General features: G+C 63.3%; 54 protein-coding genes and 1 pseudogene (1 of these 55 only partly in view). 19 read left to right on the forward strand and 36 right to left on the reverse strand.

Features of this window, described 5'->3' with window-relative positions:
- From AC2FNS_RS16120 to hslO, 8 genes and pseudogenes are all read right to left on the reverse strand, one after another.
- Positions 1-223, reverse strand: a pseudogene (locus AC2FNS_RS16120) (L,D-transpeptidase family protein); the annotation flags it as partial.
- A gap of 56 nt (positions 224-279) precedes the next feature.
- Positions 280-1065 carry an ion transporter gene (locus AC2FNS_RS16125; protein WP_496681584.1) on the reverse strand — a complete coding sequence of 262 codons (786 nt, stop codon included), beginning with the start codon at positions 1063-1065 and terminating at the stop codon, positions 280-282.
- Positions 1066-1085: 20 nt separating this feature from the next.
- The gene (locus tag AC2FNS_RS16130) at positions 1086-2315 is read right to left on the reverse strand and encodes a class I SAM-dependent RNA methyltransferase (RefSeq protein WP_496711010.1); all 1230 of its coding nucleotides are present in this window, start codon (positions 2313-2315) and stop codon (positions 1086-1088) included.
- Positions 2316-2354: 39 nt separating this feature from the next.
- Positions 2355-4187 (reverse strand): ABC transporter ATP-binding protein, encoded by a 1833-nt coding sequence (locus AC2FNS_RS16135; protein WP_496797661.1) that lies wholly within the window; start codon positions 4185-4187, stop codon positions 2355-2357.
- A complete protein-coding gene (locus AC2FNS_RS16140; protein ID WP_496803912.1) occupies positions 4184-6034 on the reverse strand; it encodes an ABC transporter ATP-binding protein in 1851 nt (616 codons plus the stop codon). The genes AC2FNS_RS16135 and AC2FNS_RS16140 overlap by 4 nt, the downstream gene beginning before the upstream one ends.
- Positions 6035-6225: 191 nt before the next feature.
- Entirely contained in the window at positions 6226-7380 is a 1155-nt protein-coding gene (locus AC2FNS_RS16145; protein WP_496711013.1) for a CCA tRNA nucleotidyltransferase, read from the reverse strand.
- Positions 7377-7976 carry a CoA pyrophosphatase gene (locus AC2FNS_RS16150; RefSeq protein ID WP_496681590.1) on the reverse strand — a complete coding sequence of 200 codons (600 nt, stop codon included), beginning with the start codon at positions 7974-7976 and terminating at the stop codon, positions 7377-7379. Before AC2FNS_RS16150 ends, AC2FNS_RS16145 begins: the two co-directional genes overlap by 4 nt.
- Positions 7966-8952: an Hsp33 family molecular chaperone HslO gene (gene hslO, locus AC2FNS_RS16155; RefSeq protein WP_496681592.1), complete on the reverse strand. Its 987-nt coding sequence runs from the start codon at positions 8950-8952 to the stop codon at positions 7966-7968. Before hslO ends, AC2FNS_RS16150 begins: the two co-directional genes overlap by 11 nt.
- A 76-nt stretch (positions 8953-9028) precedes the next feature.
- Between hslO and AC2FNS_RS16160 the strand changes: the two genes are divergently transcribed.
- Positions 9029-9472: an NUDIX hydrolase gene (locus tag AC2FNS_RS16160; protein WP_496711014.1), complete on the forward strand. Its 444-nt coding sequence runs from the start codon at positions 9029-9031 to the stop codon at positions 9470-9472.
- Here AC2FNS_RS16160 and AC2FNS_RS16165 read toward each other — a convergent pair.
- Complete coding sequence (locus tag AC2FNS_RS16165; protein WP_496681649.1) at positions 9469-10734, reverse strand: PP2C family protein-serine/threonine phosphatase; 1266 nt, start codon at positions 10732-10734, stop codon at positions 9469-9471. The genes AC2FNS_RS16160 and AC2FNS_RS16165 overlap by 4 nt on opposite strands.
- Positions 10735-10897: 163 nt before the next feature.
- On the opposite strand from AC2FNS_RS16165, the gene AC2FNS_RS16170 reads away from it, so the two are divergent.
- Positions 10898-11224, forward strand: a complete 327-nt coding sequence (locus AC2FNS_RS16170; protein WP_496687842.1) for an Hpt domain-containing protein — start codon at positions 10898-10900, stop codon at positions 11222-11224.
- Positions 11225-11228: 4 nt separating this feature from the next.
- Here the strand turns inward: AC2FNS_RS16170 and ilvA are convergent, their stop codons facing one another.
- Both ilvA and AC2FNS_RS16180 read right to left on the reverse strand, forming a co-directional pair.
- Entirely contained in the window at positions 11229-12455 is a 1227-nt protein-coding gene (gene ilvA / locus AC2FNS_RS16175; protein WP_496711015.1) for a threonine ammonia-lyase IlvA, read from the reverse strand.
- A gap of 59 nt (positions 12456-12514) precedes the next feature.
- On the reverse strand, positions 12515-13282 hold the full coding sequence (locus AC2FNS_RS16180; protein WP_496711016.1) for a hypothetical protein: 768 nt from the start codon (positions 13280-13282) through the stop codon (positions 12515-12517).
- A gap of 135 nt (positions 13283-13417) precedes the next feature.
- Here AC2FNS_RS16180 and AC2FNS_RS16185 point away from each other — a divergent pair, with 135 nt between their 5' ends.
- The 4 genes from AC2FNS_RS16185 (at position 13418) to msrA (ending at position 16198) form a co-directional block, all read left to right on the forward strand.
- Positions 13418-14644 carry an argininosuccinate synthase gene (locus AC2FNS_RS16185; RefSeq protein WP_496711017.1) on the forward strand — a complete coding sequence of 409 codons (1227 nt, stop codon included), beginning with the start codon at positions 13418-13420 and terminating at the stop codon, positions 14642-14644.
- A gap of 32 nt (positions 14645-14676) precedes the next feature.
- Complete coding sequence (locus AC2FNS_RS16190) at positions 14677-15075, forward strand: DUF1810 domain-containing protein (RefSeq protein WP_496711067.1); 399 nt, start codon at positions 14677-14679, stop codon at positions 15073-15075.
- An 80-nt stretch (positions 15076-15155) separates the two neighbouring features.
- On the forward strand, positions 15156-15437 hold the full coding sequence (locus tag AC2FNS_RS16195) for an SCP2 sterol-binding domain-containing protein (RefSeq protein ID WP_496681600.1): 282 nt from the start codon (positions 15156-15158) through the stop codon (positions 15435-15437).
- A 95-nt stretch (positions 15438-15532) separates the two neighbouring features.
- Complete coding sequence (msrA, locus tag AC2FNS_RS16200; protein ID WP_496711018.1) at positions 15533-16198, forward strand: peptide-methionine (S)-S-oxide reductase MsrA; 666 nt, start codon at positions 15533-15535, stop codon at positions 16196-16198.
- On the opposite strand, the gene AC2FNS_RS16205 is transcribed toward msrA, so the two are convergent.
- Together AC2FNS_RS16205 and AC2FNS_RS16210 are read right to left on the reverse strand one after the other, a co-directional pair.
- Positions 16195-17067, reverse strand: a complete 873-nt coding sequence (locus tag AC2FNS_RS16205; RefSeq protein WP_496797665.1) for a ribokinase — start codon at positions 17065-17067, stop codon at positions 16195-16197. The genes msrA and AC2FNS_RS16205 overlap by 4 nt on opposite strands.
- A 4-nt stretch (positions 17068-17071) precedes the next feature.
- Positions 17072-19327 (reverse strand): NADP-dependent malic enzyme, encoded by a 2256-nt coding sequence (locus tag AC2FNS_RS16210; RefSeq protein ID WP_496681606.1) that lies wholly within the window; start codon positions 19325-19327, stop codon positions 17072-17074.
- Between the two features lie 160 nt (positions 19328-19487).
- Between AC2FNS_RS16210 and mutS the strand changes: the two genes are divergently transcribed.
- Positions 19488-22103, forward strand: a complete 2616-nt coding sequence (gene mutS / locus AC2FNS_RS16215) for a DNA mismatch repair protein MutS (protein WP_496711068.1) — start codon at positions 19488-19490, stop codon at positions 22101-22103.
- 58 nt (positions 22104-22161) lie between these two features.
- Here mutS and AC2FNS_RS16220 read toward each other — a convergent pair whose 3' ends face one another.
- Positions 22162-22725 carry a nucleotide exchange factor GrpE gene (locus AC2FNS_RS16220; protein WP_496681609.1) on the reverse strand — a complete coding sequence of 188 codons (564 nt, stop codon included), beginning with the start codon at positions 22723-22725 and terminating at the stop codon, positions 22162-22164.
- A 10-nt stretch (positions 22726-22735) separates the two neighbouring features.
- Positions 22736-23800, reverse strand: coding sequence for a heat-inducible transcriptional repressor HrcA (gene hrcA, locus AC2FNS_RS16225; RefSeq protein WP_496681612.1), 1065 nt, complete (start codon positions 23798-23800; stop codon positions 22736-22738).
- A 113-nt stretch (positions 23801-23913) separates the two neighbouring features.
- Here hrcA and rph point away from each other — a divergent pair, with 113 nt between their 5' ends.
- From rph to AC2FNS_RS16245, 4 genes are read left to right on the forward strand one after another with little or no spacing between them, the layout of a single operon-like run.
- A complete protein-coding gene (gene rph, locus AC2FNS_RS16230; RefSeq protein ID WP_496681615.1) occupies positions 23914-24627 on the forward strand; it encodes a ribonuclease PH in 714 nt (237 codons plus the stop codon).
- Positions 24624-25238, forward strand: coding sequence for an RdgB/HAM1 family non-canonical purine NTP pyrophosphatase (rdgB, locus tag AC2FNS_RS16235; protein ID WP_496681617.1), 615 nt, complete (start codon positions 24624-24626; stop codon positions 25236-25238). The genes rph and rdgB overlap by 4 nt, the downstream gene beginning before the upstream one ends.
- Positions 25228-26382 (forward strand): radical SAM family heme chaperone HemW, encoded by a 1155-nt coding sequence (gene hemW / locus AC2FNS_RS16240; RefSeq protein WP_496803913.1) that lies wholly within the window; start codon positions 25228-25230, stop codon positions 26380-26382. Before rdgB ends, hemW begins: the two co-directional genes overlap by 11 nt.
- A 2-nt stretch (positions 26383-26384) precedes the next feature.
- Positions 26385-26738 (forward strand): YbaN family protein, encoded by a 354-nt coding sequence (locus AC2FNS_RS16245; RefSeq protein ID WP_496681622.1) that lies wholly within the window; start codon positions 26385-26387, stop codon positions 26736-26738.
- Here the strand turns inward: AC2FNS_RS16245 and AC2FNS_RS16250 are convergent.
- The 7 genes from AC2FNS_RS16250 to AC2FNS_RS16280 form a co-directional block, all read right to left on the reverse strand.
- A complete protein-coding gene (locus tag AC2FNS_RS16250) occupies positions 26728-27624 on the reverse strand; it encodes a ParB/RepB/Spo0J family partition protein (RefSeq protein ID WP_496711020.1) in 897 nt (298 codons plus the stop codon). The two genes, AC2FNS_RS16245 and AC2FNS_RS16250, sit on opposite strands and share 11 nt — an antisense overlap.
- Positions 27625-27644: 20 nt before the next feature.
- Positions 27645-28448, reverse strand: a complete 804-nt coding sequence (locus AC2FNS_RS16255) for a ParA family protein (protein WP_490360036.1) — start codon at positions 28446-28448, stop codon at positions 27645-27647.
- Positions 28441-29064, reverse strand: a complete 624-nt coding sequence (gene rsmG / locus AC2FNS_RS16260) for a 16S rRNA (guanine(527)-N(7))-methyltransferase RsmG (protein WP_496711021.1) — start codon at positions 29062-29064, stop codon at positions 28441-28443. The genes AC2FNS_RS16255 and rsmG overlap by 8 nt, the downstream gene beginning before the upstream one ends.
- Entirely contained in the window at positions 29061-30929 is a 1869-nt protein-coding gene (gene mnmG / locus AC2FNS_RS16265; protein WP_496711022.1) for a tRNA uridine-5-carboxymethylaminomethyl(34) synthesis enzyme MnmG, read from the reverse strand. The genes rsmG and mnmG overlap by 4 nt, the downstream gene beginning before the upstream one ends.
- Positions 30930-30941: 12 nt before the next feature.
- On the reverse strand, positions 30942-32228 hold the full coding sequence (gene mnmE / locus AC2FNS_RS16270; RefSeq protein WP_496711023.1) for a tRNA uridine-5-carboxymethylaminomethyl(34) synthesis GTPase MnmE: 1287 nt from the start codon (positions 32226-32228) through the stop codon (positions 30942-30944).
- A 31-nt stretch (positions 32229-32259) separates the two neighbouring features.
- Positions 32260-33531, reverse strand: coding sequence for a transcription termination factor Rho (gene rho, locus AC2FNS_RS16275; protein WP_496711024.1), 1272 nt, complete (start codon positions 33529-33531; stop codon positions 32260-32262).
- A gap of 135 nt (positions 33532-33666) precedes the next feature.
- Positions 33667-34116: a CopD family protein gene (locus AC2FNS_RS16280; protein ID WP_170342619.1), complete on the reverse strand. Its 450-nt coding sequence runs from the start codon at positions 34114-34116 to the stop codon at positions 33667-33669.
- Positions 34117-34519: 403 nt separating this feature from the next.
- Here AC2FNS_RS16280 and AC2FNS_RS16285 point away from each other — a divergent pair, with 403 nt between their 5' ends.
- Genes AC2FNS_RS16285 through dnaQ form a run of 4 tightly spaced genes read left to right on the forward strand, consistent with a single transcriptional unit; the run spans position 34520 to position 37254 of the window.
- The gene (locus AC2FNS_RS16285) at positions 34520-35119 is read left to right on the forward strand and encodes a Maf family protein (protein WP_496711025.1); all 600 of its coding nucleotides are present in this window, start codon (positions 34520-34522) and stop codon (positions 35117-35119) included.
- Positions 35116-35949: a shikimate dehydrogenase gene (locus AC2FNS_RS16290; RefSeq protein ID WP_496711026.1), complete on the forward strand. Its 834-nt coding sequence runs from the start codon at positions 35116-35118 to the stop codon at positions 35947-35949. Before AC2FNS_RS16285 ends, AC2FNS_RS16290 begins: the two co-directional genes overlap by 4 nt.
- Positions 35946-36539 carry a dephospho-CoA kinase gene (gene coaE, locus AC2FNS_RS16295; protein WP_496711027.1) on the forward strand — a complete coding sequence of 198 codons (594 nt, stop codon included), beginning with the start codon at positions 35946-35948 and terminating at the stop codon, positions 36537-36539. The genes AC2FNS_RS16290 and coaE overlap by 4 nt, the downstream gene beginning before the upstream one ends.
- Positions 36532-37254, forward strand: coding sequence for a DNA polymerase III subunit epsilon (gene dnaQ / locus AC2FNS_RS16300; protein ID WP_496681643.1), 723 nt, complete (start codon positions 36532-36534; stop codon positions 37252-37254). Before coaE ends, dnaQ begins: the two co-directional genes overlap by 8 nt.
- Positions 37255-37277: 23 nt before the next feature.
- Here the strand turns inward: dnaQ and secB are convergent, their stop codons facing one another.
- Both secB and AC2FNS_RS16310 read right to left on the reverse strand, forming a co-directional pair.
- A complete protein-coding gene (secB, locus tag AC2FNS_RS16305) occupies positions 37278-37778 on the reverse strand; it encodes a protein-export chaperone SecB (RefSeq protein WP_496681644.1) in 501 nt (166 codons plus the stop codon).
- Between the two features lie 54 nt (positions 37779-37832).
- The gene (locus tag AC2FNS_RS16310; RefSeq protein WP_496681654.1) at positions 37833-38324 is read right to left on the reverse strand and encodes an FxsA family protein; all 492 of its coding nucleotides are present in this window, start codon (positions 38322-38324) and stop codon (positions 37833-37835) included.
- 108 nt (positions 38325-38432) lie between these two features.
- Between AC2FNS_RS16310 and AC2FNS_RS16315 the strand changes: the two genes are divergently transcribed.
- The 3 genes from AC2FNS_RS16315 to AC2FNS_RS16325 are packed head-to-tail and all read left to right on the forward strand — an operon-like array spanning position 38433 to position 40716.
- Positions 38433-39092 carry a Tim44/TimA family putative adaptor protein gene (locus tag AC2FNS_RS16315; protein WP_496687874.1) on the forward strand — a complete coding sequence of 220 codons (660 nt, stop codon included), beginning with the start codon at positions 38433-38435 and terminating at the stop codon, positions 39090-39092.
- Positions 39089-40129 carry a murein transglycosylase A gene (mltA, locus tag AC2FNS_RS16320; protein WP_496711028.1) on the forward strand — a complete coding sequence of 347 codons (1041 nt, stop codon included), beginning with the start codon at positions 39089-39091 and terminating at the stop codon, positions 40127-40129. Before AC2FNS_RS16315 ends, mltA begins: the two co-directional genes overlap by 4 nt.
- A complete protein-coding gene (locus tag AC2FNS_RS16325) occupies positions 40129-40716 on the forward strand; it encodes a Smr/MutS family protein (RefSeq protein WP_496683663.1) in 588 nt (195 codons plus the stop codon). Before mltA ends, AC2FNS_RS16325 begins: the two co-directional genes overlap by 1 nt.
- Here the strand turns inward: AC2FNS_RS16325 and AC2FNS_RS16330 are convergent.
- The 4 genes from AC2FNS_RS16330 to hslV form a co-directional block, all read right to left on the reverse strand.
- The gene (locus AC2FNS_RS16330) at positions 40713-41933 is read right to left on the reverse strand and encodes an MFS transporter (RefSeq protein ID WP_496797667.1); all 1221 of its coding nucleotides are present in this window, start codon (positions 41931-41933) and stop codon (positions 40713-40715) included. The genes AC2FNS_RS16325 and AC2FNS_RS16330 overlap by 4 nt on opposite strands.
- The gene (locus AC2FNS_RS16335; RefSeq protein WP_496711030.1) at positions 41930-43027 is read right to left on the reverse strand and encodes an alpha/beta hydrolase; all 1098 of its coding nucleotides are present in this window, start codon (positions 43025-43027) and stop codon (positions 41930-41932) included. Before AC2FNS_RS16335 ends, AC2FNS_RS16330 begins: the two co-directional genes overlap by 4 nt.
- A gap of 102 nt (positions 43028-43129) precedes the next feature.
- Complete coding sequence (gene hslU, locus AC2FNS_RS16340; protein ID WP_496711031.1) at positions 43130-44437, reverse strand: ATP-dependent protease ATPase subunit HslU; 1308 nt, start codon at positions 44435-44437, stop codon at positions 43130-43132.
- Between the two features lie 68 nt (positions 44438-44505).
- Entirely contained in the window at positions 44506-45063 is a 558-nt protein-coding gene (gene hslV, locus AC2FNS_RS16345) for an ATP-dependent protease subunit HslV (RefSeq protein ID WP_149774117.1), read from the reverse strand.
- 197 nt (positions 45064-45260) lie between these two features.
- Here hslV and AC2FNS_RS16350 point away from each other — a divergent pair, with 197 nt between their 5' ends.
- Positions 45261-45455, forward strand: coding sequence for a DUF1127 domain-containing protein (locus AC2FNS_RS16350; RefSeq protein WP_496711032.1), 195 nt, complete (start codon positions 45261-45263; stop codon positions 45453-45455).
- Between the two features lie 127 nt (positions 45456-45582).
- Here AC2FNS_RS16350 and trxA read toward each other — a convergent pair whose 3' ends face one another.
- The 8 genes from trxA to regB form a co-directional block, all read right to left on the reverse strand.
- Positions 45583-45903 (reverse strand): thioredoxin, encoded by a 321-nt coding sequence (gene trxA, locus AC2FNS_RS16355; RefSeq protein WP_490361043.1) that lies wholly within the window; start codon positions 45901-45903, stop codon positions 45583-45585.
- A gap of 60 nt (positions 45904-45963) precedes the next feature.
- Positions 45964-49323: a double-strand break repair helicase AddA gene (gene addA / locus AC2FNS_RS16360; protein ID WP_496711033.1), complete on the reverse strand. Its 3360-nt coding sequence runs from the start codon at positions 49321-49323 to the stop codon at positions 45964-45966.
- Entirely contained in the window at positions 49320-52247 is a 2928-nt protein-coding gene (addB, locus tag AC2FNS_RS16365; RefSeq protein ID WP_496711034.1) for a double-strand break repair protein AddB, read from the reverse strand. Before addB ends, addA begins: the two co-directional genes overlap by 4 nt.
- Entirely contained in the window at positions 52240-52926 is a 687-nt protein-coding gene (locus AC2FNS_RS16370; RefSeq protein WP_496711035.1) for a nucleotidyltransferase family protein, read from the reverse strand. Before AC2FNS_RS16370 ends, addB begins: the two co-directional genes overlap by 8 nt.
- Positions 52923-53927 (reverse strand): aminoglycoside phosphotransferase family protein, encoded by a 1005-nt coding sequence (locus AC2FNS_RS16375; RefSeq protein ID WP_496711036.1) that lies wholly within the window; start codon positions 53925-53927, stop codon positions 52923-52925. Before AC2FNS_RS16375 ends, AC2FNS_RS16370 begins: the two co-directional genes overlap by 4 nt.
- Positions 53924-54394, reverse strand: a complete 471-nt coding sequence (gene tsaE / locus AC2FNS_RS16380; protein WP_496683638.1) for a tRNA (adenosine(37)-N6)-threonylcarbamoyltransferase complex ATPase subunit type 1 TsaE — start codon at positions 54392-54394, stop codon at positions 53924-53926. The genes AC2FNS_RS16375 and tsaE overlap by 4 nt, the downstream gene beginning before the upstream one ends.
- 41 nt (positions 54395-54435) lie before the next feature.
- Positions 54436-55944 carry a PAS-domain containing protein gene (locus AC2FNS_RS16385; RefSeq protein ID WP_496711037.1) on the reverse strand — a complete coding sequence of 503 codons (1509 nt, stop codon included), beginning with the start codon at positions 55942-55944 and terminating at the stop codon, positions 54436-54438.
- Between the two features lie 66 nt (positions 55945-56010).
- Positions 56011-56520, reverse strand: the 3' end of a protein-coding gene (gene regB, locus AC2FNS_RS16390) for a sensor histidine kinase RegB (RefSeq protein ID WP_496687904.1). Its footprint extends 888 nt past the window's final position; 510 of the gene's 1398 nt are visible here — the last part of the coding sequence; its start codon lies off the right edge, out of view — the gene reads right to left on this strand; its stop codon occupies positions 56011-56013.

Here is a 56520-nt window from a genome sequence, read left to right on the forward strand (position 1 = left end):
CTCCGCGCTTGACCTTTGTGCCGCTTGGAGCGAAGCCAAGCTCGACATCATACTCGCGCAAGATCTGCTCGTGATGCAGCAGGTACATCTTGCGCGCGCCCTTGTTCACAACGATGGATGTCACCTCGGGTCCGTTGTAGGTCAGAAATCGAGGGCCCCCACTTCCACAAGCCGAAAGGCTCAGTGTTGCCAGTGCACCCAATCCAAATGCTCGACGATCCATGATTTCACTGCCTGCTCGTTTTGCAGCATCATGCCAAAATCCAGCGGAAACGGAAATCACTTTTTGCTGTTCATATGTTCGGTCAGGCGGCGTTCGATCGAGTCCAGCCGCTCGAGCACCTCGTCCCGATAGGCATCGGTCCTGACGCCTTCCTCGGCGTGGTGGGCATCCTGCATCGAATTCACGATCAGACCGACCAGCAGGTTCACCACCGCGAAGGTTGTGACCATGATGAATGGCACGAAAAACAGCCAGGCATAGGGATAGACCTCCATCACCGGGCGCACGATGCCCATCGACCAGCTTTCCAGCGTCATGATCTGGAACAGGGTATAGGCTGAGCGGCCGAGGTCTCCGAACCAGTCGGGGAAGCTGTCGCCGAACAATTTGGTCGATATCACCGCGCCGATATAGAACAGGATCGCCATCAGCAGGAACACGCTGCCCATGCCCGGCAGCGCCTGGATGAACCCTTCGACCACCCGGCGCAGACGCGGCGCGACCGAGATCACCCGCAGCACCCGCAAGATCCGCAACGCGCGCAGAACCGAAATGCCGGCGCCGCCGGGGACTAGGGCGATGCCGACGATCACGAAATCGAAAATGTTCCAGCCATTGAGGAAAAACCGGCGCCCGTTGGCCACCAGTTTCATCGCGATCTCGGCCACGAAGATGGTCAGGCAGATGGTATCGAGCAGCACGATCACCGGCCCGAACTTCGCCATCAGCGTGTCCGAGGTTTCCATGCCCAGCAGAACCGCGTTCACCAGAATGACGCCGGTGATGAATTGCGCAAATCGCGGGTTTTCGACAAAGGCCTGCAGGCGCTGCCGGATCGTCATGCGAAGGGTCTCCTGTCGGGTCATGGGTTCTCTGCCAGTTTGAAGCTGCCCACCAGTTCGCTGTGGGATGACCATCGAAATTGGTCAACCACTTGGACCCATTCAAGGGCATAGCCCGCCTTAACCAGAATTTTTGCATCCCGCGCGAAGGTCACAGGGTTGCAGGACACATAGGCGATGACCGGACGGCGGGCCTGAGCCAGCTCGGCCACCTGGGCCTCGGCGCCGGCGCGTGGCGGGTCCAGAACCACGGCGTCGAAGCGGCGCAGCTCGTCCGGCATCAAGGGGCGGCGGAACAGGTCGCGCATCTCGGTCGTGACCTGTTTCAATCCCGTGGACTTGCGCCAGCCCTGGTCCAGCGCGCGGGTCATATCAGCCGCGCCTTCAACGGCATGAACCTCGGCCCGTTGCGCCAGCGGCAACGAGAACGTGCCGCAGCCCGCGAACAGATCAACCACACGCTTGGCTGGGCCAACAATCTCCAAAACTGCCAGTGTTAGAGCCTGTTCTCCATCTTTTGTAGCCTGGAGGAAAGCCCCCGGCGGCGGGACCACCGTGGCCGGACCAAAACGCTGTGCGGGTGGGTTGCGCATGGCGATCACCTCGCCATCCCAGGCCAGCCGCGCCAAACCGTGCTGCTCGGTCGCCTGCGCAAGCGCCAGTTCCAGCGGGCCGTCCAGAGGTTTGCCGCCCTGCACCGCCACGTCCAGCCCGGCTTCGGACAGGGTCAGGGTGACCGACAACACGCCCTTGCGGCTGCCGCCCAGTTCGGCCAGCGCCTTGGCCACGGGGATGGCGGCGGTCAGCGCAGGATCCAGCAGCTGGCAATCAGGAATCTCGGTGATCACGTCCGAGGCGCGGCCGTGGAACCCCGCCAGCGCGCCCTTCTTGGTGCGGCGCACCGCGATGGTGGCGCGGCGACGCGACTGCGGCGGCGACGTCAGGATCGGGCGCATCTCGGCCTGCAGCCCCTGAGCAGCCAGCGCGGTACGCACCACCTCGACCTTCCAATCTGCCACGAAGGCGTCCGAGGCGTGCTGCAACTGGCAGCCGCCGCAGCTTTTGTAGTGGCGGCACGGCGGTTTGACCCGATCATCCGACGGCGTCAGCACCTTGATATCGGTCAGCTCCGAGCCGTCCAGCAGGCCGCTGACCCGCTCGCCAGGCAGCGTTCGGGGGGCATAGACCGGGCCCTCGGCGATGCCGTCGCCCTGATGCCCGAGGCGGAGAATGGTGTATTCCTGCGTCATGGCCTGCCTGATAGCCGGGCTGATGCGCCAACAAAACCCTTATTCGGCGGCCTCGGTCTGGATGAACCCGCCCGACTGGCGGTGCCAGAACCGCGCATACAGCCCGCCCTGCGCCAGCAGGGTGTCATGCGGCCCGCTCTCCAAGATGCGCCCGTGATCCAGAACGATGATCCGGTCCATCTCGCTGAGGGTGGACAGGCGGTGGGCGATGGCCAGAACGGTTTTGCCCTCCATCACCCGGTGCAGCGCGGTCTGGATCGCGGCCTCGACCTCGGAGTCTAGCGCCGAGGTCGCCTCGTCCAGCACGAGGATCGGCGCGTCCTTGAGGATCGCGCGGGCCAGCGCGATGCGCTGCCGCTGGCCGCCGCTCAACTTGACGCCGCGCTCGCCCAGATGCGCGTCATATCCCTTGCGCCCCTGCCCGTCCTGCAGATCGAGGATAAAGTCATGCGCTTCGGCCTTTTGGGCCGCGGCGATCATCTGGTCCTCGGTGGCATCGGGTCGGCCGTACAGGATGTTGTCGCGGGCCGAGCGGTTGAACATCGCGGTTTCCTGCGTGACCATGCCGATCTGGCGGCGCAGGCTGTCCTGCGTGACGCGGGCGATGTCCTGCCCGTCGATCAATATCTGGCCATTTTCCCTGTCGTAGAGCCTGAGAAGCAGCGAAACCAGGGTGGATTTGCCCGCCCCCGAGGCGCCGACGATCCCCAGCTTCTCCCCCGGCTGCACCTTTAGCGTCAGGTCCGAGACCCCGCCCACGTCGCGACCATAGGCAAAGCTGACATCGCGGAACTCGATCCGGCCCTCGGGCACTGCCAGCTCGGTGGCGTCCGGCGCATCCTCGACCCGGTCGGGCCGCGCCAGGGTTTTCATGCCGTTCTCGATCTCGCCCACATGGGCGTAGATCCCCATCAGGGTGAAGCTGACCCAGCCCGTCATCTGTGCGATGCGGATCGAGATGGCGCCCGCCGCCACGATATCCCCGGTGGTCGCCGACCCCACCTGCCACAGCCACAAGGTGGCGCCCAAAAGCAGAACCGGCAGAAGCCCCGCCAAGGTCATCAAAATGAACCGGAAACTGGCCGACAGCTTGCCGAAGGCCAGCGACTTGTCGCGCAGCGCAACCATCGAGTCGCGGGCGGCCTGATCCTCGAACTCGGAATGGGCAAACAGCTTGACTGTCTTGATGTTGGTGATCGTGTCCACTACCTGCCCCGACACCATCGCCCGCGCCCCGGCCCGCGCGGCCGAGCGTGTGCGAATGCGCGGCAGGTACCAGCGCACCAGCAGGAAATACACCGCCAGCCAAGCCACGAAGGGCAGCATGACCAAGGGGTGAATAGACCCTAACAAAAGCAAAGATCCGACAAGCGAGGCGAGGGCAAAGACGATGGCGCTGACGGTCTCCGATACGACCGATGTCAGCGCATTGGCCGTCTGCATCTGTTTCTGCGCGATGCGGCCGGCAAAATCGTCGTCGAAATAGGCGACCGACTGGCCCAGCGTCCAACGGTTCAGCTTTGCCAGCACCAGCGGCGGGATGTTGGGCATGACGATATAGTTGTTCGACACCGAGGACAGCCCGAACAGCAGCGGTCGGATCAACATGAAGAACGCCACAGCCCCCAGGATCATCCACAGGTTTCGCGGTGTCAGAAAGTTTTCGGGCCCACTGGCAGTCGCCATGTCGATCACCCAGCCCAGAATCCAGGCGGTTCCGGCCTCCATTGCACCTGCAAGGGCCGAAAACAGCGCAGCGGCGAACAACATGGGCCAGGCCCCTGTCAGGCACCAGCGAACGAACGCCCCCAGCCTTTGCGGCGGGGGCGTCTGGGTGGGTTCAAACGGTTTGATCAGGTCTGCGACCGTCATTCTGCTGCCTCGTCCGCGGCCCCGGGGTTCATGAAGCCGCCAGATTGGCGCGCCCAGAACTGGGCGTAAAGACCGCCCTGCTCCAAAAGATCGGCATGGGTGCCTTCCTCGACGATCCGGCCTCCGTCCATCACCAGGATCCGGTCCATCTGGGCGATGGTGCTGAGCCGGTGCGCGATGGCGATCACGGTCTTGCCCTGCATCATGCCGTACAGCGTCTCCTGGATTGCGGCTTCGACCTCGGAATCTAGGGCGGATGTGGCCTCGTCCAACAACAAGATCGGCGCGTCCTTCAGGATCACCCGCGCCAGCGTCACCCGCTGCCGCTGCCCGCCGCTCAGCTTGACGCCGCGCTCGCCCACATGGGCGTCATAGCCGGTGCGGCCCTGCGGGTCCTGCAGATCGAGGATGAAGTCATGCGCCTCGGCCTGTTTGGCGGCGGCGATCATCTGGTCTTCGGTGGCATCGGGCCGGCCATACAGGATGTTGTCGCGCACCGAGCGGTGCAGCAGCGCACTGTCCTGCTGAACCATGCCGATATTGCGGCGCAGGCTGTCCTGGGTGACGGTGCGGATGTCCTGCCCGTCGATCAGGATCGCGCCGCTTTCCACGTCGTAGAACCGCAGTAACAGCTTGACCAAGGTCGACTTCCCGGCCCCCGACCGCCCGATCAAGCCGACCTTTTCGCCCGGCTGGATGGTCAGATTGACATGATCCAGCCCGCCGGTCTCGCGGCCATAGTGGTGCGACAGGTCGCGGATCTCGATCCGGCCATCGGTCAGTTGCAGCGGCTTGGCGCCCGGCGCATCCAGCAGGTCGACGGGCTGGGCGATGGTCTCCATCCCCTCGGCCACGACGCCCAGCTGGCGGAAGAAGCTGGTCAATGCCCACATGATCCAGCCGGTCATGGCATTCAGCCGCAGCGTCAGCGCAGTGGCCGCCGCCACCACCCCGACCGAGGCGCTGCCTTGCATCCAGAGGTAAATGGCCCAGCCGACCACACCGATGATCAGCACGCCGTTCAGCGCTACCAGAACGGCATCCATGATGGTGAAGATGCGCATTTCGATCTGGAAGGTGCGCCGGGTTTCTTCGATCGCTTCACGCGCGTAGTCGAGCTCCTGCTGGGCATGGGCGAACATTTTCACCGAATGGATGTTGGAATAGCTGTCCACTACCCGGCCCGTCACCGTGGACCGCGCATCGGACGCGGCCTGCGAGGCCGGTCCCACCCGCTGAACCGTCCAGCGCACCAGCAGCGCATAGAGCGCGAACCAGATCAGCAGCGGCAGCAGCAGGCGTGGATCGGCGGCCATCAGCAGGATCGCCGCGCCGATCAGATAGGCCAGCGAGAACGAAATCGCATCGAACACTTGAAACACCACCTCGCCCGCAGCGGGCGGGGTCTGCATGATGCGGTTGGCGATGCGCCCGGCAAAATCATTCTCGAACCAACCGACCGACTGGCGCAGAACGTGCTTGTGCGCCCGCCAGCGGATCAGTGTGCCAAAATTGGGCAGGATCGCGTTGTTCAGCAGCAATACGTCCAGCACATGCAGGATCGGGCGAAGGAACAGGATGAACAGCGCGACCAGAACCAGCTCGGTCCCGTGGGCCTGCCAGACCTCGGACGGCGAACCGCCCAGAAGGTCGACGACCCGGCCCATGTAATAGATCAGCCCGATCTCGACCGCGGCCACGATGATCGACATCAGCGCGGCCCAGAAGAAGACGCGCCGAAAAGGGCGGGAATAATCCAGCATGAAGGGCCACAGCCGTGTCGGCGGCGTGTCGACCTCTTCATAGGCAACAAAAGGGTCAACGAGGTTTTCGAAATAGCGAAACATGGAGGTGCTCCGATCGAGCAGGAAAATTGAAAATGCGAAAGCAGATGGCGCCAAAACACCACCCGTACGGGTCAGGTGTTTTGGCTTTAGCCGAACCAGATCCCGTAATACATTCGCAGTCCTCCATCCATGAGACAGGCGCACCCTAGCCGGAAACCCAAGGACTTGTCATCCCCTTTTGAGACTTCCCGTCAATCTTGCAGCAACGCGTCCCGGTCCAGTGTGAAATGCGAGTCGATCCAGCGGCTTTCCAGTTCGGCCAGTTTCGCGCCCAGCGCCGGGCCAGAGTAACGCCCGAGCAGATCGGCGGCCCTGACCGGGAAGGTCGCTGACGCCCCTTTTTCGACGGCCGCGCCAGTCTCAGCCGTCCAGGGTTGTTCCAGAAAGGCGAAGCGCAGCAGGGCCGCGTCCTGTCCGTCTGGTTGACCCAGCCGATATCCCAATTCGGCCGCCCCGGCACCGCCCTGCGCGCCGTCTCGGATCCGGGTCAGGCGGGCCAGTTGCGCCTTGCTGAGGCGCAGAGTCCCGGCAACCTCGGGCCCTGCGATGACCGCGAGACGGCGCAGCTCGTCGGGGGCAAGCCCGGCCTGCGATTCGAAATGGATCAGGATCGGCAGCGCCCGATCGTCGGCGCCGGGCAGCAGATGCGCCAGAACGCCGATGCTGCGCATGGCGGCCACCGATGGAGCCGGGTCGGGCGCGGCCAGAAGTTTCAGCATCTCGGCCCCGACCCGCTCGCGCGACAGCCGGTCGAGCCCGTCCAGATCGGCCGCAATCGCCGCCAGAGCATCCGGGTCCATCCCGGCCTGCGCGTCGCCATACCAGGAGTGGAACCGGAAATACCGCAACGAGCGCAGATAGTCCTCGCGGATGCGATCCCCGGCCGTGCCGATGAACCGCACGCGCCGCGCCTGCAGGTCAGGCAGGCCGCCCAGCGGGTCCAGAATGCTGCCGTCGGGGCGGGCATAGAGCGCGTTCATGGTGAAATCGCGACGGGCGGCGTCCTCTTCCACCTGGTCGGAAAAGGCAACGACCGCGCGCCGCCCGTCGGTTTCGACGTCGCGGCGAAAGGTGGTGATTTCATGCGGTATGCCGTCGCTGACCACGGTCACGGTGCCGTGATCAATCCCCGTCGGAATCGCCTTCAGCCCGGCCTTTTCGGCCAGATCCATCACCTGCTGCGGGCGGGCATCGGTGGCGATGTCGAGATCCGAGACCGGTGCCCCCAACAGCGCATTGCGCACACAGCCCCCCACGAACAACGCCTGCGCACCGCCCTCGGTCAGCGCTGCACACACGTTCTGTGTGGCCGGGTTCGTGATCCAGTCTTCGGTGATCCGCATCATTCGCTCATCCGTGCCGCCAACCCGCGCAACATGCGGGCCGTGGCGCCCCAGATGTAGTAGGGGCCATAGGGCACCGCGAAGAAATACCGTCGTGTTCCGCGCCAGATGCGCGATTCAACCACATAATTCGCAGGGTTCAGCACATGCGCAAGCGGAACCGAAAACACCTCGTCCACCTCGCCGGGTTCGGCCACCGGGTCAAAGCCGCGCTCCAGAACCGCCACCACCGGCGTCACGGCAAATGACGTGACGGTTTCATGCACCGGCAAGGTACCCAGAATGCGCGGCAGGTCCGGCGGCAGGCCGATCTCCTCCTGCGCCTCTCGCAGGGCCGTGGCGGTCACATCCGCATCGGTGTCGTCCTGCTTGCCGCCCGGAAAGGCGATCTGCCCCGGATGATGTTTCAGGGCCGAGGACCGCTTGGTCAGGATCAGGCGCGGATCGCCACGGACCAGGTCCACGGCGACCAGAACACCTGCCGGGCGCAGCTTGCGCCCCGCAGGCAGAACCGTGCCGGGATTGAGGTCGAAGTCGCTGGACCCATCACCCGGTCGGGCCAGCGCTTCGCTCAGACGCGGGATCAGGTCAGCCGTCATCCGGGTCTTCAGCCTCGAACCCGACCGATTTCGGATCCAGCACGTAATGCGCGCCGCAGAACTGGCAGTCGGCGGTGACGGTGCCTTCGTCGGTGGTCATCTTCTCGATGTCCTGGGCCGAGTAGATCGACAGACTTTGACGCACGCGATCCTCGGAGCAGGTGCAGCCGAACTGCACCGACTGGGCCTCGTACACGCGGGGCTGTTCCTCGTGGAACAGACGCACCAGCAGGTCGGTCGGCGCCACGGACGGCCCGATCATTTCCAGATCTTCGACCGTATCCAGCAGGATGTTCACGCGGTCCCAGTTTTCGCCTTCATTGCCATCCACCAGGTCCGACGCCGTCAAGATGTCGCCGGTACCGTCATTCGTGGCCACGAAGGGCGAGGCCTTGGGCATGTGCTGCAGCATGATGCCGCCTGCCCGCCAGCGTTCGCCGGCTCCGGGTTCGGTCGATTTTCCGAAACTCAGCGAGAACCGCGTCGGCAACTGCTCGGACTGCGCGAAATAAGACTCGGCGCAGGCCTTCAGCGATCCGCCGGTCAGCGGCGTGATCCCCTGATAGGGCTGCGTTCCCTTGCCTTGGTCGATGAGGATCGCGAAATACCCCTCGCCCACCTGATCGAACGGCGCGCCATCGGTCAGCCGGTCGCGGTCAAAGCTGGCATAGGCCCGGATCTGCGCGGGCTGGCCCTCTTCGCGCGGGGCATAGTAATCTGTGGCGATCATCCGCACCGGTCCGTTCGACTGCACCTGCAGCGACAGCTTCCAGCGCAGCGCGACGGTCTGGCCAATCAGCGCGGTCAGCAGGGCCATCTCGGCCACCAGCGCCTCGACCTGTTCGGGATAGTCGTGCTGTTTCAGGATGCCGTCCAGCACCCCGTCCAGCCGCGCCACACGGCCGCGCATATCCGAGACATCGAGTTGAAAGGGCAGGACGGTATCGTCCCACGCGATTTTCGTTCCAAAAGACATGGGGTTTCCTTAAACGCCACGGGTTGGCATACCGCCACCATATAGGTCGAAGATCCAGAGTTGAAAGGGCTCTTACATGATCAGGCGGTTCGGCGAAACCCCGGAACCGGGGCGCAGATATACTCGGCGCGTGGGAGTCTATGCGCTGCTGCCCCGGGGCGGCAGCCTGCTGCTGACCTGCCAGATCGAGCCCGGCCCCGACCTGCAGCTGCCCGGCGGCGGCATCGACCCGGGCGAATCCCCGGTCGCCGCCCTGCATCGCGAAGTGTTCGAGGAAACCGGCTGGTCGATTGCCTCCCCCCGCCGGGTCGGCGCGTTCCGGCGCTTTACCTACATGCCTGAATACGACCTGTGGGCCGAAAAGATCTGCCTGATCTATCGCGCCCGCCCGGTGCGGCGCCAGGGGCCGCCGACCGAAGCCTTTCACGAAGCGGTCTGGATGAACGCGGGCGATGCGGTCCAGATGCTGGGCAATGCCGGCGACCGCCATTTCGCCCGCTTGCACCTTTCGGAGCGCTAATTCCCGTTGAACTCGAAAAACACGGCCGAGACGTCATCATCCATCGTTTCGCCGGGCGGCATCGACTGGGTGAGCCGCCAGAACATGTCGTCCAGAAACTCGGGGCCGTTGTGCTGGGCCAGACAGTCCCCCGCCAGCCTGCACAGCCCATCTTCGTCAAGCAGCCCGCCATCGGCCACTCGGCATTCGGTGAACCCGTCGGAATACAACAGCAACCGGTCGCCCGGTTGCATGTAGAAGTCGATCTTTCGGAAGGTCGCCCCATCGATCAGGCCGATCGGCAGACCGCCGTCGCCCATGAACTGCATCGAACCATCTGCACGGATCAACAACGGGTGCGGGTGGCCGGCCTGAACCATCTTCACATGGCCATACCGAAGATCGACGATCGCATAGACCATCGTGAAATATTCCTCGATCCCGGTATCGGCCATCAGGCGGGCATTCAGCGTCTCGGCCACCTGTTCGGGGGGCAGCAGTGCATAGAACTTGTTGAACCGCTTCTCCATCGCCACGTTCTGGTCAAAATGCTGGCTGGTCAGGTACCCACCCAACCGCGCGGTCATCATGGCCGAGGTGATGCCGTGCCCGGACACGTCGATGCTGTAGAACCCGATCCGGTTCGCACCGGGCGAGAACATGCCCACGAGGTCGCCGCCGATATGACCGCAGGGCTTGAGCAACAGGCTGACGCGCGAGCGGCCAAACTCCCGGGTCAGCTCGGGCACCAGCGATTCCTGGATGCTGCGGGCCTGCATGAGATCCTTGTCGATCAAGTCATGTGCGGCGCGCAGTTCGGACAAGGCCTTTTCGATCAGCCGGTTCTTTTCCGACAATTCACGCTGCATGCCCAATATCCGCGCACCGGCCGAGATCCGCGCGCGCAGTTCGTCCGCCTCGAGCGGCTTGATGAGGAAATCATCCGCCCCCGCGTCCAGGCCGCGCGCCACCTCCTGCTTTTCGCTCTTGGACGTCAGAAGGATGAAGTAGGTGTACGCGTCTTTTTCCAGCTGTCGGAAGGCGCGGCAGAACTCCAGCCCGCCCATCCCCGGCATCACCCAGTCGCTGAGCACCAGATCGGGCAGACCTTGCCTGCACAGGTCGAGCGCCTCTTCACCGCTGTCCGCCTCGATGACGGTGAACCCCCATCTCTTGAGCGATGCCACGAGGATCCGGCGCTGAAGGCGGCTGTCATCCACCACCAGCACGTTCTGGATGGCACCAAAATCCAGATCAGACTTGATCTCTGGTTGGCTGGGCAATCGCACGCCGACCTCTGCACTTCCTATTCGGGGTGTAGAAACGCTAAGAGTCCAATCTTAACAACCGGTGAAAACCCGGCATCACCACACAGGGACCGACTTAACGTGCTCTTTACCCGATCCCGGTAGTCAGGTCACAAACGGGTCAATGCGGAGAACGGGCATGATAAACTGGCCCAGGGTGCGCCAATTGCGGGATGAGGTCGGGCCCGACGAGTTCGATGAGGTCGTTCACATCTTTCTGGACGAGGTGGGCGAGGTCATCGACCGCCTGCAGGCCGATACCGAACGGCGCGAGCTTGAGCAGAACCTGCATTTCCTGAAGGGCAGCGCACTGAGCCTCGGGTTCGAAACCTTCTCCAGACTGTGTCAGGACGGTGAGCGGCGGGCCGCCGCGGGCCAGGGCTCCGAGGTGGATCTGGACGCGCTCCTGGCCGCCTTCGACGAGTCGCGCAAGACGTTCCTGGCCGAACTGGCGCAGAGCCTGTGAGCGGTCAGATCACGAACTGGGCCAGTGTCTCGTCCTCGGTGATGTCGGTATAGACGAAACCGGCATCGTCCAGATGGGCGAACAGGCGCAGAAAGTTCTCGGGCTTGGCGGTTTCGATCCCGATCAGGACCGAGCCGAAATTGCGCGCCGATTTCTTCATGTATTCAAACCGGGCGATGTCATCTTCGGGGCCGAGGATGTTCAGAAATTCCTTCAGTGCTCCGGGGCGCTGCGGCAGGCGCAGGATGAAGTACTTCTTGACGCCCGAGTAGCGCTGCGCGCGTTCCTTGACTTCGGGAAGACGCTCGAAATCGAAATTCCCGCCCGAGGTGACGCAGACGACCGTCTTGCCGCGCACAAAGCTTTGGACATCGCCCACCGCCTCGATCGCAAGGGCGCCGGCGGGTTCCAGCACGATGCCTTCCACGTTCAGCATCTCGATCATAGTGGTGCAGATGCGGTCCTCGGGGAGAACGATCACGTCCGACAGGTGCCGGTCACGCAACAGCCGGAACGGCTTGTCGCCAATCCGGCCCACCGCCGCGCCGTCGACAAAATTGTCCACCTTGTCCAGCGCCACCGGATGGCCCGCCGCCAGCGCCGCGCGCAGACAGGCCCCGCCTGCGGGTTCGACAAACAGGCAGTGAGTGCGGTCGCCGAACCACGTCGCCACGCCCGAGGACATGCCGCCCCCGCCCACCGGCAGCACCACGTGATCGGGCAGGCCGCCCAGCTGCTCCTCGATTTCGACGGCCAATGAGGCCTGCCCCTCGATCACGTCGTCATCGTCGAAGGGCGACAGGAAATACCCACCCTGCTGCGCGCACCAGTCCTGAGCCGCGGCAAGCGTGTGGTCGAAATAGTCGCCGGTCAGGTGGATCTGGATGTTGTCGCCGCCGAACATCCGAGTTTTCTGGATCTTCTGCTGCGGCGTGGTGACCGGCATGAAGATGACGCCCCGCACATCCATGTGCTTGCACATGAACGCCACGCCCTGCGCGTGGTTGCCGGCGCTGGCGCAGACGAACAGGTCCTGCCCCTGCTGCTTGCGCATGGCATTGAACGCGCCGCGGATCTTGTAGGACCGCACCGGGCTGAGGTCTTCACGTTTCAGCCAGATGTCGGCGTCGTATTTCTTTGACAGATGAGTATTGCGCTGCAACGGGGTTGCAGGAAACACGGTGCGCATCGCCTGTTCGGCGGCGCGGGCGCGGGTCATGAAATCACTCATGCCGCATTCCCTGCCCCATCAGGCCGACAAGGGCAAGGAATACATCGGTGTACGGACGATCAGCCCAGTTCGCGTTTTTCGATGAACACGCCATACATCGTGGTCAGGATGCTGACACTGATCATCGGCAGGATCACCATGCCGAAGAACACGGCGATCAGAACCCCCAGAACCGGAATCATCGACAGAACGCCACCGGCCAGCTGCACCAGGAACTGGAACAGGATCGAAACCAGAACCAAAACGAGGATGGTGGCCCAAGTGCCTTGGGTGTTGCTCCACGCATCGCCCAGCGTGATCGGATGGCTGATGGCGGCCGCAGGCAGGATGATGGACAACCGATAGAAGCAGACGGTCAGGAACACGATGTAAAGGATCGTCAGAAAGATCGAAACCGCGATCGCGCCCTCGCCCAACATTCCGATCATCACAAGCATCGGCAGGTATCCGATCGCAAACAGGAGTATCAACATCAGCCCGCGCCCGAAATAGGCCAGGATGCGGTCGAACCGGAAGGTCGGCAGAAGCCCACTGGGATACTCCTCGAGCAGGATGAAGCGGTGCCACGCCACGGCGATCCAGCCCATGGTGACAAGCATCACGATCGCCAAAAGTATGATGAACAGGATGAATGATGCCGGATTCACCTCGGGCGGCAATCCTGTATCGCTGTCGTCAAAGGCTTCGACCGGAATGCCGGACACCAGAAACAGCCCGATGACTACGACGGTTCCGATCACGGCCGGACCAAGAACGATTTGCAGAACCTGCGGCAGATTGCCTAACACCATCCGCAGCGAATGGGCGAAAATCTTCCATCCAAGCATTCAAAAAACCCCTTTGACAATCTTTGATTGTCTCTGGTGTGCGCTTATTCGCAGCGCCCGGTCAACCCACTGCTTCTTGCCCCCACGTCGAAAACCCGCTAGGGGCCAATCGTCTTACGCATAAGGGGAAGTCAGATGTCCGCGCCCAAGAAAGTTGTTCTGGCCTATTCCGGTGGCCTTGATACCTCGATCATCCTGAAATGGCTGCAGACCGAGTACGGCTGTGAGGTTGTGACCTTCACCGCCGATCTGGGTCAGGGCGAAGAACTGGAGCCCGCCCGCCAGAAGGCCGAGCTGCTGGGAATCAAGCCTGAGAACATCTATATCGAGGACATCCGCGAGGAGTTCGTCCGCGATTTCGTCTTCCCGATGTTCCGCGCCAATGCGCAGTACGAGGGGCTTTATCTGCTGGGCACGTCCATCGCGCGGCCGCTGATCTCGAAACGCCTGATCGAGATCGCTAAGGAAACCGGCGCCGACGCGGTGGCCCATGGCGCGACCGGCAAGGGCAACGACCAGGTGCGGTTCGAACTGGCGGCCTATGCGCTAAACCCCGACATCAAGGTGATCGCGCCCTGGCGCGAGTGGGACTTGACCAGCCGCACCAAGCTGCTGGAATTTGCCGAGGCGCACCAGATCCCGATCGCCAAGGACAAGCGCGGCGAGGCCCCGTTCTCGGTGGACGCAAACCTGCTGCACACCTCGTCCGAGGGCAAGGTTCTGGAAGATCCCGCCGTTCAGGCGCCCGACTATGTCTATCAGCGCACCGTCCACCCCGAGGACGCACCGAGCGAGCCCGAATATATCGAGATCGGCTTTGAAAAAGGCGACCCGGTCAGCATCAATGGCGAGGCGATGAGCCCCGCCACCCTGCTAACCAAGCTGAACGAATACGGCGGCAAGCACGGCATCGGCCGTCTCGATCTGGTCGAGGGCCGGTTCGTGGGCATGAAATCGCGCGGCATCTATGAAACACCGGGCGGCACCATCCTGCTGGAAGCGCATCGCGGCATCGAATCCATCACCATGGATCGCGGCGCGATGCACCTGAAAGACCAACTGATGCCGCAATATGCCGAGCTGATCTACAACGGCTTCTGGTACAGCCCTGAGCGCGAGATGCTTCAGGCCGCCATCGACAAGAGCCAGGAACACGTCACCGGCACCGTTCGCGTGAAACTCTACAAGGGTCTGGCCTCGACCGTGGGCCGCTGGTCGGATCATTCGCTGTATTCCGAGGCGCATGTGACCTTCGAAGAAGACGCCGGCGCCTATGACCAGAAAGACGCCGCGGGCTTCATCCAGTTGAACGCCCTGCGGCTCAAACTGCTGGCGGCGCGCGACAAGCGGTTGTCCAAGTGACCGAGGATGACAGCATAAACGACGAACTGGAAATGTTCATCGAAGCGCAGGACACGGTCTGGTCCGATGTCCTGCGCGAACTGGAACAGGGGCGGAAGACCAGCCATTGGATGTGGTTCGTCTTTCCGCAACTGGCCGAGTTGGGGCAATCGCACATGGCGCAGCTCTACGGGATCGAGGATCTGGACGAGGCTGCGGCCTACCTGGCCCACCCCGAACTGCGCCGCCGCCTGACCGAGGTGGCCCGGCTGATGCTGACCCACGCCGGCAAGGACCCGGCCGAGATTCTGAGCAAGGTGGATGCCAAGAAGCTGCGGTCGTCCATGACCTTGTTCGCCACCGTGCCCGATGCGCCCCCCGAATTCCAGGCGGTTCTGGATGCGTTCTACGACGGTCATCCCTGCCCGCGCACGCAGCAGGCCCTGGGCTGAGCGGTTTCCCGTAAGGTCACGCTTGCCCCGGCCCCTGCCCTCTGTCACCCCGAACGCAAGTGCGAAAAAGGGAGGCAGGGATGCTGCAGGAGATCGCCGAGGGAATCCAGAAAGGGCTGGCCGACAAGCGCTTTGACGGCTCGTTGAAATTCGATTGCGGCGCCGATGGCGTGATCGTGCTGGCCGACAACACGGCCAGCACCCAGGACCGCGAGACCGATTGCACCATCCGCATCTCGCGCGAAAACCTGGGCAAACTGCTGACCGGCAAGCTGAACCCGATGACCGGGGTGATGATGGGCAAGCTCAAGATCTCGGGCGACATGGGCGTCGCGATGAAGCTGGGGCAGCTGCTGGGCTAGGCGATAAACTCGTCTCACCACCGCGTGACAAACGGTTTCAGCCGATTGTCAGCCCCCCCAATGCGCGGCAGCCTGAGGCGGAAAGGAGGTCCGCCATGACCCGTTGCCTCGACCAGATCAAGCTGACCCTTCTGTTTGCGCTGATTGCGCTGGCGCTGATCCTGCGCGCTCAGCCGGCCCCGGCGGCCGGGACCGAGACGCTGACCGTGGCGGGCGGCTGTTTCTGGTGCGTCGAAGCCGATTTCGAGTCCGTACCCGGCGTGATCGAGGCGGTTTCGGGCTATTCCGGCGGCACGACCCCGAACCCCACCTACAGCCAGGTCACGAGCGGCGGCACCGGCCATTACGAGGCGGTGCAGATCACCTTTGACCCGGCCCGCGTTTCCCGTGAAACTTTGCTGAACCTGTTTTTCCGCTCGGTCGATCCCACCGATGCCGGAGGCCAGTTCTGTGACCGGGGCGAAAGCTATCGCACCGCGATTTTCGTCTCTAACACAGGCGAAAAAGCTTTAGCCGAACGTAGCAAAACCGAAGCGAATCGTGCGCTTGGTCAGGCCATCGTGACTCCGATCCTGCCGCTTGGGGCGTTCTATCCGGCCGAGGCCTATCACCAAGACTACTACAAGGGCAAAAAACTGGTGTTCACCCGGTTCGGGCCGAAACGCCAGCTGAATGCCTACAAGGCGTATCGCAAGGCCTGCGGCCGCGATGCGCGGGTCCGGCAGCTGTGGGGCAGCGCCGCGCCGTTTGCCGGATCTTAATCCAACACGGCTTCGCGCACCTCTTTCAGGTCCGGAATGACGTCTGCCGTGCCGGGCCGCATCACCATCAACGCCGCCGCCCGGTTGGCTTGGGTGATGGCCTGCGCCATCGGCATCCCCCGGTCCATTCCGGCCAGGACATATCCGGTAAAGGTGTCCCCGGCCCCGGTCGTGTCCACGGCCTTGACCTTGTGGGCGGGAAACTCAACCGCCGACTGGCCGCGTTGATGATATCGGGCGCCTTTTGACCCCAGCGTGACGATCACATGTTCGACCGGCAGATCGGCCGGGGCCAGCCCCGTGGCCTGTTGCAGCTGGGCCGCCTCGACCTCGTTCAGGATCAGGAAATCCAGACAGGGCAACACCGCCTGCACTGCCGGCGCGCTGAAGGGGGCTGCGGCATAGCACACCGTCAGACCCCGCTCGCGGCCCAGCTTCGCGGCCTCGGCCTGTGCGGTGGTCTCGTTCTGGAAAACCAGAAGATCGCCCGTGTCAGAGTCTGTCAGCGCGGCGGAAACCTGATCGGCCCCGATCGCGTGGTTGGCGCCGGGGTACAGGATGATCAGGTTTTCCCCCTGCGCATCCACGGCGATGATCGCATGGCCCGTGGGCTGATCGACCTGCGCGATGTGCCGCGTGTCGACCCCGTATTCGGTCAACCGGTCGCGCGCCCACAGCCCGTCGGACCCCACGGCGCCGATGTGGCGCACATGCGCCCCGGCCCGTGCCGCCGCAACAGACATGTTCGCACCTTTGCCGCCCAGAAACCGCTGCAACCCGCTGGCCGCCAGGGTTTCACCCGGCGCCGGCAGGTGCGGCAGCGCATAGACCGTGTCAGCATTGATCGAGCCAAGGTTCCAGATCGCCATTAGATCACGCCATGTCGCACGAGGCCAGGATGGCCATGTTCAGGATGTCATTCGCGGTCGAGCCGGTCGAACAGATCTGGATCGGCTTGTCGATGCCGGTCAGGATCGGGCCGATCACCGTGGCCCCGGCCATTTCCTGCATCAGCTTGGTGGAAATCGACGCCGAGTGCCGCGCAGGCACGATCAGGATGTTGGCCGGCCCGGTCAGGCGGCAGAAGGGATAGGCCTCTTGCTGGTGGGCGTTCAGCGCCACGTCGACGGTCATTTCGCCTTCGTATTCGAAATCGACGCCGCGCGCCTCCAGCACTTGTGGGGCCTTGTACAGCTTTTCGGTCCGCTCGGACACCGGATACCCGAAGGTCGAGAAGCTGACAAACGCCACCCGAGGCTCCAGCCCCATGTGGCGGGCAACCGTGGCGGCGCGTTCGGCAATCGTCGCCAGATCGTTCTCGTCGGGCCATTCATGCACCAGCGTGTCGCCGATCAGCACGATCCGGCCCTTGTGCAGCAGCGCGGTGATCCCGGCAGCGCCATGGGCGGCGTCGGCGTCGAACACATGGCTGATGCGGTCCAGCACATGCGCCGACTTGCGGGTGGCCCCGGTCACCAGACCGTCGCCATGCCCATGCGCCAGCATCAGGGCCGAGAACACATGCCGGTCGCGCGCGGCCAGGCGGTGGATGTCCTTGCGGTCAAAGCCTTTGCGCTGCAGTCGCTGGTACAGAAAGTCCTTGTAGGCATCGAGATGCGTGGTGTTGGCGGCATTGACCACCTCCAATTCGCGCACCGCGTCGCCCAGACCGGCGGCTTCCAGCTTGGTCTTCACGTCGTCGGGCCGGCCCACGACCAGCGCCTTGCCGAAGCCCGACCGCTGATACATCACCGCCGCCCGCAGAACCCGCGGATCGTCGCCCTCGGCAAAGATCATCCGGCTTTGCGCCGCGCGGGCCCGGGCGTTCAGGCCGCGCAGGATGCTGGCGGTCGGGTCCATGCGCGACTTGAGGCTCAGCTCATAGGCCTCCATGTCGATGATCGGCCGCCGGGCCGCGCCGGTGTCCATCCCCGCCTTCGCGACGGCGGGCGGAATGCGGTAGATCAGGCGCGGGTCAAACGGCGTGGGAATGATGTAGTCGCGCCCGAAGGTCAGCGATTTGCCATAAGCCAGCGCCACCTCGTCGGGCACATCCTCGCGCGCCAGACGGGCCAGCGCGTGGGCGCAGGCGATCTTCATCTCGTCATTGATGGCGCGGGCGTGGATGTCCAGCGCCCCGCGGAACAGGTAGGGAAAGCCCAGAACGTTGTTGACCTGGTTGGGGTAGTCGCTGCGCCCGGTGGCCACGATGGCGTCAACGCGCACCTCGTGTGCCTCTTCCGGGGTGATTTCCGGATCGGGGTTGGCCATGGCGAAGATCACTGGATTGTCAGCCATGCTGGCGACCATCTCTTGCGTGACCGCGCCCTTGACGGATACGCCCAGGAACACGTCGGCGCCTTTCATGGCCTCTTCCAGCGTGCGCAGCTCGGTCGCAATCGCGTGGGCCGACTTCCACTGGTTCATGCCCTCGGTCCGGCCCTGATAGATCACACCCTTGGTGTCACAGACGATGCAGTTTTCATGCCGGGCACCCATCGCCTTGAGCAGTTCGATACAGGCGATCCCCGCTGCCCCGGCCCCGTTGAGGACGATCTTCACATCCTCGATCTTCTTGCCCGAGATGTGCAGCGCGTTGATCAGCCCCGCCGCACAGATCACCGCCGTGCCGTGTTGATCGTCGTGAAAGACGGGGATGTCCATCTCTTCCTTCAGGCGCTGTTCGATGATGAAGCACTCGGGCGCCTTGATGTCTTCCAAATTGATGCCGCCGAAGGTCGGCCCCATCAGCTTGACCGCGCGGCAGAATTCGTCCGGGTCTTCGGTGTCCAGCTCGATATCGATCGAGTTCACGTCGGCGAAGCGCTTGAACAGGACGGATTTACCCTCCATCACCGGCTTGGACCCCAGCGCGCCCAGATTGCCCAGCCCCAGAACCGCCGTCCCGTTCGAGATCACGGCCACGAGGTTGCCCTTGTTGGTATAGTCATAGGCGGTCTCGGGGTTTTCCGCGATGGCTTCACATGGAACCGCCACGCCGGGGCTGTAGGCCAGCGACAGATCGCGCTGCGTGGTCATGGGAACGGTGGCCTGCACCTCCCACTTTCCGGGGGTGGGTTCCAGGTGAAAGGCCAGCGCCTCTTCTTTGGTGATCTTCGCTTTGGGCATTTTGACGGTCGGTTCCATGGCTTCGGGGCTTTTCGCCTCATACCGCAGGCGGGGGCGCGCCTCAACGACTATGCGATTTCACCTTTCGTCGCGGTTGGTGGATTTGTAAGGTCGCGCCGGAATACGCCAGAGGGGAGCAGCCTTGTCCAACGTCACGCCGATGATGGCGCAATACCTGGAAATCAAAGAGGCCCACAAAGACGCCCTGCTGTTCTATCGCATGGGCGATTTCTACGAAATGTTCTTCGAGGACGCCGTGAACGCCGCCGAGGCGCTGGACATCGCCCTGACCAAGCGCGGCAAGCATAATGGCGAAGACATCCCGATGTGCGGCGTGCCGGTACATTCGGCCGAGGGCTATCTGCTGACGCTGATCCGCAAGGGCTTTCGCGTCGCCGTCTGCGAACAGATGGAAAGCCCGGCCGAAGCCAAGAAAAGAGGCTCTAAGTCAGTGGTAAAGCGCGATGTGGTGCGCCTTGTCACCCCCGGCACCCTGACCGAAGACGCCCTGCTGGAAGCGCGCCGCCACAACTTTCTGGCCGCCTATGCCGAGGTGCGCGACGAGGCCGCGCTGGCCTGGGCCGACATCTCGACCGGGGCGTTTCACGTGATGCCGCTGACCTCGGTCCGGCTGAGCCCCGAGCTGGCCCGGCTGGCCCCGTCCGAGCTGATCGTGGCCGATGGCGCCGAGTTTAATCTGCGCGACACGGTCGAAGATCTTGGCATCGCGCTGACCCCCATCGGGCGGGCCAGTTTCGACAGCACTGCGGCAGAAAAACGCATCTGCGGGTTGTTTCACGTGGGCACGCTGGACGCGTTCGGCAGCTTTGGCCGGGCCGAGATCTCGGCTATGGGCGCGCTGATCGACTATTTGGAAATCACGCAGAAGGGCAAACTGCCGCTTCTGCAGACGCCGATGAAGGAATCCGAGGATCGCGTCGTGCAGATCGACGCGGCCACCCGCCGGAACCTTGAACTGACACGGTCCTTATCGGGCGGACGGGCCGGATCGCTGCTGTCGGTGGTGGATCGCACGGTGACCCCGGGCGGCGCGCGCCTGTTGGAACAACGCCTGTCCAGCCCCTCGCGCAATCTGGACGTGATCCACGCGCGGCTGGATGCGGTCGATTTTGCCGCCCAGGACAGCCTGATCGCCGCCGATCTGCGCGAAGCCTTGCGCAAGACGCCCGATCTGGACCGCGCCCTGTCGCGCCTGTCGCTGGAGCGCGGCGGCCCACGCGATCTGGCCGCGATCCGCAATGGGCTGACCCAGGCGCAGGCGATTGCCGAGATCTGCGCCGGTCAGGACCTGCCGGTGCTGCTGGCAACCGCGGTTCAGAACCTCGTGGGCTTCGACAACCTGCTCGACCTGCTGAATCAGGCGTTGGTCGCCGACCCGCCGTTGCTGGCGCGCGATGGCGGCTTCATCGCGCCGGGTTTCGACGCCGAACTGGACGAAGCCCGCACCCTGCGCGACGAGGGGCGCTCGGTCATTGCCGGGTTTCAACAGAAATACGCCGAACACACCGGCATCGCCTCGCTGAAGATCAAGCACAACAACGTGCTGGGCTATTTCATCGAAACCACGGCCACCCATGCCGAAAAGATGCTGAACCCGCCGTTCAGCGAGACCTATATCCACCGCCAGACCACCGCCAACCAGGTGCGGTTCACCACGGTTGAGCTCAGCGAGATCGAAACCCGCATCCTGAACGCCGGCAATTTGGCATTGGAGATCGAAAAGCGGCTCTATCAAAGGCTTTCTGACGAGATTCTGGCGCAGGCTGCCCGCATCAACCAGGCCGCGCGCGGGCTGGCCGAGCTGGACCTGACCACCGCGCTGGCCGATCTGGCGCGGGGCGAAAACTGGTCCCGCCCACAGGTGGACGGCTCGCGCGCCTTCGACATCGTCGCAGGCCGCCACCCGGTGGTGGAGCACGCGCTGCGCCAGCAATCCGGTGATGCCTTCATCGCCAATGACTGCGACCTCAGCGCCGAGGAAGGTGCGGCCATCTGGCTGCTGACCGGGCCCAACATGGCCGGTAAATCGACCTTCCTGCGCCAGAATGCGCTGATTGCGCTGCTGGCACAAATGGGCAGTTTCGTTCCGGCCGAGCGCGCGCATATCGGGCTGGTCAGCCAGCTGTTCAGCCGCGTCGGCGCCTCCGACGATCTGGCGCGGGGGCGATCGACCTTCATGGTGGAGATGGTGGAAACCGCGGCCATCCTAAATCAGGCCGATGACCGGGCGCTGGTGATCCTCGACGAGATCGGTCGGGGCACCGCCACCTATGACGGCCTGTCCATCGCCTGGGCCACGCTGGAACATCTGCACGCCGCCAACCGCTGCCGCGCGTTGTTCGCCACGCATTACCACGAGCTGACCGCGCTGGCCGGCAAGCTGGATGGCGTCGAAAACGCCACCGTCGCGGTCAAGGAATGGGAGGGCGAAGTGATCTTCCTGCACGAGGTTCACAAGGGCGCGGCCGACCGCTCCTATGGCGTGCAGGTCGCGCAACTGGCCGGCCTGCCAGCTTCGGTCGTCGAGCGCGCCCGCGTGGTTCTGGACCAGTTGGAAAAGACCGAGCGCGAGGGCGGCAAGCAAAAGGCGCTGATCGATGATCTGCCGCTGTTTTCCGCCGCACCGCCCCCGCCGCCACCGGCTGCGAAGGCCTCACCGGTCACCGATATGCTGGACCAGATCCTGCCGGACGACCTAACCCCCCGCGAGGCGCTGGACCTGATCTACAAACTGAAAGAGGCGGCCAGATCCTGAGCGCCCCTTCATCTTTTCCCAAATACTCTCGCCGAAGGCATGCGCCCTAGGGCGCGTTTCAGCTTGCCGGAGTGGAAGACACGCCAACCTGCGCCGGACGCAGCAGGCGGTCATGCAACATGAACCCTTCGGCCGAAACCTGGATGATCTCGCCCGCCTTGGTGCCCGGCACCGGGGCCTCGAACATGGCTTCGTGCACGTTCGGATCGAACTTGTCGCCAACCTCGGGCGCGATCACCTCGATCCCGTGTTTCTTGAACACGTCCTTGAGCATGCGCATCGTCAGTTCGACGCCTTCGATCAGACCGGCGGCAACTTCGCGCTGCTCGTCGCTCGCGGCCTCGAGCGCGCGCTTCATGCTGTCATAGACCGGCAGCATGTCACGCGCCAGCTTGGACCCGCCATACTGTTCCGCCTCGCGGCGGGCCTTGTCGCCGCGCTTGCGTGCGTTTTCCGCATCCGCCAAGGCGCGCATGAACTTGTCGCGCAGTTCGTCACGCTCGGCCTTCAGGGCATCCAGTTCCAGCGCTTCCTCGCTGATCTCGGCCAATTCCTCGGCCAGTTCTTCCGCCTCGGCAGTTGCAATGTCGTCCAGAAATTCTTCGTTCTTCGGCTCTGCCATCTTTTATCCTCTAGCTCCGGTCGGAAATCAGCTTGCCGACCAGCTGCGCCGTATAGTCCACGATCGGCACGATCCGCCCATAGTTCAGACGGGTCGGCCCGATCACGCCAACGGCGCCGATTATCTTTCGATCAGCGTTCATATAAGGAGACACCACCAAAGAGGAACCCGAAAGTGAGAAAAGTTTGTTCTCGGAACCTATAAAAATGCGCACGCCTTCACCTTCTTCGGTCAATTCCAGGAATTCGGCGATATCGCGCTTGCGCTCAAGATCGTCGAATAGGACCCGAATCCGCTCCAGCTCTTCCTCCTGACCGGTGTCGCCCAGCAGATTCGCCCGCCCGCGCACGATCAGCCGCGCCGAGTCCGTCTCGTCGCCCTCCCAGGCCGCAAGGCCGCTTTCGACCAGCTCGCGCGCCAGCACGTCGATCTCCTGGCGGCGCGCGGCAATCTCGGTCTGGATCATGCGGCGCACATCGGACAGCGTGCGGCCCTCGATCAGGGCGTTGAGGAAATTGGCCGCCTCGCGCATCGAGCTGGGCGTCTGCCCAGGCGGCGGCGTGAACAGACGGTTTTCCACGTGCCCGTCCGAGAACACCAGAACCACAAGCGCCCGATCATGGCCCAAGGACACGAATTCGATATGCTTGATCTCGGCCTCGTGCTTAGGCGTCAGAACCAAAGACGCTCCGCGCGTCACGTTCGACAGCGCCGCGCCGACCCGGTCGAGCATGCCGCTGACGTCGCCGGCGTTGCTGCCCAGGGTTTCGTCCAGCTTCTGCCGGTCTTCCTCGCCCAAGTCGCTGACTTCCAGCAGCCCGTCCACGAACATGCGCAGCCCCATCTGGGTCGGCACCCGCCCGGCGCTGACATGGGGGCTGTCCAACAGGCCCAGAAATTCCAGATCCTGCATAACGTTGCGTACGGTTGCTGCGCTGACCTTCTCGCTCAGCGACCGGGTCAACGTCCGGCTTCCGACCGGCTCGCCGCTTTCGAGATAGTTCTCGACGATCAGCCGGAACACCTCGCGCGACCGGTCATTCATCTCGTCCAGAATTTTACTCGCTTCACTCATCGGCGATCCTTTTGCTGGATGGTCATTAAATAGCTGCCAACAGAAAGGTCAATCGGGGTTGCATCGCTGCCGCGCCGGGCGGTATCCCCAAGCCAGCAGACAAAGGATATCTCATGCGACCCTCTGGACGAGATTTAAGCGAAATGCGCCCGGTTTCAATCGAGACCGGGTTTACCAAACATGCCGAAGGTTCCTGCTTGATCAAGATCGGCGACACCCATGTTTTGTGCACCGCCACGATCGAAGATCGCGTGCCGCCCTTCATCAAGGGGTCGGGCCTGGGCTGGGTCACCGCCGAATACGGCATGCTGCCGCGCGCGACCAACACCCGGATGCGGCGCGAGGCCGCCAGCGGCAAACAGGGTGGCCGGACCGTTGAGATCCAGCGCCTGATCGGCCGCGCCTTGCGCGCCGGGGTGGATCGCGTCGCCCTTGGCGAACGCCAGATCACCGTCGACTGTGACGTGCTGCAGGCCGATGGCGGGACCCGCTGCGCCTCGATCACCGGTGGTTGGGTCGCGCTGCGGCTGGCGGTCAACAAGCTGATGAAGGCCGGCGACGTGATCACGGACCCGCTGGTCGATCCGGTGGCGGCCGTATCCTGCGGAATCTATGCCGGCCAGCCGGTTCTGGATCTGGATTACCCAGAGGACAGCGAGGCTGGCGTCGACGGCAACTTCATCATGACCGGCTCCGGCAAGCTGATCGAGGTGCAGATGAGCGCCGAAGGTTCCGTCTTCAGCCGCACGCAGATGGACCATCTGATGGAATTGGCCGAAAAAGGCGTGTCCGAGCTGGTGGCCGCGCAACGGGCTGCCACCGCATGACCCGCCGGTTTGAAGGCGATCGGCTGCTGGTGGCCACGCACAACAAAGGCAAGCTCGAGGAGATGGCCCATCTGCTCGAGCCCTTTGGCGTGACGGTCGTGGGCGCGGCTGAGATGAACCTTCCCGAACCCGAAGAAACCGAGGACACGTTCGTCGGCAACGCGCGCATCAAGGCCCACGCCGCCGCCCGGGCCACCGGCTTGCCCGCCCTGTCCGACGATTCCGGTATCACCATCGATGCGCTGGACGGCGCGCCGGGCGTGTACACTGCCGACTGGGCCGAAACCGGAAATGGCCGCGATTTCCTGATGGCCATGACCCGCGCCCATAACGAGCTTGAGGCGCGAAACGCCCCGCATCCACGCACGGCCCAATTCCGCTGTACGCTGGTTCTGGCCTGGCCCGACGGCCATGACGAGGTGTTCGAGGGCGTAGCACCCGGTCATCTGGTCTGGCCGATCCGCGGCAAGGACGGGTTCGGCTATGACCCGATGTTCGTTCCTGAAGGATATGACCAGACCTTTGCCGAGATGGATCGGTGGGAAAAGAACAAGATCAGCCACCGCGCCCGCGCGGTCGAGCTGTTCGTGAAAGGCTGCTTTGGCGGATGATTGGCGCAACGGGGGCTTTGGCCTGTACGTGCACTGGCCCTTTTGCGAGGCCAAGTGCCCCTATTGCGATTTCAACAGCCATGTTTCCAGAAATATAGATCAAAAACAATGGCTTGACGCATACCTGTCCGAACTGAAGCGATCTGCGGCCGAAACCCCCGACCGGGTTCTGAATACGATCTTCTTTGGCGGTGGCACCCCGTCGCTGATGGCGCCCGAAACCGTCGCCGCCGTGATCGACACCGCCCGCAGCCTTTGGCGGCCCGCCAATGACATGGAAATCACGCTCGAGGCCAATCCCGGCTCGGTCGAGGCCGGACGGTTCGCCGCCTATCGCGATGCCGGTGTGAACCGGATCTCGATGGGCATTCAGGCGATGAATGACGAAGATCTGAGGCGGCTGGGCCGCATCCACAGCGTGGCCGAGGCACGTGCCGCCTTCGACATCGCCCGCACCTGTTTCGACCGGGTCAGCTTTGACCTGATCTATGCCCGCCAGTACCAGACGCTTGAAGCCTGGCGCGCCGAGCTGACCGAGGCACTGTCGATGGCGATCGACCATCTGTCGCTGTACCAACTGACCATCGAGGCAGGCACCGCATTCGGCGACCGCTATTCGGTCGGCAAGCTGCGTGGCCTGCCCGAGGACGATAACGCCGCCGACATGTATCTGGCCACGCAAGAGATCTGCGAGGCCCGCGGCATGCCCGCCTACGAGGTGTCGAACCACGCCGCCCCCGGGGCCGAGTCGCGGCACAACCTGATCTATTGGCGCTATGGCGATTATGTCGGCATCGGACCGGGCGCCCATGGGCGGATCACGGTGAACGGCCAACGGATCGCAACCGAAACGCATCTGGCACCGACCGCGTGGCTGAATGCCGCCGAGCAGGGAAATGGCGAGAAGCTGCGGACCCCACTGACCGCTGAAGAACAAGCGAACGAATACCTCATGATGTGTCTTCGATTGACGGAAGGTCTAGATATGGACCGTTTTAGCCGTTTAGCCGGGCGCTCTTTGCCGCAGACCAAACTGGACTATCTGCAGGAGATCGGAATGATCACCCAACAGGAAAACCGTCTGGCTGCCACCGCGGACGGCCGCGCCGTTCTGAATGCGGTGATCCGAGAATTGCTGGAGTAGAGATGCACTATCTGTGGGCCACATTGGGATTGCTCTGCGTCGCGCTTGCGATGGTCGGGGTCGTCCTTCCCTTGGTGCCCACGGTTCCGTTCCTGCTGCTGGCGGCGTTTTTCTTCGCGCGGTCCTCAAGCCGGTTGCACACTTGGCTGCTGACGCATCGCACCTTCGGCCCGCTGATCGTCGACTGGCAGAGCTCGGGTGCGATCCGGCCGGCGGCAAAAAAGGCGGCAACCCTGTCGGTCGCCGCCGTCTTTGGCCTGTCCGTTCTGGTTTCGGTTCCGGTCCATGTCCTGATCATTCAGGCCGTGACCCTGGGCGCGGTCATGATCTTTATCTGGTCACGCCCTAGCGGCTGAGCTTGGCACAGAGATCATCCAGCTGGTCCAGGTTTTCATAGGTCAGCACGACCTGCCCCGTCTCGGTTCCCGGCTTGTGGTTGATGACCACCTTCATCGCCAGGATCGCGGACAGGTCCTTTTCCAGCGCCCGCGTGTCGGCATCCTTGCCCGCGTACAGGTTGCGGGAGCGCGGCGCGGGCTTGTCCGTGTTGCTCTGCTGTTGCTTTTTGACCAGAGCTTCGGTCGCCCGAACCGACAACCCCTCTTTGACCACGGTCTTCGCCAACTCGGACGGATTTTCCGACGTAATCAGCGCGCGGGCATGTCCGGCCGACAATTTTCCTTCAACAACAAGGGTTTGAACGTCTCCGGGCAGTGACAGCAGTCGCAACAGGTTGGCAATGTGGCTACGGCTCTTTCCCAGGGCTTCGGCCAGTTTCTCTTGCGTGTGTCCAAACCGATCCATCAACTGTTTGTAGCCTGCGGCCTCTTCCACGGCATTCAGATCGGCGCGCTGGATGTTTTCAATGATGGCGACTTCCAGCACCTCGGTGTCGTCGAACTCGCGCACGATGACCGGAATGTCATGCAGTTGCGCCATCTGCGCGGCGCGCCACCGGCGTTCACCGGCGACGATCTCGTATTGGCCGCCCTCGACGGGACGCACGATCAGGGGCTGGATGATGCCCTTTTCCTTGACCGAGGCGGCCAGCTCGTCCAACTGCTCTTGCGAAAAAGTGCGGCGCGGCTGGTTGGGGTTGGCCCGCAGCTTTTCGATCGGAACTTTCATGTCCGGTCGACGCGGCGCGGCAGATACCTGCCCCTGCGGATCCTGCGTGACATCCGCCATCAAAGCGGACAACCCGCGCCCCAGCCCCCTGGGTTTTGCCTTTTTGGCGCTCACTTCGCCCTCCTGACAGCCGTTCAGACAGCCATTTTCTTGTTCTTCTGCATGATCTCGCGCGCCAGGTGTCGATAGGCCATGGCGCCCAAAGACCCCGAGTCATACTGCAACACCGGCATCGCAAAAGACGGTGCCTCGCTGACCCGGACGTTTCTGGGTATCTTGGTTTTAAATACCATCTCGCCCAAGTTGTCACGCGCGTCCTTTTCGACTTGCCGGGACAAGTTGTTGCGGTTGTCATACATGGTCAACACAACACCTTCGATTCTGAGATCGGGATTCGCGGTCTGACGAACCTCGCGGATCGTCAGCATAAGTTGCGACAGACCTTCCAACGCAAAGAACTCGCTCTGCAATGGGACCAGAACAGAATGCGCCGCGACCATCGCGTTAACCGTCAGAAGGTTCAGCGACGGCGGGCAGTCGATCAGGATGAAATCCAGCCCAAAGGCATCAATGGCCGGCTGGCGCAGAGCATCGTGCAGAAGATAGCTGCGTTTTTCATTCGAAATCAGTTCGATATCAGCCGAGCTCAGATCGACGGTCGCCGGAATGATGTACAGGTTTTCCAGCTCGGTTTCCTGCACAACCGCTTCCAGCGGCGCCTCATCGAGAATCAGGTCATAGGTCGTCCAATCCCGGTCCTCGACCCCCAGGCCCGTGGACGCGTTGCCTTGCGGGTCCAAATCGACCACGAGCACCTTGCAGCCCGCTTCGGCCAAGCCGGCTGCCAGATTGATTGCCGTCGTCGTCTTTCCCACCCCGCCTTTTTGGTTGGCCACGGCGATAATCCGAGGTCCGGCCGGGCGCGACAGATCAACCACGTGAGACTCCTTTGATCTTGAGGATGACAGCCTGAGCTTCAGTCAAACTTTTAATCGGCTCGGCGTCGAATTTCCATTCCCGCTGCGCATCCTCCAGCTCTTTTTTCCAGATGGCACCTTTCGGGAACAGTGCAACGCCGTTTTTTTGCAAATGCCTGTCACAAAAAGACAAAAGCGTCATCAGATCGGCCAAGGCTCGGGCCGACAGGACGTCGGCATTCAGCGGGTCCGCCAATTCGATTCGCCTGATGATGACCGAACAGTTTGCACCTGTCTCGCGTATGACCGTCCGCAGAAAGGCCGATTTTCGTTGATCGCTTTCGACAAGGGTAAACCGTGCCTGGGGCTGAGTCTCAATGGCCATGACAGCGCAAACGAGGCCCGGAAAGCCCCCGCCGCTTCCAAGGTCCACCCAGTGGTCAAATTTTTCCACCTGACGAAAGACTTGAACCGAATCCAGAATGTGACGCGACCATGACTCGGCCAGTGTGCTGCGAGACACCAAGTTAATTCTGGGATTCCATTTTTTCAACAGATCGACATATAGGCGCAGCCGATCGAATGTTTCACGTGAAACACTCAAGCTGTCAGGCGTCGGTATGAAACTGGAGGTCATGCGTGCCGCGCTTTTTGATCCCGGCGGAGCTTTGCAAGAACCAAAGTCAGAGCAGCAGGCGTCACACCTTCGATCCGACTGGCCTGCGCAATGTTGGCTGGACGCGCTTGAGTGAGCTTCTGCTTCATCTCAGAAGATAGCCCGTCTAGCGCGAAGTAGTCGAAATCCATTGGGATTTCATAGGCTTCATCCCGCTTCAATGCTTCAACATCCTTCTGCTGACGCGCAATGTAGTTCGCATACATCGCGTCACGCTCAATCTGCCGCCTGATATCATGTTCAACATCCTCCAGCCCATCGACCAAAGGCATCAGGTCTTCGAAACATACCGATGGGAAAGCAAGGATCGCCATACCGTCACGCCGATTTCCATCCTGGTTGACGTCAATTCCCACGGATTGAATTTGCTTTGGTGTGAAGGTTTGGCCGGAAAGCTTCTGCTTTACCGTGTCCAGTTCTTCCATCTTATTTTCAAATGCCGCCCGGCGCGTCTCGCTCACGCACCCGATCTCCAGACCAACAGGTGTCAACCGTTGATCGGCGTTGTCCGCGCGCAGCGACAGGCGGAACTCGGCCCGGGACGTGAACATCCGATAGGGCTCTGCAACACCGCGGGTGGTCAAATCATCGATCATCACGCCGATATAACTGTTGGAACGGGTGAAATGGACCGGCTCTCGCCCTTTGACGGCCAACGCGGCGTTCAGACCGGCAACCAGTCCTTGCGCCGCCGCCTCCTCATATCCTGTGGTACCATTGATCTGACCCGCAAGATATAGGCCTGGGATATCCGGCAGCGACAAAGATGCCGTCAATACGCGCGGGTCGATATAGTCATATTCGATCGCATAGCCGGGCTGAAGGATCTCGGCACTTTCCAATCCTTTGATCGTCCGGACGTATTCAACCTGTACATCCTGAGGAAGCGACGTCGAAATCCCATTGGGGTAGATCGTGTGGTCGTTGACGCCTTCGGGCTCGAGAAAAATCTGATGCGAGTCCTTTTCCGCAAAGCGCACGATCTTGTCCTCGATCGACGGGCAGTAGCGCGGGCCAACGCCTTCGATATGACCACCATACATGGCCGAGCGCTTCAGGTTTTTCTCGATGATGTCATGGGTACGGCTGTTGGTATGGGTGATCCCGCACGCGATCTGCGGCGCTTCTACCGCCTTCGACAAGAAGGAAAACAAGGTTGGGTCGGGATCCCCTTCTTGGCGCTCCAGCCCGCTCCAGTCAATTGTACGCCCATCCAGGCGCGGCGGGGTTCCGGTCTTCAAACGGCCCATCGGAAGGTCATAGCTGTCAAGACGTTCGGCCAACCTGACCGAGGGCCGGTCGCCCATGCGTCCGCCAGGGCGCTGGACATCGCCGATATGAATCACGCCCCGAAGGAACGTGCCAGACGTCAGGATCACAGCTTTCGCCGGAATCTCCGAACCATCGCCCAGAACAACCCCGGCTACACGCGGTCCATCCATCCGGAAATCAACGACTTCGCCGGTCACGACGGTCAGGTTTTGGCGCTTCCGTGTTTCCGCTTGCATGGCCGCCCGATACAATGCCCGATCAGCCTGAGCGCGTGGCCCCTGAACGGCAGGCCCCTTGCGGCGGTTGAGCAGGCGAAACTGGATGCCGGCCCGGTCCGCGACGCGGCCCATGACTCCGTCCAAGGCATCGATCTCGCGGACCAGATGACCCTTGCCCAACCCTCCGATGGCCGGGTTGCACGACATTACACCGATATCCGTCTCGGACAGCGTGACCAGCGCTGTATTCGCGCCCATTCTCGCGGCGGCATGAGCGGCCTCGGCACCGGCGTGGCCGGCCCCGATTACCACGACATCAAACTGTGAATGTTTCACGTGAAACACTCCCTATTTCCCAAGACAGAAGCTGGCGAAAATCTCGTCCAGCAGGTTTTCGACATCGACCCGGCCCACAAGGGACTCCAGCGCGCGGATGGCAGTGCGCAATTCTTCCGCTGCAATATCATATAGGTCAGGACCCGATTCCAGAACCTTCAACGATTCGGTCAAAGCCGCAGAAGCGCGCTGCATGGCGCTTCGATGGCGTTCTCGTGTCGCGATTCCAGATGTTGCGGTTCGTTCGCGCAGAACACGCGATATCTGGTCTATCAACCGATCGACGCCCTGCCCGGTCTTGCCTGAAACACCGGACTCGGATTCGCCGCGCAGATCGGATTTCGGCAGAACGTGGATATCTCCGGGCTGAAAAGCGATTCCCAGCTGATCGGGATCTTCGGTCAGAAAAACCCGCAGATCAGCCTTGTCCGCCCTGTCCCGCGCCAAAGCAATGCCCAGACTTTCGACATGATCCCGGGTTTCTCGCAAGCCGGCCGTGTCCAGCAAAGTCACCGGCAAGCCGGCCAGATCCATCCGAACCTCGATCACGTCGCGCGTGGTGCCGGCATATTCCGAGGTGATCGCAGCATCGCGTCCGGCCAAGGCATTCAAGAGCGTTGATTTACCGGCATTCGGCGGCCCCACGATCGCCACCTCGAAACCGGTCCGAATGCGCTCGGCAATTCTCACCCCACGCGACTCGCGGTCCAGATCCACCATCACCCCGGCAATCAACTGCCGCACCTCGGGCGTCACATCTGTGGGAACCTCCTCGTCGGCAAAATCGATCACCGCCTCAAGCAGCGAGGCCGCCCGGATCAGGTCACGCCGCCACCTTTCAGCCAGGTTCCCCAACTCTCCGGCCAGGATTGTCTGGGCCTGTTTGCGCTGCGCCTCGGTTTCCGCATCGATCAGATCGGCCAGGCCCTCCACCTGGGCCAGATCCAGTTTGCCGTTTTCGAGCGCACGCCGGGTGAACTCGCCGGGCTCGGCCATCCGCAACCCATCCATGTCGGCCAGTGTGCGCAACACGGCGTTGACCGCGGCCGTACTGCCGTGGATCTGAAGTTCGGCCACGTCTTCGCCGGTGAAACTGGCCGGCCCTTGAAAGGTCAGCACCAGGCCATCGTCCAGGCGCGAGCCGTCAGGCGCAAGAAATTCGCGCACCCGCATCCCGCGCGCCGGCAAGTCACCGCCCGACAAATCCGCCGCGGCCCGATGCGCCAATGGCCCGGACAGACGGATGACCGCCACACCTGCTTTGCCCTGCGCGCTGGCCAAGGCGAATATCGTATCCATTCAAAGGCCCCGCGTCCGTGACAAGACCGTATCAGGTGTTCATCGAATCGAAGAACTCGGCATTGGTCTTGGTCTGTTTCAGCTTGGACAGCAGGAACTCGATCGCGTCGGTGGTGCCCATCGGGTTGAGGATCCGACGCAGAACGAAGGTCTTCTGCAGATCGGTCTTGTTGACCAGCAGGTCTTCTTTCCGGGTGCCCGACTTGAGAATGTCGATGGCCGGGAAGACGCGCTTGTCGGCGATCTTGCGATCCAGAACGATTTCCGAGTTGCCGGTGCCCTTGAACTCTTCGAAGATCACTTCGTCCATGCGGCTGCCGGTGTCGATCAGCGCGGTGGCGATGATGGTCAGCGAACCGCCCTCTTCGATGTTCCGGGCCGCACCGAAGAACCGCTTGGGCCGCTGCAGCGCGTTGGCGTCCACACCGCCGGTCAGAACCTTGCCCGAGGACGGCACCACGGTGTTGAAGGCCCTACCAAGTCTTGTGATCGAGTCGAGAAGAATAACAACATCTCGTTTATGCTCGACCAGACGCTTGGCTTTTTCGATCACCATTTCCGACACGGCGACGTGGCGCGATGCCGGTTCGTCAAAGGTCGACGACACCACCTCGCCCTTCACCGAGCGCTGCATGTCGGTCACCTCTTCCGGGCGCTCGTCGATCAGCAGGACGATCAGGTAGCATTCGGGGTGGTTCTTTTCGATCGAGTGCGCGATGTTCTGCAGGATCACCGTCTTACCGGTCCGCGGTGGCGCCACGATCAGCGAACGCTGGCCCTTGCCGATCGGCGCGACCAAGTCGATCACACGGGCGGATTTGTCCTTGATGGTCGGATCTTCGATCTCCATCTTCAACCGCTCGTCCGGATAGAGCGGCGTCAGGTTGTCGAACAGGATCTTGTGCTTGGCCTTTTCCGGGTCTTCGAAGTTGATCTTGGTCACCTTCGTCAGCGCGAAATAGCGCTCATTCTCGTCCGGAGCCTTTATCTCGCCCTCAACCGTGTCACCAGTGCGCAGCGAATGCTGGCGGATCATGTCAGGCGAGACATAGATGTCGTCCGGGCCGGGCAGATAGTTCGCCTCGGGCGAGCGCAGAAAGCCGAAGCCGTCCTGCAGCACCTCAAGCACGCCGTCACCGCCCACGGTCCAACCCTCGTCCGCGCGTTCGCGCAGGATTTGGAACATCATCTCGCCCTTGCGCATGGTCGAGGCGTTTTCGATCTCGAGCTCTTCGGCCATGGCCAGAAGGTCTTTAGGGCTTTTCGCCTTCAGATCGGACAGATTCAGGGATTCGGTTGTCATGATTATACGGACCTTGGCCGCAAGGGTGCGGCACAGCATTGAATTTCAAACAGGAAGATGCGCCATCCGGTCGGATGGGTTACCTCTTACATAAGGCCAGCTGCCACCCGAGTCAAACCCGTGCGGGAATGGCCCTCAGAACTTCAGAATGACCGCCAGAACGATGATGACCATCAAAACGGTCGGAACTTCGTTCATCATGCGGTACTGGCGCCCTGTGAGCGTATTGCGGCCCTCGACGAAATCCTTGCGCCGAGCCATCAGCCAGTGATGGAACCAGGTCATACCGATCACCGCCGCGCCCTTGACCCAGGGCCAGGACCAGTCCCACCCGACGATGCCGGGAGTGAACACCATAATGAGGCCGCAGACCCAGGCCACGATCATCGCCGGCCGCATGATCACACGCAGCAGCTTTTCTTCCATTTCAAAGAAGATCTCGGGCGCGCCGTCGACGGCCTGCGCCTTTTCGACGTGATAGACGAACAGGCGCGGCAGATAGAACAAACCCGCCATCCACGAAATCACCGCCATAATGTGTAGCGATTTCACCCAAGGGTACAACGTGAAGAGAAGATCGGTCATTGGGTTTCCCGGCACTGGTCGGGCCCTCCCTAATAAAAAAAATAGAAAAGAGAAAGGATGATGGTTTTGTAGGGTGGGCAAAATCCGTGGATTATTGTTTTGTCTGCCGGTTTTCCCCAGGTGGATGACTGTATCCCGATTATCCGTGATTCTGTTGAAACAAAGTTTTCACAAGCAAACTCAATGATTTGAAATGAATCCGCCTAACCTTTTCTGGGGATAACTAAAGGGACATCTTTTGATAAACAGGAAATCCCAAGGTCCCGAGTTATCCTTGTCCCGACCGGACAGACTTCGGGCGACTCAGGGAAGTTTCGGGCCGAAATCGCGGGCTTGCGTGTCAACCGGAAAACCATACAAACCGTTCAAGACCAATGATCCACTTGCCCACGGGGTTTTCCACATGACTGTCCCCATCGTACTTGCCTCGGGGTCCGAGATCCGCGCGCAGCTGCTGCGGAACGCCGGGGTGCCGTTTTCCGTCCAAGTCGCCCGCGTGGACGAAGATACCGCGAAACGCGCGCTTTTGGCCGAGGGCGCGCCACCCCGCGACATCGCCGATGCTCTGGCCGAGCTTAAGGCGCGCAAGATCAGTGACAAGACGCCCGGCGCGATGGTTCTGGGCTGTGACCAGGTTCTGGATTTCGATGGACGTCTGTTGTCCAAGCCCGAAACGCCCGAAGACGCGCTGGCGCAGTTAAAGGCGATGCGCGGCAAGCGTCACATGCTGCTGTCGGCGGCGGTGATCTATCAGGACGGCGAACCGGTCTGGCGCCATGTCGGACGGGTACGGTTGCGGATGCGCGCCAGTTCGGATGCCTATCTGAAGGGCTATGTCGCGCGCAACTGGGACAGCATTCGCCATGCAGTCGGGGCCTACAAGCTGGAAGAAGAAGGCGTGCGCCTGTTCAGCAGCATTGACGGCGACTATTTTAACGTCTTGGGTATGCCCCTGCTGGAGCTGCTCAATTTTCTTGCGGTCCGAGGGGTGATCGAACAATGACCGACAACCGCATTCCACTGGCCGGAGTCATCGGACACCCGATTGCCCATTCCCGATCGCCCGCCCTGCATGGCTATTGGCTGAAGACCTATGGTTTGCCGGGCCATTATGTGCCGATGGATGTTGCGCCTGCCGATCTTGAAACGGTCCTGCGCAGCTTGCCCAAGGCCGGGTTCGTCGGGGCCAATGTCACCGTTCCGCACAAAGAGGCCGCGTTGCGCTTGGCGGATCATGTGTCGGACCGTGCCTCGGTGATCGGGGCGGCGAATACGCTGGTGTTCCGGGCCGATGGCTCGATCCACGCAGACAATACCGACGGGTACGGGTTCATGCAGAACCTTCGCGCGGGCGCGCCGGATTGGGTGCCGCAGGATGGCCCGGCTGTGGTGTTCGGCGCAGGTGGAGCCGCTCGGGCGGTGCTGCAGGCGCTGGTCGACGCCGGTGTACCCGAGATCTTGCTGACCAACCGCACGCAGTCGCGCGCTGATCACCTGAAAGAGGAATTCGGCCAGCGCATCACCGTGATTGATTGGGTCAAGGCCGGAAACGTGATCGAAAACGCCGAGCTGGTGGTGAACACCACGTCACTGGGCATGCAGGGCCAACCCGAACTGCGCGTCCCGCTGGACGGGTTGCAGCCGGGAACGGTGGTGACCGATCTGGTCTATGCACCGCTGAAGACCCGCCTTCTGGAACAGGCCGAGGCTGCGGGCTGTAGCATCGTCGATGGGCTGGGCATGTTGCTGCATCAGGCGGTGCCGGGGTTCGAGCGATGGTTCGGCCTCCGCCCCGAGGTCACGGAAGAAACCCGCGCAGCGGTTCTGGCATGAGCTTTGCGTTGGGTCTGACCGGATCGATCGGCATGGGCAAAAGCACCACCGCCGACCTGTTCGCGCAGGAAGGTTGCGCCGTGTGGGATGCCGACGCCGCGGTGCATCGGCTGTATGCGGTAGGCGGCGCGGCGGTCGCGCCGATCCGCGAGGCATTTCCCGACGCGATCGAGGATGGAGCCGTCAGCCGCGACGTCCTGAAACGGATCATCGGCGCCGATCCGACCGCATTGAAACGGATCGAATCCATCGTCCACCCACTGGTTGCCCGGGATCGGGAAATGTTTCGCCAGGCGGCCAAGTCAGACATCCTTGTCTTTGACATCCCGCTGCTTTTCGAAACCGGCGGCGATGCGCAGATGGATGCGGTGGCCTGCGTTTCAATCTCCCCAGACGAGCAGAAGCACCGCGTCATGGCGCGTGGTACGATGACCGAGGCGCAGTTCGAGCAAATCCGCGCCAAACAGATGCCGAATGACGAGAAATGCGCGCGGTCGGATTTCGTGATCGTCACCGACACTCTGGACCATGCCCGCGCACAGGTGCAGGATGTGGTCAGGCAGATCAGGGCAGGATTGGCAGATGCGTGAAATCGTATTGGATACGGAAACCACCGGATTCGATCCCGAAAGCGGCGACCGGATCGTCGAGATCGGCGCCATCGAGCTGTGGAACCACGTCGCCACGGGCGAGACCTATCACGTCTATATCAACCCAGAACGTTCGATGCCGGCCGAGGCCTTCGGTGTGCACGGTATCGGCCCCGACCTGCTGGAGCCGCCGCAAAAACCTGAACCGGGCCAGATCACCCTGAAGGACAAACCCGTTTTTGCCCAAATTGGGCAGGCCTTCCGCGATTTCGTGGGTGATGCGCGGCTGGTGATCCACAACGCCGCCTTCGACATGAAATTCCTCAATGCCGAGCTGGGATGGATGGGCCTGCCCCCGATCCCAATGGATCAGGCGCTGGATACACTGGCGATTGCGCGCAAGCGGTTTCCCGGCTCGCCCGCCTCGCTGGATGCGCTGTGCCGACGGTTCAACATCGACAACTCGAACCGCGTTCTGCACGGCGCGTTGCTCGACTCGGAAATCCTGGCCGAGGTCTATCTTGAGCTGATCGGCGGACGACAGCCCGATTTCGGCCTGTCCGCAGCCCGCTCGGAAACCAGCGGTGGCGGCGAGACCTGGCGCCCGGGCCCGCGGCCGACGCCCCTGCCCCCGCGGATCACCGCGGAGGAGCGCACCGCGCATGAAGCTTTCGTGAAGAAACTGGGCGACAACGCCCTGTGGACCCGCGCCTGACCCGGTCAGGCGCGGGGTCCGTATCAGGCTTCAGTCTTGTTGGCCTGCTCGGCCTGACGGCGCATCAGTTCGTTGCGATACAGCGCGACGAAATCGATATTGTCCAGGTTCACCGGCGGGAAGCCGCCATCGCGGGTGATGTCGCTGACGATCCGGCGCAGGAACGGGAACAGCATGCGCGGGCATTCGATCAGCAGGAACGGGTGCAGTTGGTCCTCCGGCACGCCCTCCACGTGGAACAGGCCGCAATAGTCGATTTCGCACAGGAACAGGACGTCCTCCATGCCCTTGGCCTTCGAGGTCAGCTTGAGCTTGATCGACACTTCGTACTGGTTTTCGACCGGGCGTTTTTTCGCATCCAGGTTCACCTGAACCGAGATTTCGGGCTGCACGTCGCCCGAAACGCCTTTCTGCGCCATCACGTTTTCAAACGACATGTCCCGGATGAACTGGCCCAGGACCCGCATTTTGACTTGCGGGTTGGCGGGGGCTTCGGTGTTGCCTGCGGCGGTGTCTTCGGTCATGGAACGGCTCCAAAAATGAAATTCGCCACTGCTTAGCAAGTTGGGCGCGGCACCTCAATGCCGGTGGGGGCCTTCTACCCATTTCGAAGGACGCGGCGGGTTCGAACGGGGGCGGACCTCGGTGAATTCGCCGTCGATGATGTCGCCCGGCGCGAACGGGCCCTCGTGCCGCGTGGCGCCGCCCATCTGAAACTGCGTGACTGTGACGCGCGATTTCAGCCAGCGGAACACGCCGGCCCTGACCGCCGGGATCAGCAGCGCAAATCCCACCGCATCGGTGAAGAACCCCGGCGTCAGCAGCAGCACACCCGAGACAAGGATCATCGCCCCGCTGGCCAGCGGCTCGGTCGGGTCGTCCAGTTCGGCAAAGCTGCGCTGCAGTTTCTCCAGCGCCATCCGGCCCTGGTTGCGCACCATCACGGTGCCCAGAACCGCCGTCAGCACCACGATCGCTAGCGTTGGCCACAGGCCGATCAGCCCGCCAACCTGGATGAACAGGGCGATTTCGACGATCGGCACCAACAAAAATGCCAAGAACAGGTACATTTGCGCTATCCTTTCCCATAGGCCGGGCTGTGGACTTGCCATCAACAGTCACCTACATAGTGACCAGAGGCCGCTTGTACAAAGTCTCGGTGCTGAAAAGAGGACGAAATGAATTCACCCCTAATCCAGCTTCTGGTGCTGGCTGGCATTGCCATCTTCCTGATCCTGCGCCTGAAAAGCGTGTTGGGCACGCGGGAAGGTTTCGAGAAACCGCCCGTGCCGCAGCAACCTGCCCCCAGCAAGTCGCGCCGGGATTTCGAGGTGATCGAGGGCGGCCCCGATCGCGACATCACCGATCATGTCCCCGAAGACAGCGAAATCGCCCAGACCCTGGCCGCGATGAAGCGGGTCGAACCCAGCTTCTCGGTTAGCGAGTTCCTGCAGGGCGCACGCGGCGCCTACGAAATGATCGTGATGGGATTCGAGCGCGGCAACCTGGACGAAATTCAGCCCTTCCTGGCCGAAGATGTTTTTGAAACCTTCGTGTCCGTCGTGGCCGATCGCGAAGACAAGGGCCTGACCATCGAGGCCGAGTTCATCGGCGTGCGCGAGATCGCGCTGGTGGACGCGCAGTTTGACAAGGACACCAACCGGGCCGAGATCACCGTGCGCTTTGTCGGTGAACTGACCTCGGTCGTGCGCGACCGCGACGGCAACATCGTCGAGGGCAACCCCAACACGATCAAGCGCCAGAAGGACAGCTGGACATTTGCCCGCGTCATGGGCGCGGACGATCCGAACTGGCTGCTTGTCGCCACCGACGCATGACGGGACGACTCCGGTCGCTGATTGTGGCGGCGATTCTGGCCGCCGCTCCCGCCGCCGGGGCCGAGACCACGCGGTCGATCCTGACCTTCGATGACCTGCACGGCTGGGCGGAAGACGATCATGCCGCGGCCCTGTCGGTATTCCTCGAGACCTGCGGCGATTTGGACGACCCCGACTGGCGGGCGCTGTGCGCCACCGCGCGCAGCCACAAGCCCGAGGCCGCGCGGGCCTTCTTCGAATTGTTCTTCCGCCCGGTTCTGATCAAGGACGGCAAGCCGCCCCTGTTCACCGGCTATTTCGAACCCGAACTCGATGGCGCGCGCCAGCGCACCGACCGGTTCCGCTTTCCGGTCTACCGGATGCCGCCCGAGGCCCGCGGTGACGGCCCCTGGTTGACCCGGCAAGAGCTGCTGACCGGCGATGTCATGCAGGGCCGCGGACTCGAGATCGCCTGGGTCGATGACCCGGTCGAGCTGTTCTTTCTGCAGATCCAGGGCTCAGGCCGGATCCGCCTGCCCGACGGGACCGCGTTACGGGTGGGGTATGGCGGCGCGAACGGCCACCCCTATCGCTCGATCGGGGTCGAGATGGTGCGGCGGGGCCTGCTGGGTGCGCATGAGGTCAGCGCCCGGATGATCCGCGCCTGGGTCCGCAAGAACCCCGAAGCCGGGGCCGAACTGCTGATGCACAACCCGTCCTACGTGTTCTTCCGCGAGGTTTCGCGCGTGGCGCCTGACCGGGGCCCGCTGGGTGCGATGAACCGGTCGATCACCGCAATGCGCAGCGTGGCGGTCGACCCGGCCTTTGTGCCGTTGGGTGCGCCGGTCTGGGTCGAGAAAGACGGGGCCGTGCCCCTGCGCCGCCTGATGATTGCGCAGGACACCGGTGCCGCGATCAAGGGCGCACAGCGGGCCGACATCTTTTTCGGCACGGGGGACGCCGCGGGCCAGGCGGCCGGGCGGCTGAAGGATCCGGGCCGGATGGTGGTGCTGCTGCCGATCCAGCGCGCCTATGCCATGTTGCCGGACGAATTCTGATGACCCGGCGCAAACTGACCGCTGACGAGATCGAACTGTGGCGCAAGGTGGCCCGCCAGACCGAACGGCTGCACCCGGAACTGCCGCAGTCGGTGCATCCGACCACCCTGCCCAAGCCCACGCCCAAGAAACCGCCCAAACCGCGGATCGAGCCGTTCCAGCTGGGTCAGAACCGACCTGCGCCCGCGCCGGACCATCGTCTGAAGCCTTCGGTGGCCGAGGGGCTGCGGGCTGCGCCCGTGCAGATGGACAGCAAGGCCTTCGCCCGGATGAAGCGCGGCAAGCTGAAACCCGAGGGCAAGCTGGACCTGCACGGCATGCGGGTCGACACGGCGCACCCGGCCCTGATCAGGTTCATCCTGTCGGCACAGGCCTCGGGAAAGCGGCTGGTTCTGGTCGTGACGGGCAAGGGCAAACACCGCGACGAGCCCGGCCCGATTCCGACTCCGCGCGGGGTGCTGCGCAATCAGGTGCCTCAATGGCTTGCGTTGCCGCCGCTGGCGCAGGCGGTGCTGCAGGTGGCGCCGGCCCATGTCAGCCATGGCGGCGAAGGGGCCTATTACGTCTACCTGCGCCGGATCCGCTAGAACAGCCGCTGCGCCCGGTGGATCCCGGCCCAAACCAGCGCGCTGGCCAGCATGAAAAACCCGGCGATCCATTGAAACTGGGTGGTCAACGAAACGCCCTTGTCGATCAGTGCCCCGGTCAGGCCCGGTCCGATGGCTGATCCCAGCACCATGACCGCAGCAGCCATGGCCTTGATCGCGCCGATGTGGCGGGTGCCGTAGAACTCGGCCCAGAAGGCCGCGGGCAGCGTGCTGTTGGCCCCAACCGACAGCGCCAGACACGCCAGTGCCACCACCGCGCCGGGGATTGTGTGCACGACGGAAAATAGGCCAAACCCGATCGCCAGCGGCAGTTGATAGAACGGCATCATCCGGGCGGTGCCCCACCTGTCCAGCGCCCAGCCCGAGGCGAACATCGCCAAAATCGACACCCCGGTATAGATCGGAAACAGCGCCACAAGCTGCAGATGCGCCCAACCCTTGATCTGCGCCAGATGAACCTGGTGAAAGAAAAAGGCGGTGATGAAGGCCGACGGCCCCAGAAGCGCCGGCGCCATGAACCAGAACAGCGGGGTCCGCAGGGTTTCGGACCGGGTCCAGTGACGGCCCGCCATCCCGGTGGCCGAATGCTGCTGCGCAAGGCTTTGGGGGGTGCGTTCGTTCCTGAGCATCCGCATCAAGGCGGGTACGCCCAACAGCGTCACGGCGGCCGAGGCGACCCACAGCAAGCGCCAGTCAATCAGCGCCATCGCGGCCACGAACAGCATCGGCAAAACCGCCTCGCCCACGGCAAAGCCCAGCGTCGCGATCGACAGCGCCTTCCCGCGCGAGGCGGTGAACCATCGGGTCATCGCCACCATTGCGATGTGGCTGCACATGCCCTGGCCGAACAGCCGCAACAAAAAGATCACAACCGGCAGCAGGACCACCCAGCGGTTGACCGCCATCGCCATCGCCGCCACGGCCAGGCCTCCCAGCACCGCAGCCCCCAGCGCGCGCACGCGGTAGCGGTCGGTCAGCCCTCCGGCCCAGATCATGACCCCGGCCGAAACCAGAGTACCCAGCGCATAGAGGCTGCCCCAGGCGCCGTGGCTCAGGCCGAACTCGGCCCGGATCTGGCCCGCGAAGATCGAGATGAAAAACGTCTGCCCGAAACTGGACAGAAAGGTCAGCAGTACCCCCGCACCCAGCCATGGCGCATTCCCGGCCAGAAAACGGCGCAGCCCCCGCCCAGTCACGGAGAACTGACCCGGACCTGCCCGGTTTCCGTCAGAACCACTTCGGTCGCGCCGTTGTCGTTTCGAACCGCCGGAGGAACCAGCAGGTCGATCCCTCCGTTGTCCTTGCCGAAAGTCCGGCTGACGCGGCGGAGCGCGCCCAGAATCGACAGCAGCGCCGGCGAGGTCGCGGCCACGAAATGCGAGGATTCGGCATCGCGGTTGAACACGGTCGTGTCGATGATGCTGATCGGGTATTCGGCGATCCGGTCGGTCGACCGGATATTGCCCAGCCGTTCACTCTTGGCGGTGCCGCGCAGCCGGGCCGAGATGCCTAGAATCCGGTCTTTCTTTGACACCATCACCAAGAACGGATCGGGCGGGTCCTGAATGCTGGCCATCTGCGACCGAAACACATCGACATCCAGGTCGGGCGAGATCAGCAGAACACCTTCCAGGTTGCGCCGTGACCAGCCGGGCTCGCGCAGCTCGGCCTGGCGCATCATCTCCATGGTCAGCGCGGCCCCCATCGAATGCGCCACGATCAGTATGCGCGGAACGCCGATGGATTTAAGCTTTGCCACCGTTTGCTGCAGCCCGTTGCGCGCAAACAGCATGCTGTCCAGATCATAGGCATAACCCGTGCCGCTGCCCCGGCTGGGCCAGGAATAGATCAGGGTCCGCCCCGGCAGCCCGATGTCATGGGCCAACTGGGCCGCACGAAACGCGGTTTCGGTCTGGGTGGCGTTGAAGCCGTGCACAAAAATCGTGACCTCCTGCGCGCCATTCAGCCGCGCCTTTAGGTCCCGCGGCCCGTCAAATTCTTTCAGCCCGGCCAGCACGAACTGTTTTGCGGGATCAGGGTCGGAATAGGAAAAATCAAGCGTTCCCGGCCGGTGGCTCGGCGGAATCGACACGGTCAGTTCCAGAAACCTCAGATCCTCGGCCCGCCCATAGCCATAGCTGCCGTCCGGTTCGCGCGCACGCGTGGTCGCGACAAAGACGGTCTGCGCAGTGCCAACCTCGAGCGCCTGCGGCAGGATCACCGAAACGGACCTGTCGACACAGGCACCCAATGTGGAGACCCAGACAAGAAAGATCAGAATGCGCAGCACGGAACGGGCCTCGGAACAAATGAACGGCCTACGCATAACGGAACCAGCGGCAGGGTCCAGAGACTTGGGTGGCGACAGACCGCCGATCTTCGGTGGGACCTGTTACAGAACGTAACGGCTGAGATCGGCGGATTTGGTCAATTCGCCCAAATTGTCATCCACGAATTGCGCGTCCACCACGATCTCGGCGCCGGCCTTGTCGGGGGCGGCAAAAGACAGGTCTTCGAACACGCGCTCCATGACCGTGTACAGTCGCCGGGCGCCGATATTCTCGACGCTGCGGTTCACCTCGGCCGCGATCCGGGCCAGCGCCGCGATGCCGTCATCGGTGAACGAGACAATCACGTCCTCGGTGCCCATCAGCGCGGTGTACTGGCGGGTCAGGGCGTTGTCGGTCTCGGTCAGGATACGCACGAAATCCTCTTCGGTCAGCGCGCGCAGCTCGACCCGGATCGGTAGCCGGCCCTGAAGTTCGGGCAGCAGGTCCGAGGGCTTGGCGATGTGGAAGGCACCCGACGCGATGAACAGGATATGGTCGGTCTTGACCGGGCCGTGCTTGGTGGACACGGTCGTGCCCTCGATCAGCGGCAGCAGGTCGCGCTGCACGCCTTCGCGGCTGACATCGGCACCGCGCGCATCGGCCCGGGCACAGACCTTGTCGATTTCGTCAAGGAAGACGATGCCGTTCTGCTCGACCGCTTCAAGCGCGGTCCGGGTGACGGTTTCGTCGTCCAGCAGCTTGTCGGCCTCTTCCCCGATCAGGATGTCATAGCTTTCGGCCACGGTCATCCGGCGCTTGACCGTCCGCCCACCAAAGGCCTTGCCGAAGATGTCGCCCAGATTCATCATGCCCATCTGGCTGCCGGGCTGGCCGGGTATGTCGAACATCGGCATGGGGTTGGAATGGTCGGCCACCTCAAGCTCGATCACCGTGTCGTCCAGCTCGCCCGATTTCAGCTTCTTGCGGAACATCTCGCGGGTGCTCTCGCGCGCGTCCGAGCCGGCGATGGCCTCGATCACCCGGTCCTCGGCGGCCTGGTGCGCCTTGGCCTTGACCTCTTCGCGCATGTATTCGCGGGTCTGGACGATCGCGGCGTCGGTCAGGTCGCGGATGATCTGTTCGACATCGCGGCCGACATAGCCGACTTCGGTGAACTTGGTTGCCTCGACCTTGATGAAGGGCGCGCGGGCCAGCTTGGCCAGGCGGCGGCTGATCTCGGTCTTGCCGACGCCGGTGGGGCCTATCATCAGGATGTTCTTGGGATAGACCTCGTCGCGGATGTCATCGGGCAGCTGCTTGCGCCGCCAGCGGTTGCGCAGGGCCACGGCCACGGCGCGCTTGGCATCCTTCTGGCCGATGATGAAGCGATCCAGCTCGCTGACGATTTCGCGCGGGGTCAGGTCGGTCATGTGCTTTCAAATCCCGTTGTTTCGCGGGCAACCTAAGCATGGGGTGCGGAAACACAAGGCGGAGCCCGTTATTTCGTGATCCGCTCCACGGTGAGGTTGCCGTTGGTGTAGACGCAAATATCGGCGGCGATCGCCATTGCGTCGCGGGCCACCTGTTCGGCGCTCTTGTCGCTGTCCATCATCGCCCGCGCCGCCGCCAAAGCGAAATTGCCGCCCGACCCGATCGCGGCCACGTCATGTTCGGGCTCCAGCACGTCGCCCGCGCCAGTGATCACGAACATGTCCGCCCCGTCGGTGACGATCAGCATCGCCTCGAGCTTTTGCAGATACTTGTCGGTGCGCCAGTCCTTGGCCAGCTCGACCGAGGCGCGGGCCAACTGGCCCGGTGTCGCCTCAAGCTTGGCCTCGAGCCGTTCCAGCAGGGTGAAGGCATCCGCCGTCGATCCGGCGAAGCCGGCGACGATCTCGAACCCGCCGGGCGACAGGCGGCGCACCTTGCGGGCGGTGCCCTTGATCACGGTCTGGCCCAAGCTGACCTGCCCGTCACCCGCAATGACGACCTCGCCGCCCTTCTTGACGCCGATGATCGTGGTGCCATGCCATCCGGGAAAGTCGTTCTCAGCCATACAAGCCTCCGTATCCGTTGCCGACCTATATGGGCCGGGCGGGCGATCCGCGCAACCCGTTCTCAAACTGCCTAAAAGATATGCAATCTATGCATCACGGGGTTGTCGGACCAGCAATTGTGAGTCGCCCCCGGCAGGACTAGATGGGGCCTGCAACCGACATTGGGTCGGCTGCTTCAGTTGAAGGAATGCGCAAAATGGCAACCACCGCAAACATCCATGCGCCGCTCGGAGCAGCTACCATCCTGCACGTAGTGGACGCTTTCATCCGCGTCTATGACTCGGTTGTTGAATGGAACACCGGCCGCAAGACCCGCAAACTGTTGTCGCGCCTGAGCGACGAACAGCTGGACGACATCGGCCTGACCCGCGCCGACATCGCCAAGATCTGAGCGGCACGCAAAGTTATCTCCCCAGAAAGGGCCGTCCGAAATTTCGGGCGGTCTTTTCTTTTGTCCGGTATGGCCGCAAAAAAGGCGCCCTTGGCGGGGCGCCTTATGTCCTTGGGATCCGGTGCGATCAGATCGATTCTTCGATCCAGCTTTGCAGGGCGGCCTTGGGCGCGGCGCCTGCGCGGTTTGAAACCACCTGACCATTCTTGAAGATGAACAGCGCCGGAATGCCGCGCACGCCCATGGCCGCGGCCGAGTTGGGGTTGCTGTCCACGTCGACCTTGGCGATCTTGATCTTGTCGCCGTATTCGGCCGCCAGCTCTTCCAGGGCGGGGCCGATCTGCTTGCAGGGGCCGCACCACTCGGCCCAGAAATCCACCACGACAGGGACGTCCGAGTTTTTGACTTCGGCGTCGAAGGTTTCGTCGGTTACGGCTACGGTCGACATATTCTGTCTCCTGAATGACATGCGCTTGGGAGTCGAACGTAGGTGTCCCCAAGAGGGAGGTCAAGATATCTGGGCACGCCCCAAGGCCTCCGTCACAAGATCGTGTGGCAGCCACATCAGACGCGCCCTTCGCGTCCACAGAATCGCGGTGCGGATCTCGCGACCGGGATAGATCTGCGACAGCGCTGCGGCATAGGCGCCCATCTGGCGCAGCAGGCCCTCGGGGCAGGTCTCGGCCCGATCGGGAACCGTAGCGTTCGATTTGAAATCAATGACTTGCACCACGTCATCCGTCACGATCAACCGATCGATCACCCCGTGGATCCGACGACCGTCCAGAGTGGCCGAGACGGGCACCTCGGCCAACGCGGCCGGGGCAAGGACGGGGGCCAGGTCCGGCGACGTCAGCACGCCCGACGCCTCGGCCAGAAGGTCGCGGCGGTCGCCGTCCTGCATATCGGGCAGAAGCCGGGCGCAGAGCTGATCCCACCGGTCGCGCGGTGCCTCGGCTAGATGTTCGAGCAGCAGGTGCAGGCGGGTGCCGCGCAGCTTGGCGGCCTCTTCCTCAAGCCCGGTCTCGCCCGGCAGGGCCTTGGCCCCGCCCAGATCGGACGGGCTGAGCGTTTCGGGATCGGGTATCGGCTCGGATGCGGGCCGGTGAAACAGGTCCGGTAGGATCTCCTGCGCCGGTTCCGGGGTCGGGCGATGGTCCAGTGGCAGACCCTCCCAATCGCCATGCGCCAGACGGCGGATGCCGGTGCCGGGGATCTCGGTGGCCCCTGCCCGGCCCATCGCCTCTTCGACCAGTTGGTACCAGCTGGACCCGTCCTTGCCCAGATCGCCGGCAGCCGCCACGATCAGCCATTTCTCGGCCCGGGTCAGCGCGACGTACAGCAAACGCAGCCGCTCGTTTTCCTCGCGTTGGCGCGCGTCTTCGCGGGCACGGGCAATCAGGTTCGGCGACAGGTCGGCGGGCACCTTCCACAGCGGCGTTCCGTCGGCGACCATGATCTCGGCATCGCGGGGCGGCTGCCGCTTGCCGGTGTCCGGCAGGATCACGACCGGCGCCTCCAATCCTTTCGAGCCATGTACCGTCATCACCCGGATCATGTCGCCCACGCCGGTCATCTGGCGCTTGATCTCCAGGTCATCGGTCTGCATCCAGACCAGGAAACCGGTAAGGCTGGGAATATCTGACCGCTCATAAGCCAGCGCCTGCGACAGCAGCGCGTTGATGCCGTCCTCGGCCTCTGCGCCCAAACGGCCCAACAGTTTGCGGCGGCCGTCATGGCGGGTCAGCACCCGTTCGATCAGGTCATAGGGGCGCAGAAAGTCCACCTGCCCGCGCAGATCGTTCAACACAGCCAGCGTTTCGGGAAAATCCCCGGCGCGTTGGCGCAGCGCCGCCCACAGGTACCTTTCCTGTCGGCGATGAGCGAGGTCGAACAGCATCTGCTCGGACCAGCCGAACAGCGGCGATTTCAGTACCGTGGCCAGCGACAGGTCATCCTCGGGCGTGGCAAGGAAACTCAGCAGTGCGGCCAAATCCTTGACCGCCAGTTCCGCACCCACCTTCAGCCGGTCGGCCCCCGCGATCGGCAGACCCTGGGCCTTGCAGGCGCGGATAATCTCGGCGAACAGGTCCGAGCGGCGCTGCACCAGGATCAGAAAATCCCCCGGCCGCACCTTCCGGCGCACGAATGTACCGCGCGTGGGGCCGTCTTCGGGGATGGTTTCGCCGGCGTCGATCATGGCCTTGATGCGCGCGGCGATCTGGTTGGCCAGGATCACCGTGTGATGCTGCGCCGCGGGCCGATCGACCGGGTCGGTCCAGTCGCCCTCGTCCGCGTCCTCGACCTTTTCCACCACGGGCCACAGATCGACCCGGCCCGGCAGATCGGCCTTGAAGGCGCGGTGCTGGGACTCTTTCTGAAACCCCGCCTCGGCGCGGTTTTCGAACAGGATATCGACCAGCGATAGGATGGCGCTGGAGGAGCGGAACGAATATTCCAGCGTCCAATCCCACAGTTTAGAGCCAGATTCCTGCAATTTCCGCCCAAACTCGGCTTGCATCCGGTCAAAGGCCTGCGGGTCGGCCCCCTGAAAGGAATAGATCGATTGTTTCTTGTCGCCGACCACGAAGATCGTCCGCTCGACCCCGGAACGCGCGCCCTCGCCGCTGGTGAATTCCTGTGCCAGTTTCTCGACCACATCCCATTGATCAGGGCTGGTGTCCTGCGCCTCGTCCACAAGGATGTGGTCGATCCCGCCATCCAGCCGGTACAGCACCCAAGCGGCCACCGCCGGGTCGTTCAGCAACAGGCGCGCGCGCAGGATCAGGTCGTCGAAATCCAACCAGCCGCGCAGTTGCTTGCGGCGCTCGTATTCCGGCAGGAACGCCGCCGCGAAGCGGTGCAGCACCATGGACTTGCGCGCGGCTGCCAGCGCCAGACGCCCTTCCCGCGCGGCCTCGACCCGCCGCATCAGCGACTCGAGCGGATCCATATGCCCTGCCAGGACCCCCTCGCGCAGCGCCTTGGTGGGAAAATTGCCGATCTTGGCGGTAAAGGGCTCTTTGGCGGATTTTCCGGTCAGGAACACGTCTTCCAGCACCGGCAACTGACGCAAGGCGGGTTCGGTGAAGCCCGACAGTTTCTCGGCCGCCTTGGCGTCGGTCTTGCCGCCGCCCGCCAGCGCCGGAAGGATCGACCGGATCAGTTCGACCTCGCCGCCCAGAAACACCTGCGCCAGCAGCGCGTCCTCGTCGAACCTCTCGGGCAGGCCAAAACGGGCCAGCAGGTCGGGCCATTGCAGCGCGGGCTTGAACAGGGTGCGCTTCTGGGCGATCGCGGCGGTCAGCTTGTCAAAGCCGGTATCGGTGATGTGGCGGGCCACATCCTCGATCAGGCGGGCCTGTGGGCCTTCGGCAAAATCCTCGACGATTTCCTCGCGCAGCAGGGCCGCGGCGCGGTCTTCCATTTCGGAAAACTGCGGGCTGACCCCGGCCTCCAGCGGGAACCGCCGCAGCAGCGAGGCGCAGAACGAGTGGATCGTCTGGATCTTCAACCCGCCCGGCGTTTCGATGGCACGCGCGAACAGGGTGCGGGCACGGGCCAGGCGGTCGGGGTCGATTACCCCTTCGACGCCCAGTTCGGTCAGTTGCCGCAGCAACGCCGCGTCGTCCAGCATCGCCCATTCGCCCAGCCGCTTGAACAGGCGGTTCTGCATCTCGCTGGCGGCGGCCTTGGTGTAGGTCAGGCACAGGATGTGCTGCGGCTGTACACCATCCAGCAGCAGCCGCGCCACGCGATCGGTCAGAACCCGCGTCTTGCCCGAGCCCGCATTGGCCGCCAGCCAGGTCGACGCATCGGGCCGCGCCGCCTGAACCTGCCGTTCGGTTGCTTCGTCGCGCGGCGTCATGTCAGATCCTCGGGCTTGGTTTCGGCGGTGCGGTCCCATTCGCCGAACCGCGCCAGGTGGTCATAGTCGCCCACGTCGCTGTCCTTGTGCATCATCCGGCGCGAAGAAAACCCCTGATCAGGCTCTAAATAGGCAGAAATCAGCTCTTTCAGCTCGGCCAGAACCTTGTCGGGCGGCTCTTTGTCCAAAGGTGCCGGGACCTCTTTGTAGGTGCCGCCCATACCGATGAACACGGCGCTGGCCACGGCCATCGGGTCAAAGCCGTCGATCCCGCCCTGCTCGGCCATCGCGGCCTCGATCAGCAGCTGTTTGTCGAACTTGGCCTGCTGCGGTTCCGAGGGCGGCGTGCCGGTCTTGTAGTCGATGATGGTCAGGGCGCCGCGGCTGTTGCGGTCGATTCGGTCGGCGCGGCCATTCAGAGTGAAACCAAGCGGTTCCAGCGTCAGGCGCATCTTGGCCTCGAACGCGATCGGGCCGCCGTCGCTGCGGCGGCTGATCTCGGCGCGCAGAAAGTCGTCTGCGATCCGCTCCAGCCGCGCCAGCCACAGTTTTCGGGCGGTAGGCCAGGCGACATGCTGATCCAGAAGCGCCTCGGCCCGTTTCAGGAAATTGTCGCGGGTCAGCAGCGCGCCGTCCAGCACGCTGTCCTTGACGAAATGTTCCAGGATCTCGTGGATCACGATACCGCGCAGCAGGGCGTCGGGCGCCTGCACCAGCGGGTCCAGCGGTTTCAGGCGCAGGACGTGCTTGGCATAAATCGCATAGGGGTCGCGGATCAGCTTCTTGATCTCGGTCACCGACAGGCGGCGCGGGCGCGCGGCCGCCGGCGGGCGCGGTGAAGGACGTGGTGCGGCGGCGATCCGGGGCGCCTGTTCCAGCATCTCGGACCAGAGCAGCCATGTCTTGCCCCGGTCGCGCATCTGTTCAAGCGCCGCGCGGCCGCCCTGATCCGGCAGGCCCTGCAACAGGTTGGTCAACCGGTTCAGCCAGCGTGACGGCACGGTTTCGGCATCATCCGAGCGCACCGCGCGGGTCAGCCAGACCTCAGGCGCGCCGATGGCCTGCTGGAAATCATGGGCCGACAGGCCGATGCGCCGTTCCGGCAGCAGCAGGCCGGCACGGTCGCGCATCTGGCGGTTCAACCAGGGGTCGGGCGTGGGGGCCTCGGGCCAGCTGCCCTCGTTCAGCCCGCCCAGAATCAGCAGGTCGGCACCCTGCACGCGCGCTTCGAGCGTGCCCCAGATCATGATCCGCGGGTGGGGGGCGTCGCGGTCGCGGACCTCTTGCCCGGCCAGCAGCGCACCCAACAGATCGGCGAAATCCAGCGCCGTCATCTCGCCGCCGTGCTCGGCCTCGTCCGCAAGGCCCGAGATCACCGCCAGAGCCGCTTGGCCTGCATTCTTGTCCCACAGCTCGCCCGCGCCGGCGGTTCCGGCGCCAGCAATCGCTTCGGCCAGATCGCGCAGGCGCTGCACCCAGTCGGTGAGCGGCAGGGTGCCGCTGATCTGCTGGTCGCAGAAATTGCGGATCAGCCACTGGGCCCACGCATCGGGTACTTCTTTTTCGACGGCAAAGCCGGTCAGGCCGTCGCGGTCGGGGAAGGGCGGGCCATTGCGGCGCAGGTGCAGTTCTAGATCGCGGCTGTGCAGCAGATGGGCACCGCGGTCGCCCGCGCTGTGGCACAAGGGGTGTTTCAGCAAGGTCAGCAGCGCCTCGGCATCCAGACGGCGCGCGAACAGCCCGGCCACATGACGCAGGAACCGGCCCGGCGGCGACAGTTGCAGCGGCAGGCCGGCACTGTCGTCGGGCAGGATGTTCCAGCGGTCCAGAGCAGCGCTGACCTGGCGGGTCAGCATCCGGTCGGGGGTGATCAGGGCAGCAGTCTGTCCGGTCTCGGCCGCCTGCCGCAGGCGCAGGGCGATGGCCAGCGCCTCGGCCCGCGGCGATTGCGCCTCGACAAGGGTGATGTCGCGCGTCGCGGCATCAAGATCGCGCAGCCGCGGGCCTTCGCTCATCCAGGCATCGGTAATCGGGGCCGGACGCAACGCCAATGAAACCAGACGGTTGCGCGCGGGCGAGGGGGGCTGGTCCGGGGTCCAGGCTGCGATCTGATCCGGCTCCAAGCCCAGTTCTGTCATAAGCTTGCGGAACCGGTATTGCGGGTGATCTTCCGAGGTCATTGTCGAATCCAACCGCTCCCAGACATGGGCGGGCTGGTCGAAATCGTACCCGGGCAGGATCAGCGCCCCCTGCGGCAGCCGCGCCACCGCTTGCATCAGCATCAGCGTGGTCCCGCGCGAGCCGGTGGACCCGGCCAGGATCACCGGGTGTTGCGGCGGCGCGTCCTGCCAGCGGGCGATCAGGTTTTCGACCACGCGGCGTTGGCGGGCCTGCACGTCCAGGCTGCCATCCTCGGTCTTCAGGAACTGGTCGGCGATGCCGATGAAGGCCTGCGCCCGTGCCCAATGGCCCGACAGGTCGGTCACGTCCAGCTGCCGGATCGCCTCGGGCGAGACGCCTTCGCCCTGCATCTCTTCGATCAGGGCGGCGAGGCTGTCGGACAGGTCGAACAGCGACGACCGCGCGGCCAGGTCCGGTTGCTGGTCGAGCAGGCGGGACACCAGTTGCGTCAGTTCCAGCCGTCGCCGCAAGGGCGGCACGGCGGGCGGCACCTGATCCAGATCGACGCTTTCGCCCAGATCAGTCACCAGCGAAATGCGGGGCAACAAGCAGGGCGGGCCCTGATCGAACAGCTCGCGCACGCGGCGGGCCATGCGGCGGGTGTTCAACACCAGTTGTACGCGGGCCAGTGCCTCGGGCGGGCGGCCGTCGCAGCGCGCCCGCAGCCCGCGCACCAGTGCCTGCGGAAAATCCGCGCCGGGCGGCACTGCAAAGACCCGGGGGGTGGCGGCGGGTTCAAACATCGGCCAGCATCTCCTCGGCCAGAGCGATGCCTTCGGGGCGGCCGACATCGCACCAGCGCCCGGGATACTGTAGCCCGTACAGCCGTCCATCGCGCTGCATCCGGTCCCACAAAACATTGAGCGAGAAAGCTTTTTCCGGAATGTCCACCAGACCGTCGGTCTTGAGGATCTGAATGCCGCCATAGACGTGACCCGGCCCGCGTGCAAGCCGGCCTTGGGGGTCGACCTTGAAGTCTCCGGGGCCTGCATGTCCGATCGTCTGTGCGATCGGCACGCAGATCAACAGCGCGTCCATCCGCGCTGGGTCCCAGGCCGCCTGCAGCAACTCCAAAGGGTTGGGCCCGGACCAGATCGCATCGGTATTCATCGTGAATACCGGCCCCGGACCCAGCAGTGGCAAGGCTGCCCGCAACCCGCCGCCGGTTTCCAGGATTTCCGGCTGTTCGTGTGACAGCAGAACACCACGCGGCGCCAAATGATCGGTCAGTTGATCGGCCATGTAGTGTAGGTTCGCGACCACACGGCGCGGCCTCACCGCATCCGTCAACTCCAGCGTATGGTCGATCAGCGGCCGTCCGGCCACCGGGATCAGCGGCTTGGGCCGGGTGCGGGTCAACGCGCCCATCCGGGTGCCGAAACCGGCGGCAAACAGCATCACGGCCTGCGGTCTTGCGGTCATGCGCCCCTCAGACGTGCCAGGTTTTCCGGGGTGGGTTCGGGCAGGGCCGAGCGCAGCAGGTCGGCCAGGGAAATCAACGCGGGATGTTCCAGATCGCGCATCAGATGCGCCCAGGTGGCCGGGATCAGATCGATGTAATGCGGCTTGCCATAGTCCATGGCCAGCCGGGCGAACACGCCGAGAATGCGCAGGTTCCGTTGGACGCCCAGAACGCTGTAGGCAGTGCGGAAGTCATGATCGTCCACGCCGGTGGACGCGATGTAGCGCTGGATCATCTGCATCTCGACTCCTGCCGGCACGGCGCGCCGGACATCCTGCAGCAGCGACACCAGATCATAGGCCGGATGGCACAGCATCGCGCATTGGAAATCCAGCAGGCCGACCCGGCGGACCCCATCGCGATCCTGCAGCCAGATCAGGTTCTCGGCGTGGTAGTCCCTGAGCGTCACCACCCGTGTGCCCGAAGTTTCCTGATGCAGGATGTCGGCAAAGCGGTGTTCGAACCGCGCCCGGGCGTCGGCATCGTGCCTGCCCAGAATTCCTTCCGCATATTTGGTGAAGGCCAGTGCCGACAGTTCGGTCATCAGGGATGGATCATAGCTGTCCAGCGCGGGCAAGGAGGCGGCGTGCAAATGCACCAGAACGTCGGTGGCGGCGTCGTACAACGCGCGCTCTTTCGCGGGCGCGCGTTCCAGCACCCGGGCGAACAGCTCATCACCGAAATCTTCCAGCAGCAGAAAGCCGTGCTCGGCATCCTCGGCCAGGATTTCAGGCGCACTCAGACCGATGGAATTCAGGTAGCGGGCGACCTTGACAAAGGGCCGGACGTCCTCGCCCTTGTCCGGGGGCGCATCCATCAATACAACCGTCCTTCCCGTGTCGGGATCGGTCAGCCGCTCGTAGCGGCGGTTGGACGCGTCGCCGGCCAGCGGTTGGCGTCGTGCTCCGGACCACGGGGTCCGCCCCAGGAACGCCTGGATCAGGTCTGCACGGTTGGTCATACGGAAAACTCCAGCTTGTCAGCCCATTTCGGATCGGACCAGGACAGTGTCAGATGTCGCGTTTCCTCGTGGGCCGCGTCGGTTTTAAACGTGACCAACAAGGCCGACTCCGGCCGCAGATCGCCCAGCTTTTCTGGCCATTCGACCAGACAGATCGCTGTGTCGAACGCCTCGGTCAGGCCCAGTTCGACGATCTCGTCGGCCGAGGTCAGGCGATACAGGTCGGAATGCCATATCTCTCCGGTGGCGCCGTCATAGACCTGAACTAGGGTGAAGGTCGGTGACGGAACATCCTCGGGGACCGGCAGGACCGACCGGATCAGGCTGCGGGCGAAATGGGTCTTGCCACTGCCTATGGGTCCGTCGAGCAGCACCACGTCGCCGGGGGCCAGCCGTTGGCCCAGTTCCGCCGCCAGGCGCGACGTCTTTTCGGGCGAGTCCAGGGTTATCGAAACAGGCGAATTCATGGCGCCACAATGGACGCGCCGCACCCCCGCTGCAACCCGGTTCAGGCCGGGATCTGCATCATTCCTCTGGCCGGGTTTTCAGCCGGTTCGACCGAGAAACGGACGATGGTCGCGCCGTTCTGGATCGGGGTCACCGTGCAGGATACGGGCGTCCCGTCCGACTTGCGGATTTCCGCGCTCCACTCGGCCCGGTCATTGCGCATTTCGATGAAGTCGCGAATTTCGCCCAGAACCGGAGTCGCCTGGCATTTTTCCTGCCAGCTGCGGATGAGGTCCAACACGGTGGCGGGCTGAAAACCCTCTTCGTCCGGGTCGTTCCAAAGCTGGTGATAAGCATGGTTGGTGAAGGCCAGAGTCCCGTCATCGGCGAAAACGGCGATCGCGTCGGCCAGCTTGTCGAAGACCGACTGCATCAGGTCCATCTCGGACCGGAAGCGCCGGGTCAGGGTGATCTCGGCGGTGATGTCCTCGAACAGAAAAGCAACGGCGCCGTCGGGATGCGGGCGGCCGCTGACCGAATAGACCGATCCCGACGGCAGCGACCAGGTTTCCTGATAGTTGCCGCCTTCGGCCGCTTCGAGCAGGTCGTTCATCTGGCTGCGCCAGCTTCGATAGTTCTTGGGTTCGGGCATCATGTGCTGGTCGCGCAGCCTGTCGAAAAAGCTGGAAAGGCTGGGGCGGCAGCTGAGAAAGTCGGGCGGCAGCGCCGTCAGGTCGATCAGTGCAGGGTTGAACAGCGCCAGCTGCCGGTTGCGGTCGAAGATCGCCAACCCGATCGACAACTGCGCGAAGGTCTTGGTCATGGTCTGGACGAATTTGCGCTGGGCGGTTTCGGCCTCGACGATCGCGTTTACGTCGACGGCATAGTGCAGCATGCCCTCGTCCAGTTCGATCTGCGTCAGATCGAACCACAGCCTGTTGTCGTTGCCCTTGACCGGAATGGAAACGCGGGTCTTCCGTCCGGGCCGGGTTTCACCCGCGAGATCGGGAAACATGGGGTCGGTCAGGTCAGTATCGGGCCCCCGCACCTTGCGGGCCAGCGTTACATACGCAGCGTTGCACCAGCTGACCCTGTTCGACCGGTTCAGAAGCCATACCGGATAGGGCGCCTTGTCCATGGCCAGGCGGATCGGGTCGCTGGGGTCGCGGCGAATGGGCTCGGGTGCACCGGCCCGGTCGCGCAGGCGCACCCGTACAATCCCGTCGATCCATTCGCACAGAACTTCTCGCTCGACCGTGCAGTCGATGGCAGACACCACCATGCTGCCCTGCTCGCGCACCAGTTCAGGAGACTCGGGAAAGGCGGGAAAGTCCCTCTGCAACAGGCGACTGAGATCGTTCCAGTCATTCACCGACTCGAATCCGGACAGGGCGATGTCGGAATGGCTGATCAGGCGATCGCCATCGAACAGAAACACCGCATCCAAAAGGGATTCGGGCGCCGACAGGCCAAAGCTGTCATCGCGGGGCCGGCGCCGCGGCAACAGCCACTGCAGCGCCAGGCTTGACGAGACCAGGCTGATCGCGGCCAGAATGATCCAGTCTGCCATATCCCGTGCACCCGAAAACCCAAACCAGACCCAACTATCGACGCCAATGGTTAACGGTGTCTTAACTCAGACCCGGAACGGCTTGTTGGCACCCGAGGGAACCGGCGACTCACCGCTCTGGGCGTCGATCAGTTTCCGCGGCCAGGACACCAGAACGATGGCGCCCCGGCGCTCGGGGTCGTCGGTGAGGTCCTGATACGGATCGGATCCGTTGGCGAAGGAGAGTTCCGCACCGCTGCGCTCGAGCAGCGTCTTGGCGATGAACAGACCCAGGCCCATGCCCTCGTATTCGGGCCGCGTGCGCAGGTCGGTTTCGGCGCGTTTGCGGCGCATGAACGGATCGCCGATGCGCCCGATGATCTGGGCCGGATATCCGCGTCCGTCATCCATGATGCTGACGGTGATGCGGTCGGGGGTCCATTCGGCCTCGACCCAGACCTGCGCGCGGGCGAAATCGACCGCGTTCTGGATCAGGTTGCGCAGCCCGTGGATGATCTCGGGTTTGCGCAGGATCGAGGGCTGCTGAACGTCGCCATCCGGCCCCGGCCCTTCGGCGAAATGCACCTGTTTGCCGCG

The organism is Ruegeria sp. BHSA191 (assembly GCF_059613325.1).

What these genes read in the sequence shown, in the direction of transcription:
- AC2FNS_RS16125 (WP_496681584.1), bottom strand. Translation starts at nt 1,065, where the DNA reads ATGACGATCCGGCAGCGCCTGCAGGCCTTTGTCGAAAACCCGCGATTT.
- AC2FNS_RS16130 (WP_496711010.1), bottom strand. Translation starts at nt 2,315, where the DNA reads ATGACGCAGGAATACACCATTCTCCGCCTCGGGCATCAGGGCGACGGC.
- AC2FNS_RS16135 (WP_496797661.1), bottom strand. Translation starts at nt 4,187, where the DNA reads ATGACGGTCGCAGACCTGATCAAACCGTTTGAACCCACCCAGACGCCC.
- AC2FNS_RS16140 (WP_496803912.1), bottom strand. Translation starts at nt 6,034, where the DNA reads ATGTTTCGCTATTTCGAAAACCTCGTTGACCCTTTTGTTGCCTATGAA.
- AC2FNS_RS16145 (WP_496711013.1), bottom strand. Translation starts at nt 7,380, where the DNA reads ATGATGCGGATCACCGAAGACTGGATCACGAACCCGGCCACACAGAAC.
- AC2FNS_RS16150 (WP_496681590.1), bottom strand. Translation starts at nt 7,976, where the DNA reads ATGACGGCTGACCTGATCCCGCGTCTGAGCGAAGCGCTGGCCCGACCG.
- hslO (WP_496681592.1), bottom strand. Translation starts at nt 8,952, where the DNA reads ATGTCTTTTGGAACGAAAATCGCGTGGGACGATACCGTCCTGCCCTTT.
- AC2FNS_RS16160 (WP_496711014.1), top strand. Translation starts at nt 9,029, where the DNA reads ATGATCAGGCGGTTCGGCGAAACCCCGGAACCGGGGCGCAGATATACT.
- AC2FNS_RS16170 (WP_496687842.1), top strand. Translation starts at nt 10,898, where the DNA reads ATGATAAACTGGCCCAGGGTGCGCCAATTGCGGGATGAGGTCGGGCCC.
- ilvA (WP_496711015.1), bottom strand. Translation starts at nt 12,455, where the DNA reads ATGAGTGATTTCATGACCCGCGCCCGCGCCGCCGAACAGGCGATGCGC.
- AC2FNS_RS16180 (WP_496711016.1), bottom strand. Translation starts at nt 13,282, where the DNA reads ATGCTTGGATGGAAGATTTTCGCCCATTCGCTGCGGATGGTGTTAGGC.
- AC2FNS_RS16185 (WP_496711017.1), top strand. Translation starts at nt 13,418, where the DNA reads ATGTCCGCGCCCAAGAAAGTTGTTCTGGCCTATTCCGGTGGCCTTGAT.
- AC2FNS_RS16190 (WP_496711067.1), top strand. Translation starts at nt 14,677, where the DNA reads ATGTTCATCGAAGCGCAGGACACGGTCTGGTCCGATGTCCTGCGCGAA.
- AC2FNS_RS16195 (WP_496681600.1), top strand. Translation starts at nt 15,156, where the DNA reads ATGCTGCAGGAGATCGCCGAGGGAATCCAGAAAGGGCTGGCCGACAAG.
- msrA (WP_496711018.1), top strand. Translation starts at nt 15,533, where the DNA reads ATGACCCGTTGCCTCGACCAGATCAAGCTGACCCTTCTGTTTGCGCTG.
- AC2FNS_RS16205 (WP_496797665.1), bottom strand. Translation starts at nt 17,067, where the DNA reads ATGGCGATCTGGAACCTTGGCTCGATCAATGCTGACACGGTCTATGCG.
- AC2FNS_RS16210 (WP_496681606.1), bottom strand. Translation starts at nt 19,327, where the DNA reads ATGCCCAAAGCGAAGATCACCAAAGAAGAGGCGCTGGCCTTTCACCTG.
- mutS (WP_496711068.1), top strand. Translation starts at nt 19,488, where the DNA reads ATGATGGCGCAATACCTGGAAATCAAAGAGGCCCACAAAGACGCCCTG.
- AC2FNS_RS16220 (WP_496681609.1), bottom strand. Translation starts at nt 22,725, where the DNA reads ATGGCAGAGCCGAAGAACGAAGAATTTCTGGACGACATTGCAACTGCC.
- hrcA (WP_496681612.1), bottom strand. Translation starts at nt 23,800, where the DNA reads ATGAGTGAAGCGAGTAAAATTCTGGACGAGATGAATGACCGGTCGCGC.
- rph (WP_496681615.1), top strand. Translation starts at nt 23,914, where the DNA reads ATGCGACCCTCTGGACGAGATTTAAGCGAAATGCGCCCGGTTTCAATC.
- rdgB (WP_496681617.1), top strand. Translation starts at nt 24,624, where the DNA reads ATGACCCGCCGGTTTGAAGGCGATCGGCTGCTGGTGGCCACGCACAAC.
- AC2FNS_RS16245 (WP_496681622.1), top strand. Translation starts at nt 26,385, where the DNA reads ATGCACTATCTGTGGGCCACATTGGGATTGCTCTGCGTCGCGCTTGCG.
- rsmG (WP_496711021.1), bottom strand. Translation starts at nt 29,064, where the DNA reads ATGACCTCCAGTTTCATACCGACGCCTGACAGCTTGAGTGTTTCACGT.
- mnmE (WP_496711023.1), bottom strand. Translation starts at nt 32,228, where the DNA reads ATGGATACGATATTCGCCTTGGCCAGCGCGCAGGGCAAAGCAGGTGTG.
- rho (WP_496711024.1), bottom strand. Translation starts at nt 33,531, where the DNA reads ATGACAACCGAATCCCTGAATCTGTCCGATCTGAAGGCGAAAAGCCCT.
- AC2FNS_RS16280 (WP_170342619.1), bottom strand. Translation starts at nt 34,116, where the DNA reads ATGACCGATCTTCTCTTCACGTTGTACCCTTGGGTGAAATCGCTACAC.
- AC2FNS_RS16285 (WP_496711025.1), top strand. Translation starts at nt 34,520, where the DNA reads ATGACTGTCCCCATCGTACTTGCCTCGGGGTCCGAGATCCGCGCGCAG.
- AC2FNS_RS16290 (WP_496711026.1), top strand. Translation starts at nt 35,116, where the DNA reads ATGACCGACAACCGCATTCCACTGGCCGGAGTCATCGGACACCCGATT.
- coaE (WP_496711027.1), top strand. Translation starts at nt 35,946, where the DNA reads ATGAGCTTTGCGTTGGGTCTGACCGGATCGATCGGCATGGGCAAAAGC.
- dnaQ (WP_496681643.1), top strand. Translation starts at nt 36,532, where the DNA reads ATGCGTGAAATCGTATTGGATACGGAAACCACCGGATTCGATCCCGAA.
- secB (WP_496681644.1), bottom strand. Translation starts at nt 37,778, where the DNA reads ATGACCGAAGACACCGCCGCAGGCAACACCGAAGCCCCCGCCAACCCG.
- AC2FNS_RS16310 (WP_496681654.1), bottom strand. Translation starts at nt 38,324, where the DNA reads ATGTACCTGTTCTTGGCATTTTTGTTGGTGCCGATCGTCGAAATCGCC.
- AC2FNS_RS16315 (WP_496687874.1), top strand. Translation starts at nt 38,433, where the DNA reads ATGAATTCACCCCTAATCCAGCTTCTGGTGCTGGCTGGCATTGCCATC.
- mltA (WP_496711028.1), top strand. Translation starts at nt 39,089, where the DNA reads ATGACGGGACGACTCCGGTCGCTGATTGTGGCGGCGATTCTGGCCGCC.
- AC2FNS_RS16325 (WP_496683663.1), top strand. Translation starts at nt 40,129, where the DNA reads ATGACCCGGCGCAAACTGACCGCTGACGAGATCGAACTGTGGCGCAAG.
- hslU (WP_496711031.1), bottom strand. Translation starts at nt 44,437, where the DNA reads ATGACCGACCTGACCCCGCGCGAAATCGTCAGCGAGCTGGATCGCTTC.
- hslV (WP_149774117.1), bottom strand. Translation starts at nt 45,063, where the DNA reads ATGGCTGAGAACGACTTTCCCGGATGGCATGGCACCACGATCATCGGC.
- AC2FNS_RS16350 (WP_496711032.1), top strand. Translation starts at nt 45,261, where the DNA reads ATGGCAACCACCGCAAACATCCATGCGCCGCTCGGAGCAGCTACCATC.
- trxA (WP_490361043.1), bottom strand. Translation starts at nt 45,903, where the DNA reads ATGTCGACCGTAGCCGTAACCGACGAAACCTTCGACGCCGAAGTCAAA.
- addA (WP_496711033.1), bottom strand. Translation starts at nt 49,323, where the DNA reads ATGACGCCGCGCGACGAAGCAACCGAACGGCAGGTTCAGGCGGCGCGG.
- addB (WP_496711034.1), bottom strand. Translation starts at nt 52,247, where the DNA reads ATGTTTGAACCCGCCGCCACCCCCCGGGTCTTTGCAGTGCCGCCCGGC.
- AC2FNS_RS16370 (WP_496711035.1), bottom strand. Translation starts at nt 52,926, where the DNA reads ATGACCGCAAGACCGCAGGCCGTGATGCTGTTTGCCGCCGGTTTCGGC.
- AC2FNS_RS16375 (WP_496711036.1), bottom strand. Translation starts at nt 53,927, where the DNA reads ATGACCAACCGTGCAGACCTGATCCAGGCGTTCCTGGGGCGGACCCCG.
- tsaE (WP_496683638.1), bottom strand. Translation starts at nt 54,394, where the DNA reads ATGAATTCGCCTGTTTCGATAACCCTGGACTCGCCCGAAAAGACGTCG.
- AC2FNS_RS16385 (WP_496711037.1), bottom strand. Translation starts at nt 55,944, where the DNA reads ATGGCAGACTGGATCATTCTGGCCGCGATCAGCCTGGTCTCGTCAAGC.